The sequence below is a fragment of the Gluconobacter cerevisiae genome, from assembly GCF_015244675.1.
Classification (GTDB): domain Bacteria; phylum Pseudomonadota; class Alphaproteobacteria; order Acetobacterales; family Acetobacteraceae; genus Gluconobacter; species Gluconobacter cerevisiae.
This window is the reverse complement of sequence record NZ_JABCQO010000008.1, coordinates 57672-109078: the sequence shown is the minus strand read 5'-3', so window position 1 is coordinate 109078 and position 51407 is coordinate 57672. Positions and strand designations below refer to the sequence as shown.

Annotated in this window: 71 protein-coding genes and 3 pseudogenes (1 of these 74 only partly in view); 31 read left to right on the top strand and 43 right to left on the bottom strand. The window is 55.5% G+C overall.

The genetic code is table 11. The features are described 5' to 3' along the window. On the top strand, window positions 1–60 hold the final stretch of the coding sequence (locus HKD21_RS10425) for a BrnT family toxin (RefSeq protein ID WP_194255633.1). Its footprint begins 195 nt before the window's first position; 60 of the gene's 255 nt are visible here — the last part of the coding sequence; the start codon falls outside the window, past its left edge; the stop codon is at window positions 58–60. Beyond that, window positions 53–346 carry a BrnA antitoxin family protein gene (locus tag HKD21_RS10420; RefSeq protein ID WP_228121335.1) on the top strand — a complete coding sequence of 98 codons (294 nt, stop codon included), beginning with the start codon at window positions 53–55 and terminating at the stop codon, window positions 344–346. The genes HKD21_RS10425 and HKD21_RS10420 overlap by 8 nt, the downstream gene beginning before the upstream one ends. Window positions 347–381: 35 nt before the next feature. On the opposite strand, the gene HKD21_RS10415 is transcribed toward HKD21_RS10420, so the two are convergent. The 24 genes from HKD21_RS10415 to HKD21_RS14645 all read right to left on the bottom strand — a co-directional run bounded on the left by HKD21_RS10415 (window position 382) and on the right by HKD21_RS14645 (window position 18379). Further along, window positions 382–684: a phage baseplate plug family protein gene (locus tag HKD21_RS10415; RefSeq protein ID WP_194255632.1), complete on the bottom strand. Its 303-nt coding sequence runs from the start codon at window positions 682–684 to the stop codon at window positions 382–384. After that, window positions 681–1403: a hypothetical protein gene (locus HKD21_RS10410; protein WP_194255631.1), complete on the bottom strand. Its 723-nt coding sequence runs from the start codon at window positions 1401–1403 to the stop codon at window positions 681–683. Before HKD21_RS10410 ends, HKD21_RS10415 begins: the two co-directional genes overlap by 4 nt. Beyond that, on the bottom strand, window positions 1403–3235 hold the full coding sequence (locus HKD21_RS10405; RefSeq protein ID WP_194255630.1) for a phage tail tape measure protein: 1833 nt from the start codon (window positions 3233–3235) through the stop codon (window positions 1403–1405). The genes HKD21_RS10410 and HKD21_RS10405 overlap by 1 nt, the downstream gene beginning before the upstream one ends. A 141-nt stretch (window positions 3236–3376) precedes the next feature. Further along, window positions 3377–3853 carry a phage tail assembly chaperone gene (locus tag HKD21_RS10400; protein ID WP_194255629.1) on the bottom strand — a complete coding sequence of 159 codons (477 nt, stop codon included), beginning with the start codon at window positions 3851–3853 and terminating at the stop codon, window positions 3377–3379. A 1-nt stretch (window position 3854) separates the two neighbouring features. Further along, window positions 3855–4292, bottom strand: coding sequence for a phage tail fiber protein (locus HKD21_RS10395; RefSeq protein ID WP_194255628.1), 438 nt, complete (start codon window positions 4290–4292; stop codon window positions 3855–3857). Continuing rightward, window positions 4292–5434, bottom strand: a complete 1143-nt coding sequence (locus HKD21_RS10390) for a DUF3383 family protein (protein WP_194255627.1) — start codon at window positions 5432–5434, stop codon at window positions 4292–4294. Before HKD21_RS10390 ends, HKD21_RS10395 begins: the two co-directional genes overlap by 1 nt. A gap of 6 nt (window positions 5435–5440) precedes the next feature. Beyond that, window positions 5441–6004, bottom strand: a complete 564-nt coding sequence (locus HKD21_RS10385; protein WP_194255626.1) for a phage neck terminator protein — start codon at window positions 6002–6004, stop codon at window positions 5441–5443. Beyond that, window positions 5956–6342 carry a hypothetical protein gene (locus tag HKD21_RS10380; protein ID WP_194255625.1) on the bottom strand — a complete coding sequence of 129 codons (387 nt, stop codon included), beginning with the start codon at window positions 6340–6342 and terminating at the stop codon, window positions 5956–5958. Before HKD21_RS10380 ends, HKD21_RS10385 begins: the two co-directional genes overlap by 49 nt. Beyond that, window positions 6335–7012 (bottom strand): hypothetical protein, encoded by a 678-nt coding sequence (locus tag HKD21_RS10375; RefSeq protein ID WP_215748067.1) that lies wholly within the window; start codon window positions 7010–7012, stop codon window positions 6335–6337. Before HKD21_RS10375 ends, HKD21_RS10380 begins: the two co-directional genes overlap by 8 nt. Continuing rightward, window positions 7012–7482: a DUF4054 domain-containing protein gene (locus HKD21_RS10370; RefSeq protein ID WP_228121333.1), complete on the bottom strand. Its 471-nt coding sequence runs from the start codon at window positions 7480–7482 to the stop codon at window positions 7012–7014. Before HKD21_RS10370 ends, HKD21_RS10375 begins: the two co-directional genes overlap by 1 nt. Then, window positions 7433–7771, bottom strand: a complete 339-nt coding sequence (locus HKD21_RS10365) for a hypothetical protein (protein ID WP_194255624.1) — start codon at window positions 7769–7771, stop codon at window positions 7433–7435. The genes HKD21_RS10370 and HKD21_RS10365 overlap by 50 nt, the downstream gene beginning before the upstream one ends. Before the next feature lie 3 nt (window positions 7772–7774). Continuing rightward, a complete protein-coding gene (locus HKD21_RS10360) occupies window positions 7775–8815 on the bottom strand; it encodes a DUF2184 domain-containing protein (protein ID WP_407646566.1) in 1041 nt (346 codons plus the stop codon). Next, window positions 8812–9300 carry a structural cement protein Gp24 gene (locus HKD21_RS10355; protein WP_194255622.1) on the bottom strand — a complete coding sequence of 163 codons (489 nt, stop codon included), beginning with the start codon at window positions 9298–9300 and terminating at the stop codon, window positions 8812–8814. The genes HKD21_RS10360 and HKD21_RS10355 overlap by 4 nt, the downstream gene beginning before the upstream one ends. A 2-nt stretch (window positions 9301–9302) precedes the next feature. Next, a complete protein-coding gene (locus tag HKD21_RS10350; protein ID WP_194255621.1) occupies window positions 9303–10640 on the bottom strand; it encodes a DUF2213 domain-containing protein in 1338 nt (445 codons plus the stop codon). After that, window positions 10633–11454 (bottom strand): phage head morphogenesis protein, encoded by an 822-nt coding sequence (locus HKD21_RS10345; RefSeq protein WP_215748068.1) that lies wholly within the window; start codon window positions 11452–11454, stop codon window positions 10633–10635. The genes HKD21_RS10350 and HKD21_RS10345 overlap by 8 nt, the downstream gene beginning before the upstream one ends. 77 nt (window positions 11455–11531) lie before the next feature. Next, entirely contained in the window at window positions 11532–13055 is a 1524-nt protein-coding gene (locus HKD21_RS10340; RefSeq protein ID WP_194255620.1) for a DUF1073 domain-containing protein, read from the bottom strand. Between the two features lie 9 nt (window positions 13056–13064). Next, complete coding sequence (locus HKD21_RS10335) at window positions 13065–14375, bottom strand: phage terminase large subunit (protein ID WP_194255619.1); 1311 nt, start codon at window positions 14373–14375, stop codon at window positions 13065–13067. A gap of 3 nt (window positions 14376–14378) precedes the next feature. Further along, entirely contained in the window at window positions 14379–14840 is a 462-nt protein-coding gene (locus HKD21_RS10330; RefSeq protein WP_228121331.1) for a hypothetical protein, read from the bottom strand. Between the two features lie 170 nt (window positions 14841–15010). Then, the gene (locus HKD21_RS10325; protein WP_194255618.1) at window positions 15011–15361 is read right to left on the bottom strand and encodes a hypothetical protein; all 351 of its coding nucleotides are present in this window, start codon (window positions 15359–15361) and stop codon (window positions 15011–15013) included. A gap of 60 nt (window positions 15362–15421) precedes the next feature. Further along, complete coding sequence (locus tag HKD21_RS10320; RefSeq protein WP_194255617.1) at window positions 15422–16054, bottom strand: hypothetical protein; 633 nt, start codon at window positions 16052–16054, stop codon at window positions 15422–15424. Between the two features lie 259 nt (window positions 16055–16313). After that, the gene (locus tag HKD21_RS10315) at window positions 16314–16997 is read right to left on the bottom strand and encodes a hypothetical protein (RefSeq protein WP_194255616.1); all 684 of its coding nucleotides are present in this window, start codon (window positions 16995–16997) and stop codon (window positions 16314–16316) included. Between the two features lie 26 nt (window positions 16998–17023). Beyond that, the gene (locus HKD21_RS10310; protein ID WP_194255615.1) at window positions 17024–17185 is read right to left on the bottom strand and encodes a DUF2256 domain-containing protein; all 162 of its coding nucleotides are present in this window, start codon (window positions 17183–17185) and stop codon (window positions 17024–17026) included. A 371-nt stretch (window positions 17186–17556) separates the two neighbouring features. Further along, entirely contained in the window at window positions 17557–18042 is a 486-nt protein-coding gene (locus HKD21_RS10305; protein ID WP_194255614.1) for an Ltp family lipoprotein, read from the bottom strand. 70 nt (window positions 18043–18112) lie between these two features. Then, window positions 18113–18379: an Arc family DNA-binding protein gene (locus HKD21_RS14645; protein ID WP_194255613.1), complete on the bottom strand. Its 267-nt coding sequence runs from the start codon at window positions 18377–18379 to the stop codon at window positions 18113–18115. On the opposite strand from HKD21_RS14645, the gene HKD21_RS10295 reads away from it, so the two are divergent. Genes HKD21_RS10295 through HKD21_RS10285 form a run of 3 tightly spaced genes read left to right on the top strand, consistent with a single transcriptional unit; the run spans window position 18353 to window position 19826 of the window. Continuing rightward, complete coding sequence (locus HKD21_RS10295) at window positions 18353–18652, top strand: hypothetical protein (RefSeq protein ID WP_194255687.1); 300 nt, start codon at window positions 18353–18355, stop codon at window positions 18650–18652. The genes HKD21_RS14645 and HKD21_RS10295 overlap by 27 nt on opposite strands. 17 nt (window positions 18653–18669) lie before the next feature. Beyond that, on the top strand, window positions 18670–19479 hold the full coding sequence (locus HKD21_RS10290) for a phage antirepressor KilAC domain-containing protein (protein ID WP_194255612.1): 810 nt from the start codon (window positions 18670–18672) through the stop codon (window positions 19477–19479). Next, window positions 19476–19826 carry a hypothetical protein gene (locus HKD21_RS10285; RefSeq protein WP_194255611.1) on the top strand — a complete coding sequence of 117 codons (351 nt, stop codon included), beginning with the start codon at window positions 19476–19478 and terminating at the stop codon, window positions 19824–19826. The genes HKD21_RS10290 and HKD21_RS10285 overlap by 4 nt, the downstream gene beginning before the upstream one ends. Before the next feature lie 27 nt (window positions 19827–19853). On the opposite strand, the gene HKD21_RS10280 is transcribed toward HKD21_RS10285, so the two are convergent. The 5 genes from HKD21_RS10280 to HKD21_RS10255 form a co-directional block, all read right to left on the bottom strand. Next, on the bottom strand, window positions 19854–20330 hold the full coding sequence (locus HKD21_RS10280; protein WP_194255610.1) for a hypothetical protein: 477 nt from the start codon (window positions 20328–20330) through the stop codon (window positions 19854–19856). Window positions 20331–20571: 241 nt separating this feature from the next. Then, complete coding sequence (locus HKD21_RS10275) at window positions 20572–21183, bottom strand: hypothetical protein (RefSeq protein WP_194255609.1); 612 nt, start codon at window positions 21181–21183, stop codon at window positions 20572–20574. 3 nt (window positions 21184–21186) lie between these two features. Further along, window positions 21187–22002, bottom strand: coding sequence for a hypothetical protein (locus HKD21_RS10270; protein WP_194255608.1), 816 nt, complete (start codon window positions 22000–22002; stop codon window positions 21187–21189). Beyond that, window positions 21999–22436 (bottom strand): RusA family crossover junction endodeoxyribonuclease, encoded by a 438-nt coding sequence (locus tag HKD21_RS10265; protein ID WP_194255607.1) that lies wholly within the window; start codon window positions 22434–22436, stop codon window positions 21999–22001. Before HKD21_RS10265 ends, HKD21_RS10270 begins: the two co-directional genes overlap by 4 nt. A gap of 335 nt (window positions 22437–22771) precedes the next feature. Then, window positions 22772–23083: a helix-turn-helix domain-containing protein gene (locus HKD21_RS10255; protein WP_194255605.1), complete on the bottom strand. Its 312-nt coding sequence runs from the start codon at window positions 23081–23083 to the stop codon at window positions 22772–22774. Window positions 23084–23182: 99 nt separating this feature from the next. On the opposite strand from HKD21_RS10255, the gene HKD21_RS10250 reads away from it, so the two are divergent. Next, a complete protein-coding gene (locus HKD21_RS10250; RefSeq protein WP_194255604.1) occupies window positions 23183–23365 on the top strand; it encodes a hypothetical protein in 183 nt (60 codons plus the stop codon). Window positions 23366–23368: 3 nt separating this feature from the next. On the opposite strand, the gene HKD21_RS10245 is transcribed toward HKD21_RS10250, so the two are convergent. Then, on the bottom strand, window positions 23369–23887 hold the full coding sequence (locus HKD21_RS10245) for a helix-turn-helix domain-containing protein (protein ID WP_194255603.1): 519 nt from the start codon (window positions 23885–23887) through the stop codon (window positions 23369–23371). A gap of 188 nt (window positions 23888–24075) precedes the next feature. Between HKD21_RS10245 and HKD21_RS10240 the strand changes: the two genes are divergently transcribed. Beyond that, a complete protein-coding gene (locus HKD21_RS10240) occupies window positions 24076–24333 on the top strand; it encodes a hypothetical protein (RefSeq protein ID WP_194255602.1) in 258 nt (85 codons plus the stop codon). 32 nt (window positions 24334–24365) lie between these two features. Here HKD21_RS10240 and HKD21_RS10235 read toward each other — a convergent pair whose 3' ends face one another. Continuing rightward, complete coding sequence (locus tag HKD21_RS10235) at window positions 24366–24632, bottom strand: hypothetical protein (protein ID WP_194255601.1); 267 nt, start codon at window positions 24630–24632, stop codon at window positions 24366–24368. Window positions 24633–24728: 96 nt separating this feature from the next. Here HKD21_RS10235 and HKD21_RS10230 point away from each other — a divergent pair, with 96 nt between their 5' ends. The 16 genes from HKD21_RS10230 (at window position 24729) to HKD21_RS10160 (ending at window position 32983) form a co-directional block, all read left to right on the top strand. Beyond that, window positions 24729–25454 (top strand): LexA family protein, encoded by a 726-nt coding sequence (locus tag HKD21_RS10230; protein ID WP_194255600.1) that lies wholly within the window; start codon window positions 24729–24731, stop codon window positions 25452–25454. A 560-nt stretch (window positions 25455–26014) separates the two neighbouring features. Then, a complete protein-coding gene (locus HKD21_RS10225) occupies window positions 26015–26776 on the top strand; it encodes a hypothetical protein (protein ID WP_194255599.1) in 762 nt (253 codons plus the stop codon). Between the two features lie 354 nt (window positions 26777–27130). After that, window positions 27131–27367, top strand: a complete 237-nt coding sequence (locus HKD21_RS10220; RefSeq protein WP_194255598.1) for a hypothetical protein — start codon at window positions 27131–27133, stop codon at window positions 27365–27367. Continuing rightward, window positions 27367–27546 carry a hypothetical protein gene (locus HKD21_RS10215; RefSeq protein ID WP_194255597.1) on the top strand — a complete coding sequence of 60 codons (180 nt, stop codon included), beginning with the start codon at window positions 27367–27369 and terminating at the stop codon, window positions 27544–27546. Before HKD21_RS10220 ends, HKD21_RS10215 begins: the two co-directional genes overlap by 1 nt. A gap of 29 nt (window positions 27547–27575) precedes the next feature. Then, on the top strand, window positions 27576–27866 hold the full coding sequence (locus HKD21_RS10210; RefSeq protein ID WP_194255596.1) for a hypothetical protein: 291 nt from the start codon (window positions 27576–27578) through the stop codon (window positions 27864–27866). Then, window positions 27863–28555, top strand: coding sequence for a lambda exonuclease family protein (locus HKD21_RS10205; RefSeq protein ID WP_194255595.1), 693 nt, complete (start codon window positions 27863–27865; stop codon window positions 28553–28555). The genes HKD21_RS10210 and HKD21_RS10205 overlap by 4 nt, the downstream gene beginning before the upstream one ends. Continuing rightward, on the top strand, window positions 28555–29196 hold the full coding sequence (locus HKD21_RS10200) for a hypothetical protein (RefSeq protein WP_194255594.1): 642 nt from the start codon (window positions 28555–28557) through the stop codon (window positions 29194–29196). The genes HKD21_RS10205 and HKD21_RS10200 overlap by 1 nt, the downstream gene beginning before the upstream one ends. Next, a complete protein-coding gene (locus HKD21_RS10195; protein WP_155720898.1) occupies window positions 29193–29366 on the top strand; it encodes a hypothetical protein in 174 nt (57 codons plus the stop codon). Before HKD21_RS10200 ends, HKD21_RS10195 begins: the two co-directional genes overlap by 4 nt. 90 nt (window positions 29367–29456) lie before the next feature. After that, entirely contained in the window at window positions 29457–29963 is a 507-nt protein-coding gene (locus tag HKD21_RS10190; protein ID WP_194255593.1) for a Rossmann-fold NAD(P)-binding domain-containing protein, read from the top strand. A 94-nt stretch (window positions 29964–30057) separates the two neighbouring features. Next, window positions 30058–30180, top strand: a complete 123-nt coding sequence (locus tag HKD21_RS14505) for a hypothetical protein (protein WP_265588985.1) — start codon at window positions 30058–30060, stop codon at window positions 30178–30180. Then, window positions 30177–30644 carry a hypothetical protein gene (locus HKD21_RS10185; protein WP_194255592.1) on the top strand — a complete coding sequence of 156 codons (468 nt, stop codon included), beginning with the start codon at window positions 30177–30179 and terminating at the stop codon, window positions 30642–30644. Before HKD21_RS14505 ends, HKD21_RS10185 begins: the two co-directional genes overlap by 4 nt. After that, the gene (locus tag HKD21_RS10180; RefSeq protein WP_194255591.1) at window positions 30641–31147 is read left to right on the top strand and encodes a DNA N-6-adenine-methyltransferase; all 507 of its coding nucleotides are present in this window, start codon (window positions 30641–30643) and stop codon (window positions 31145–31147) included. The genes HKD21_RS10185 and HKD21_RS10180 overlap by 4 nt, the downstream gene beginning before the upstream one ends. Beyond that, window positions 31144–31332 carry a hypothetical protein gene (locus tag HKD21_RS10175; RefSeq protein ID WP_194255590.1) on the top strand — a complete coding sequence of 63 codons (189 nt, stop codon included), beginning with the start codon at window positions 31144–31146 and terminating at the stop codon, window positions 31330–31332. The genes HKD21_RS10180 and HKD21_RS10175 overlap by 4 nt, the downstream gene beginning before the upstream one ends. Beyond that, a complete protein-coding gene (locus HKD21_RS10170; RefSeq protein ID WP_194255589.1) occupies window positions 31329–31517 on the top strand; it encodes a hypothetical protein in 189 nt (62 codons plus the stop codon). Before HKD21_RS10175 ends, HKD21_RS10170 begins: the two co-directional genes overlap by 4 nt. Then, entirely contained in the window at window positions 31514–31693 is a 180-nt protein-coding gene (locus HKD21_RS10165) for a hypothetical protein (RefSeq protein ID WP_194255588.1), read from the top strand. Before HKD21_RS10170 ends, HKD21_RS10165 begins: the two co-directional genes overlap by 4 nt. A gap of 186 nt (window positions 31694–31879) precedes the next feature. Further along, window positions 31880–32983: a tyrosine-type recombinase/integrase gene (locus HKD21_RS10160; RefSeq protein ID WP_194255587.1), complete on the top strand. Its 1104-nt coding sequence runs from the start codon at window positions 31880–31882 to the stop codon at window positions 32981–32983. Window positions 32984–33371: 388 nt separating this feature from the next. Here HKD21_RS10160 and HKD21_RS10155 read toward each other — a convergent pair whose 3' ends face one another. Continuing rightward, window positions 33372–34157, bottom strand: a complete 786-nt coding sequence (locus tag HKD21_RS10155) for a meso-2,3-butanediol dehydrogenase (protein WP_194255586.1) — start codon at window positions 34155–34157, stop codon at window positions 33372–33374. A gap of 177 nt (window positions 34158–34334) precedes the next feature. On the opposite strand from HKD21_RS10155, the gene HKD21_RS10150 reads away from it, so the two are divergent. After that, complete coding sequence (locus HKD21_RS10150) at window positions 34335–34829, top strand: phosphate-starvation-inducible PsiE family protein (RefSeq protein WP_194255585.1); 495 nt, start codon at window positions 34335–34337, stop codon at window positions 34827–34829. A 34-nt stretch (window positions 34830–34863) separates the two neighbouring features. Here HKD21_RS10150 and HKD21_RS10145 read toward each other — a convergent pair whose 3' ends face one another. Together HKD21_RS10145 and HKD21_RS10140 are read right to left on the bottom strand one after the other, a co-directional pair. Further along, window positions 34864–35040 (bottom strand): DUF2256 domain-containing protein, encoded by a 177-nt coding sequence (locus HKD21_RS10145; protein ID WP_322782927.1) that lies wholly within the window; start codon window positions 35038–35040, stop codon window positions 34864–34866. Between the two features lie 129 nt (window positions 35041–35169). Further along, window positions 35170–35622, bottom strand: a complete 453-nt coding sequence (locus tag HKD21_RS10140) for a MarR family winged helix-turn-helix transcriptional regulator (protein ID WP_322782926.1) — start codon at window positions 35620–35622, stop codon at window positions 35170–35172. A 67-nt stretch (window positions 35623–35689) separates the two neighbouring features. Here HKD21_RS10140 and HKD21_RS10135 point away from each other — a divergent pair, with 67 nt between their 5' ends. Next, window positions 35690–37201 carry an FAD-dependent oxidoreductase gene (locus tag HKD21_RS10135; RefSeq protein WP_215748050.1) on the top strand — a complete coding sequence of 504 codons (1512 nt, stop codon included), beginning with the start codon at window positions 35690–35692 and terminating at the stop codon, window positions 37199–37201. Window positions 37202–37268: 67 nt separating this feature from the next. Here HKD21_RS10135 and HKD21_RS10130 read toward each other — a convergent pair whose 3' ends face one another. Next, on the bottom strand, window positions 37269–37517 hold the full coding sequence (locus HKD21_RS10130; protein WP_194255583.1) for a hypothetical protein: 249 nt from the start codon (window positions 37515–37517) through the stop codon (window positions 37269–37271). Between HKD21_RS10130 and HKD21_RS10125 the strand changes: the two genes are divergently transcribed. Together HKD21_RS10125 and HKD21_RS10120 are read left to right on the top strand one after the other, a co-directional pair. Beyond that, window positions 37516–37668: a hypothetical protein gene (locus HKD21_RS10125; protein WP_194255582.1), complete on the top strand. Its 153-nt coding sequence runs from the start codon at window positions 37516–37518 to the stop codon at window positions 37666–37668. The genes HKD21_RS10130 and HKD21_RS10125 overlap by 2 nt on opposite strands. Before the next feature lie 27 nt (window positions 37669–37695). Beyond that, entirely contained in the window at window positions 37696–38055 is a 360-nt protein-coding gene (locus HKD21_RS10120) for a hypothetical protein (protein WP_194255581.1), read from the top strand. 151 nt (window positions 38056–38206) lie between these two features. Here HKD21_RS10120 and HKD21_RS10115 read toward each other — a convergent pair whose 3' ends face one another. Beyond that, complete coding sequence (locus HKD21_RS10115) at window positions 38207–38863, bottom strand: TetR/AcrR family transcriptional regulator (protein WP_194255580.1); 657 nt, start codon at window positions 38861–38863, stop codon at window positions 38207–38209. Window positions 38864–38970: 107 nt separating this feature from the next. On the opposite strand from HKD21_RS10115, the gene HKD21_RS10110 reads away from it, so the two are divergent. From HKD21_RS10110 to HKD21_RS14640, 3 genes and pseudogenes are all read left to right on the top strand, one after another. Beyond that, complete coding sequence (locus HKD21_RS10110) at window positions 38971–39537, top strand: hydrolase (RefSeq protein WP_194255579.1); 567 nt, start codon at window positions 38971–38973, stop codon at window positions 39535–39537. Further along, window positions 39533–40035, top strand: a pseudogene (locus tag HKD21_RS10105) (DHA2 family efflux MFS transporter permease subunit); the annotation flags it as partial. The gene HKD21_RS10110 and the pseudogene HKD21_RS10105, both read left to right, overlap by 5 nt. An 84-nt stretch (window positions 40036–40119) precedes the next feature. Next, window positions 40120–40299: pseudogene (locus HKD21_RS14640) on the top strand (IS5/IS1182 family transposase); the annotation flags it as partial. Window positions 40300–40492: 193 nt separating this feature from the next. Here the strand turns inward: HKD21_RS14640 and HKD21_RS10100 are convergent. The 4 genes and pseudogenes from HKD21_RS10100 to HKD21_RS10085 all read right to left on the bottom strand — a co-directional run bounded on the left by HKD21_RS10100 (window position 40493) and on the right by HKD21_RS10085 (window position 47067). Beyond that, window positions 40493–42508, bottom strand: a complete 2016-nt coding sequence (locus HKD21_RS10100; RefSeq protein WP_194255578.1) for a phosphocholine-specific phospholipase C — start codon at window positions 42506–42508, stop codon at window positions 40493–40495. A 29-nt stretch (window positions 42509–42537) separates the two neighbouring features. Next, window positions 42538–44928, bottom strand: coding sequence for a TonB-dependent receptor (locus tag HKD21_RS10095; RefSeq protein WP_194255577.1), 2391 nt, complete (start codon window positions 44926–44928; stop codon window positions 42538–42540). Between the two features lie 578 nt (window positions 44929–45506). Beyond that, window positions 45507–46436: pseudogene (locus HKD21_RS10090) on the bottom strand (IS5 family transposase). 175 nt (window positions 46437–46611) lie between these two features. Further along, window positions 46612–47067, bottom strand: coding sequence for a MarR family winged helix-turn-helix transcriptional regulator (locus HKD21_RS10085; protein WP_194255576.1), 456 nt, complete (start codon window positions 47065–47067; stop codon window positions 46612–46614). Between the two features lie 442 nt (window positions 47068–47509). Between HKD21_RS10085 and HKD21_RS10080 the strand changes: the two genes are divergently transcribed. After that, a complete protein-coding gene (locus HKD21_RS10080; RefSeq protein WP_194255675.1) occupies window positions 47510–48370 on the top strand; it encodes a TonB family protein in 861 nt (286 codons plus the stop codon). Between the two features lie 131 nt (window positions 48371–48501). Here HKD21_RS10080 and HKD21_RS10075 read toward each other — a convergent pair whose 3' ends face one another. The 3 genes from HKD21_RS10075 to HKD21_RS10065 all read right to left on the bottom strand — a co-directional run bounded on the left by HKD21_RS10075 (window position 48502) and on the right by HKD21_RS10065 (window position 50906). Further along, on the bottom strand, window positions 48502–49383 hold the full coding sequence (locus HKD21_RS10075; RefSeq protein ID WP_194255575.1) for an SDR family oxidoreductase: 882 nt from the start codon (window positions 49381–49383) through the stop codon (window positions 48502–48504). A 71-nt stretch (window positions 49384–49454) separates the two neighbouring features. Further along, window positions 49455–50039: an MBL fold metallo-hydrolase gene (locus tag HKD21_RS10070; RefSeq protein WP_194255574.1), complete on the bottom strand. Its 585-nt coding sequence runs from the start codon at window positions 50037–50039 to the stop codon at window positions 49455–49457. Window positions 50040–50174: 135 nt separating this feature from the next. Then, a complete protein-coding gene (locus tag HKD21_RS10065; protein ID WP_194255573.1) occupies window positions 50175–50906 on the bottom strand; it encodes an SDR family oxidoreductase in 732 nt (243 codons plus the stop codon). Window positions 50907–51407: the final 501 nt, after the last annotated feature.

Below are 51407 nucleotides of genomic sequence, written 5' to 3'. Positions count from 1 at the left end.
ATCGTTCGGATCATCAGCTTACGGAAAGCGAATAAACGGGAGGTATTGCTCTATGTCTAGCAAGACTAACATCATCATGCCGACTGACGAGGAAGATGCCCGGATCAATCAGGGCATTGCACTCGATAGCGATAACCCTGAACTGACTGAGGCTGACTTTCAGGCCATGAGACCGGCAGTTGAAGTCGCTCCGGCGCTGGCAAAGGCGAGGCGCGTTCGCGGTCCTCAGAAGGCTGCCACGAAGCGCTCTGTCTCGCTCCGACTGGATCAGGACGTTCTAGAGAAGTTCAAGAGCACCGGGCCGGGTTGGCAGACCCGCATCAACGAGGCGTTGCGGAGAGCCTGAGCCTGTTTGACCGGACTCCGGGGCGGGTGTTGTGCTCAGGTCCCGGTCGCCATAAAAGTCAGCACATACCGGCCGCCCAGTCCGTCATAGGCCGGATCATCGCTGCCCTGCGTATCTACGAACACGAAATCACCGCCGATCCCCAGATACTCCGCATGGACCACGGGGTTCAGGTTCTGGCAGATGGCCCCGGCCACGACCTGCACGTCATTCAACCAGACGTTCAGGTAAAGGCCGGTGGAACGCTGATAGACGTCCAAGCGGACAAGCTGCTGGTTCAGGACGACGTTGAGGGTCTGGCTCGCTGTGGCTGCGAGGGGGATCTGAACGACGTTCACAGCGTAACCCCCAGAACAGAGGTTTGAACGGGCAGGGTAGGCGTGGTGGTCTGGACTGTACCGTTCTGGACGGCCTGCTCGCCCTGGGGCTGGGCTGTGTTCGTATAGGCTGCCGTGCCAGTGTTCCGGATCTGCCGGATCATGATTTCCGCCATGAGCATGGTCACACCGCTCCGACTCTCGCGCCGCCAGCGATAGCCAAGGATATTGGCGTTCACCGCCGTGAACTCTGGCGTCACCACGGAATAGAGGTTCGTGTCCGCGCAAAGGCTTTCAAGCGTGGACAGGAACGACGCCCTGACGTGTTGGCCTGTCGCGCCCGACAGATTGGGGATCAGCTTTGTAATGGCGGACAGAAGCCCATCTGAGCCGGTTTCAGATCCGTCACACACCATGATGACCCGAGCATTATACGGCACCTTCACCTTGTTGTAGGACGCGAAAGCGCCGCCTTCCAGTGGGGCATCCGAGACCATGTAACTGTTCTCGTACTCGATCCCCATCACGCGCCCGGACGTCAGAAGCTGCGTGTTCGTGGAATCAAATATTCCCCACTGCTTCGCGGCCTGCGAGGTGATGTAATTCTCCACCACGCCCGCGAGGGCGGTAGAGGCCGAAGCATCCACGCCCGCGCTGATGGATTGGCCCAGAAGGGCAGGGACGCCAGCCGCGACCGGGATATCCCAGACGGACGGCATCGTGACGTTTGGGAATGCCATCAGGCCTGTCCTTGCGCATTGATGAGCGGGAGGGTGCGGCGAAGTTCCTGGTGGAAGTCGCGCGCGAGTTGCTGCGGGTTGTCCGTGTTCGCGTGGATATGGACGTCACCCACATGGACTTCCGTCGTGTGCGTGACGTTCCCGGTCGCGCTTTGCGCCGCGACGGCCGCCGTTGCAGCATCGGAGTAACGGGTCCCGGCCGTGCCGAATGCATCGTGCCCGACCTGGCCGGTCTTCATCCAGTTCAGCGCCCCGCCCGCGCCCTGGTTGTGAGCATAGGCAAGAATGGCATACTGGCGTGTCAGTGAGGCGTTGCGGAAATCTGCGCTCTTGGAGTTGAGTACGGCCGCGTTCTGCTCCGTGTACGCCTTGAAGAACCGCTCCTGCATGGCAAGATCATGGAGGAACTGGTCCTGCGTCGGGACAGCCTCATGCAGGCGTCGGGCCGCATCCTGAATGGCCTCGGCACCCATCTGGTACTTCCCGGCGTACTTGCCACCCGCGCCGCCCATCTGGTCATAGCGTGCGCCCTCGATCCCGGCCACGCTCTTGGCGTAAGCGCCGAAAGGATCAGGACCGAAAGCCCCCCGCGCCCGAAGGCGATCCACGGCTGTGCTCTCGCCCTTGTTCAGGCCGTCTGCGTGGAGAGCGGCATATCCTACCGCACCCCAGCCAGTCAGGCGCGTTGCGAAAAGCGCGGCCCGGCCCAACGTGAGCCCGGTTCCAGCCGCGTCTGTGCCTTCTGCCAGATACGGAGAGAGCTTTCCGCCGCCCATGCGCTCGGCTTCGGTTGCCTGCCCGGCACGTCTGGGAGCTTCCTCCGCTGCCTCCTTGGCGGCCCCTTCTGCCCCGCCCTTGCACTCGCATCCGCAAGCCGCGCTCCGTAGGGCTTCGATATTGGCGCCGCCCATAAGCAGGGCCTTGATGCCCCGGATTGCCATAATGCCGGTGACGGCAGTACCTACCGCCCCGAGCGCCGTCCCAAGAGCAACAACGCCAAGTGTGATCTCACCGATATGTTTGGCAAGGTCCGGGTTCTCTTTCTCCCACGCGGTGATTTTCGTTACCACACCGTCGATGGCCGGGGTCAGGTCTCCGAGAATCGCGCGTCCCAGACCTTCCGTTGTAGTGGTCAGGTCCACCCAGTCCTTCAGAAGCTGCTGACTATCCCGGATCTGGTCAGGTGTAGGGCCTGCGTTTTTGAACTGGCCCTGCAACTTGTCAAAGGCCGCAGTAGTCTGGTCGATCAGATTAATCTCGCCCTGGCCGATGCCCAGTTGAGACAGAAGGCTGTTCTTGACGCCCTGATCCATGCCCTGCGTGGAACGGTTCAGGCGTTTGAGAATATCTTCCCGGATATGACCGTGTGCGTCAGCATAATCCGTCACCCCAAGCTGGCTCATGATCCTTTGCATGTTCCCCGCCTGAGCCGGGTCCACCATCATTTGCTGCATTGCTTGAAAGGACGCTCCGACCTCTTGCGCTGACCCACCCACGGCCATGACTGCACGCTGCATCTGGTACAGCTTGCGCGGGTCCATATCGAGCCGCTGCGCCATGTAGCCGAGTTCGGCATTGGAGCGGGTGATTTCTGACGTGAAGGCCTTGAGCGTCCGGCCGCCGGTGAAGACAGCCAGCAGGGCGAGGGCTTCCGTGCGGGCGCGGGAGAACCCGTCCGCCGCAGCTTTTCCGCTTTCTGCCAGGGCCCCTTGCGTCTTGCTGGCGCTGCGCTCGACCTGATCGAGGCTCTTGGATGCCTGCTGCGCGCCCTTGGCGACACCTCGACCATCAAGGCCAAGCTGAATGACCAGGCTGTCTATGACGTTCGCCATGCTGGCCCTAACCCTTGTTGTAAGCTGTGACCATGGCCGCTTCCCACATCAGGAGCATGTCCTCGCTGTCGTAGACGGTCATCAGCTCATGGAGTGTCGCTATCCGCTCCCCGATAACCGTTGCCATGATCCGCGAGAGGTTTACGGGGCTGGTGGACTTACTGGGCTGACTGCCCGGATTAAGGATGCCGCGAGCGGGGAACTCTGGAAGATCGCGGCTTTGAAAAAACCCACGTGGAGATTGAATGCCTCCGAGCGCAGGTCGGTCAGGGTCTGGGGGTCTGAAATGTCCGCGTCTGTCAGATTGACGGGCATCATCCCTTCCATTCGCACGATCTGCACGCAGGAGAGGAGTGCATCGAACGCCTTGTCACACGCCTCATCGTCAATGTTGGCGAAGATGGTCATGGACATGGAGGCGATGCCGAGGATGCCTTCTTCCATTGCCCGCCGGACAGCCTGGTCCAGCATGGCTTCAGACATTTTGTTCGTGCTCTGGATCACCGCTTTTGAAAGGTGGCGCGCCCACTTGTCAGCTGCGAAAGCAGACATACGGGTGATAATGAACCGCTTGCCCACGTCCGTACCAGATGCGGGGCTCCATTCAATCGACTTCATGTCAGATCCCCGCCGGGAAGACTTTTTCCCACTGGAAGGTGAATGCCCGCGCCTCAAGGACCGTGCCACCATTCGGAGCAACGCTACCCGTCATCATGGCGCCATTCGTAAACGTGTATTTCCGTTTGGTGGACGGAATGGTCAGTTCAGCACCAAGGGAAATGGCTGTCATGGTTGACTGCTGCGCCGTCCAGATTGCCTCAAGATAGACGATAGATGGAGAGGCGGCTGAGAAGGTAAGCGTCTGATTGACCGGGCGCGGAATGTAGCCGCGGTTCAGAACGCCATCAATCGACATCTGAGATTCCAGCATCTCAACGGCTTCCTGCTCCCACGCTCGATCTGATCCCCAATTCTGGAGCGTGATCGGCGCATCAAAAAGAGAGGCGATCGTCAGCGTCATGATACCATTGGCTGACGTAATGAAGTTTCCGGCCATTACTGAACCTCAACGGAAGCAAGGTTGACGGACTGCACGGACTGGCCATCGGTGTACCAGAACTTGCAGGGGGGCGAGGTTCGGGCCACGCGGTCCGAGGCAGGTGCCGTCGAAGCGTTGGGCTGGAAGTACCAGCCGCGTGTCTGGAGCGTGTCGGAGATCGTCAGGCCGGCCGAATTGTTGACCTCCTGCGCTTCAGCAGTCGTGAGTGTGACGCCTGCGCGGATGGCTCCAAAGGCGAGAGCTTGATTGATGGTATCCTGAGCTGCTGCCGAGATCAGCGCATCGCCCTGCGTATTGTAGGGAATACTCCCCGCAGAGAGCAGCAGTGTAAGCATGGCCGACTGGAACGACGCATTCAGCCAGATCTGGTTGATGTAGCTGTCAGCCCACTTGAACTGACCCGAAACCATTCCGCCGCGCAGGAAGGTGAAGCGGCCCAGACCGTTCGCGTGCATGCCGTAGAAGGAATAACCGTTAGCCGCGAGAACGCTAGCGGTCGCACCATCCGTGACGGTGGCCGAGACGCCGGAGAACTGGCAGCCGAACAGGTTCTTGCGTCCGTCTGTGGCGTCGAAGTCCAGCGATGCCATCCAGCCAAGCGCGCCAGCCGCGACAAGCGGATCTTTGTAGAACACGCTCGTGCCGTCGAGGCTCTGCGCTGTCAACCAGACGCCAAAAGCCGTTTCGCTGTTCTGCGTGGTCGCCTGCGCATCCGTGTCCCAGGCCGCATACCAGAACCGGTCAGCCTGTTCGCTCACCCATGTTGCGATGGCCTGCTTATCAGTCAGCGTAGGTTCGAAAGCTGTCGTGAAACCTGCAAAGTCCTGCGTCGTGCCGATCAGCGTGGTAAGATAACCGGGGAAGGCTGTACCGGACGCGAAGCCTGCAAAATACAGCTTGCTCGGCGTTTCGTTCGCACCGGTGTAGCCGCTGAAATACACGGCTGCCATCTGCGCCTCCGTGGAGGTCGCGCCGAACGCGGTCGAAACGGCTGCTGCTGTCGTGTATGCGACCACAGTTCCGGCCGGAACGACTGCGTTTTCGGTGATGATCAGGCCATTGATTAACGCCACACCGCCCGCCGCAGTCAGCGCGCTCGGGGTGACAGAGACCACCTGTGAAATGGGGATGCCAGCCACTGGCTGTTACTCCTGCGTTGTGAGTGTGTCGGCCTCGATCGTGGTCACAGTGACCTCCGAGGCAAATTGCTGCGGGATGGTGCGCTGGTAGTTGACCTGCATTTTCAGATCGACGGACCAGGCGTCTTCGTATTGGTTCTCCGAGTTGGAGAAGCCAAGCTGACGGGGTTCTGCAGCTGTCAAAGGAGACAGGATCGGCGCATTCGCCCGAAACCAGTCGGTGGCATAGAAATCACGCCACAGCCCGCAGGCCTGCTTGAGCGCGTCGCCAGCCCCCGCGCCGAATGCGCTAACCTGAACTGTGACCTCCCGCATCTCCGTGACGGTGCGAGACGTGTCCGTGTAGGACCAGCCGTTCGTCGCCAGAAGCCGCGTTGTGATGAGCTGCATCACGCAATACGGCCCGACCGGGGAGGGCGTTCTGTTCTGCTGGCCCTGCCGGATGCGGAAAGGCGAGGGGAGAACCGTCTTGAGGTACTCGCCCAGTGCCAGATAAAGCGCGCTGTCCGTGAGGGTAAACGTTATTCCTGAACTGGCGACGTCTGGCGCGTCACCGCAAGCTTGGACCATCTTCCATATCCCCATTCTTCGAGAACTTGCGTGACCAGCCAGTCGGAGCCGTAGAAATGCAGCACGTCACCGCCCGTCTGGAGCGCCCGGTTCAATCCCTTGATGCCGCCAGCGATATAGACGGCCCTCATGTCGGACTGCTGGGTGATGTTCTGGATGCGCTGAAGGTCCGACGTGCTCAGAGCCTGCACCTTGATCGTGCAGAGCAGGTCCGTGGTATTCGGTGTGACGCTGAAATCCAGATTGACTGTCTCACCATCCGAGACCCGAAGGATGGCCTGAATGGGCGGGTTGATCGCGTTCGTCGCAGCATTGGCGATGGCGAAGACGTTAATCACTGACCACCTCGTAGCCGACGCTGTTCAGCATGTGCCCGGTGTCGATCAGGGGCTTGTCGAAGCCCTTTGAACGGATGGTCGAGGGAGCATTGGGAGGATCACCGAGATTCCGAATTTCCTCCTGAACCTGACCGACAATCGCCTCGGCTGCTATGTCTAGGGCCTTATCCAGATCGCCTTTTGCCTGCTTGAGAGCCGCAGCCAGCAACGCGGGCCACTGATCCTGATTATTGGCAATAGCGTTGCGCATGAAGGGTCGTGCAGGGATGGTGACGGTATGCGCTGGAACGGTGTGTGTTGTTTCGAAATTGGACGATTTGGCTTTGACGAATTTTCCATTTTTGCGGAAAGAGCCGTCAGCAGCGACTGAGCGATAGATCTTCTGCTCGTATCCTGGAATTTCGATTTCACCGCCGAATTCGTTCTGATAAGCAATGGCGGCTACCGGCAGGCCATCAGCATATGCCGCTCCAGGGGCAAGCCCGCTTTTATCTCCCGAAGATTTCGGATACGTCGCCCCCTCCAAGAAGCCGATATTCATCTGCATCTGCGCGGACCTGCGAAGAACCCGATCCAGCAGCCGGGCCATCCAGTTTTTCTGCGCGCCCTGAACCTTGCCGCTCAGCGTCGCCTGCAGCCGGGCCATGCCTTTGATTGCGGTCTTTGCCATCAGGGCCATGTCTCCTGCTGAACGTAGGACGTGGTGACGTACTGCGCCGTCCGAAGCCAGATTGTCGCCTGCCAAAATGAAGCCCCGGCCTGCGTCTGCAGGAACCATGCCTGCGAGCCTGTAACAGGCCCCATATCGGCACTGACCGATGTACTGCCTTCGCTGGCGGCCGAGACACGCCCAACAATGCCTGATCCCCCTTGATCGGCCGGAAGATTGATCTGGGCCAAGTGCGCAGCCAGCATCCCGAACAGGAGGCAGCGTTGAGCTACATCCTGCACCGGACTACATTCCGTATTGTCGAGATAAAGTCCCGCCTCGGCCCAATAGGCATTGGCAAGATCTTCATCCACATTTGCGCCAAGCGCCGGATAGCGCTTCGACCACAGCGCGTAGTTGAGTTGCGCCACCGGCATCAGATTACTTCTTCTCGACAGGCGTGATGCCAGCAGCAGGCTTGTCCGGGTCAAGGCCTTCAAGGCCTGTTTTTACTTCTGACTGCTCACTGGCCTGCGCCTCAGCCTTGGCGGCAGTGGTCTGCATGAACACAATATTCTTCTTAATGAAGGGCGTGTCTGCATGCGCCTTCTGCCATTCAGCCCAGAGATCTGCAGGAACAGCCGTCAGGCCGTATCCGCCGATCACACGAGAGGAGTTGGAGCCGGCAAGGATAGCCTTGCTTTCTCCGGCCTTAAGGACCAATCCGTTCGGCAGTTTGCAGCCTACCGTAACAGTGTTCCCGATACGCGTTTCACTCATGGATCAGATCCCCGCCATAGTTGCGATGCCGAGCGGCATGTAGATGATTGCGCCGTAGGTGCCCTGGCTCATTTTCTGAGACCAGCCCGAATTTTCTGTAACAACGGCATGAGCGCGCAGCTTCTCGGTGAAAGCAGCTTCGGCAGTCTTCTGGCCATCAATGTCTTCAGCCATGGCAAGCATGGTCTGAACCGCCATGCCTACAACGTCGCCGAACTCCACCGCCTGAATGAAACGTAGGTTCGGGTAAGACGCCTTGAGCATGTCGAGGGCGGACTTGCCGTACTCGTTGGCGATCGTCAGCTTGCCAGAACTGGTCGGTGAAAGACCGATCGTAATGTTGCTGTCGGTATCCACGATACCGCCCGATTGTTCACGCAACTGGTTGATCAGCGCGATAACGTCGTGTTGCATCTCGACGGACGTCGCATTCGTCCAGCTCGTACCACCCGCTGCCTTGGTCTCGGGTACGATGGAGGCGGGCAGGGAAGGGTCATTCAAGTAGCCGTAGTTCCGCAGTCCCGCGACGCCATAGAAATACGTCTGGTTCTGAAACTTATTCAGCTTCAGGGCTGCGGCCTGACGCAGGCCAGCAGCCCACTGAATGCGTGCCTTGCCGGCCATATCCAATTGACGCTCACCCCATTTGGCGAACACCTGATAATGGTAGGACTGCCGGTCGGGAAACGTCGGGTTCAGATTGACCTGACCGTTGTTGTTCCAGTCACCGTAACTGGACACCTCGCCCGTGACCTCAATCATAGGGAAAATGGCGTTGGTCGTGGTCCAGTCACCCTTTTTGACCTCGCCGCCAAGATCTGCGCCGCGCATGGGCGTGAAGACGACATTGATCAGCTTTGGATCGACATAGGACGTCATGAAGGCCGGAATACCAGCAGAAGCCGTAGTAGAAAGCTCCGGCACGGCATCCATGGCAATCGCATCGCTGGCAAGGAGGGCGTCATTTTCGAGAACACCCGTGCCATCAGGGAAGACCAACCCCTTACCAGCGAGAAGGTCGAGTTCGGTAGAGTAAGGCATCAGTGATGATCCCACGTCGTGATTTTGATGGTGTCGCCAGCCGCGCCCGCGGAACCGACATAAAAGGGCGTTTCGATAGCCCCGGTTACGGTTGCTCCCGCTGCACCGGTGCTGATGCTGCCGTCCGTCGTGGAGGCGAATACCTTCTGACCGCGCGTGGCTGCCGTCTTGCTGGCTGCGAAGAAATCGCCTGCCGCATAGAGCGAGACCATGTATCCAGCGGGGACCAGCATCGTGGCTTCATCGTAGATGTTGGCGATGAGGCCCTGAAGTTCGCGATGGACGAAACCGTCCGGAGCAGTCGTGCCCGCGTTGGTAACAGTCTTACCGTCCGTTCCAATCCAAGCGAAGGCCGCAACGGTCACGCCACCAGAACCGGCGACAAGAGCACCCTCACCAGCGAGGACCGTGGCGGTCGGGTTGTTCGACGCAAAGTCGCCAGGCACACCAATGGCGGGCTGCTGGTTAACGGAAGTCTGGAAACCCATGATCAGGCCCCCTTGATACGGGTGAGGGAAGGAAACTTTTCCAGGAAAGACACGGATGCGGCGCTGTCAGTTGCGAGGCCAGGAGCCTTCGTAGCAATCGCCTTGCTCTTCGCATGCTGCGTGAACATGGCCCGATATGCGCTGCCCGGGATGCCGGATAGGTCGTAGCCTTCTTTCTTCAAGGCAAAACCATAGACGTTTTCGGCGCTATCCATGGCGACCGTCCCTACGAAGGGTTTTACCGCATCGCGGGCAGCATGAAGCTCATTCATGCGACGGATCGTGTTCCGCTCGGCATCAGCCACGGCTGTCTTGAGCTTCGCGTCCATTGCGCTCTGGATCTCATCCGCCTTTTCACGTGCTGTCCGCTCGGCGTCGGCCTGACGCGCCCCTTCGGCTTCACGCTGGCGATCCGCCTCTGTCGTCTCCTCATCCGAGGCTGTCGCAGTCAGGGCCCCGAGGCACTTGTCCACCTCATCATCCGTCAGGCCAGCAGCTTTCAGCTTCTCGCGGCGCGTCTCGATGTCATCATCCGTGGCTACACCGAGGTCTCCGCCAGTGGCTTCGTTCTGAAACAGGGCCAGAACCTGATCCATCACATCATCCGGAACGCGACCGGACAGCAGGTTCCGCAGCGTATCAGCAGCATCGTCTGTGGCCGTCTTGTCGTTCAGATCGTCGTCCATCGCCTTCTTGCAGGCTTCGAGATCCGCGTCCTTGGCAAGGAAAGGGGTGACGGATGCCAGGAGCTTGTCCCGCAACGTCATGTTCTTTGGCATGTTTATATTTTCCGGTTTTGAGTCCGCAACAAGGACGTCTGGGCCAGCGCGACCCGCAGGAACAACGGCGACATGGGAACCAATAATGTCCCGCATTACACCGTCATAAGGCTCTCCATTGAACACGCCGGCAGTCATGTCCGGGCGGTAGCGATAAGCGCTGGAAAGTTCGCGCTGCTCGCCGCTCTTGATCCGCTCGATTGACGGCCCATCCCAGATGACGAGGCTGTCATACAGAAAAGGCGCCTCGAAAGACGCCTCGTTGCCGGTGGTTCCGATGACCAGATCACGCCGGGGATCATCGGCAGTGACGTGGTAGTGTTCTTCGAGGACAGGTAGACCATTGAAGGTGTGCGCTGCCTTCTCCAACTCCTGAGGATCGCGCAAGAGGCGGTAGATCCGTTCAGGGTGAAGGCCCAGCTTGTCCCATCCGGGGATTTCATTTCCCCGATACGGGCAGATATTGGCCTTGCTGATTGGCGTCCTGGCAACGCGAAGCCGCCCATCAGCATCAACCGTCCGAACGCTCCCCATGCGGTCATAGGCGAGAATGTCAGTCATCAAATCCACTCACGATCACCCTTGACGTGCACCGGCAGTTCGGCTCCTCGCCCGGGAAAATCAGCTTGCCATCTCCGTCCACGTCCGCACCTTTGCGAATGTCGTAGCGAAGCCGCTCACGGCCGGCCTTCACGTGGTTTGGCCGGGGATGCTTGCCCGCACTCGAATGACACCAGATTGCCTCGGTCAGCCCCAGATCGATCTGCCGCCTTCGAGTAATGAAGGACGTGGCCTTGTTGTTCTGATCCCGGGCGATAAAGGCGGCACGGCGTTTCGTTATGCCGTAGCGGTCCTGCAATTCGGTCGTCAGCGTAGACAAATCGCGCCCAGCCAGGACGGAACGCTGAACCATCGCCGAGACGTCGCTTAAATGCTGCTCGGCGATGCTTTTGATCAGCCCGACGTTCTCATTGATTACGCCATCTAACACATCCGTCACAGCCTTAGATGGCCTGAACTTCACTGCAAATCCGGCCTGCTTCAGCTTGCTCATCAGCGATGTGTCAGCGCCCTTCTGCCACTTCCCCGCCTGCGTCTCCGCCATCTTCCGCGCCCGGTCATCGAACAGACTGCGCCAGCGGGCCGTCAGACGGTTCATGACCTTCTGAAGTTCGTCCGCCACGCTGTCCTGCGCTATGGCTGCTTCGTGCTTCCGGTAGTTTATCTTGAGCCAATATGTGAGGCTGGCGTCCATTTCGTCGATCAGAGCCATGAGAGCCTTATAGTAGGCAATCTCAACTCCGGCATTGGGTCGGACAGGCTTGAGTGTCGTAGGATGCTTACGCGGCTGCGCAGACTCGCAACGTAAAGCCATGGCGATCTCCGATCAAAAGTACGCCGAAGGGCGGCTCTATGGTTATGTAGGTTCGCCTTGATTGATCGAGATGCCCCCTAAACCCCACTTGCCCCTACATTCCCCGCCGCCGGATCTGACAACAGAGAGATATGATCGTCTCCATCTTCTGGGGGCGGCGGAACATCATCAACATCAATGCCGTCAAACGGGCTATCCGGGTCGTCAGCCACGACCTTGCGCCCTTCCTCTGGCGATACGACCCCGGCTTCGATCAGTTCAACCACGGTATCAGCCTTGGTCTTGAGGATCGCAGCTTTGGCGGCGTCATCCATCTGCCAGAGCGGGATGAATGCGAAATCGATGCTTTCATCAATCTTCCCCCATAAAGACAGCATGATGATGCGCATCACTCGCGTGAGGTGAGGGCGGAAGAACTGTTCCTGATAGGCGGCGACCCGGTCATACCAGACCCTGATTTCACCATCCGACGAAGCATTGAGCCCGGATGGAGATATACCCGTAAACTTGACCAGTGGCATCTGGGCGACAACACAGATTTGTTCCAGTGCCTGAGCCTGAAGCTTGTCCAGCCCCGCCAGATTGGCCGAAAGGATCTGAAGCTCTTCTTTTTCCTTGTCCGTAAGCATAACGCCACGGTTGGAGCGAAACTTGATAAATGACTGCACGCGGTCAATTAGGCCGCCAACGCCTACTTTTTGCATGGTGGCCATGAGATCGGTTTTCAGATTAACGATGGAGCAGCCGTTAATCAGATCTGCCACGGACTGTCGCGTTCTGAGCCAGTTATCGACATAAGGCTTGGCCATCTGGGTCAGAGACATCCCGCCAAAATTGTATGATGGCTTCAGAATGTCTGGCACGTCGCGAGATACGAAACGCAAAAGACGACTTTCGTGCAGGTTCGCGCCCTGCACCCACCATGTGGATGGGCGATAGAAAGCGGATTTTAGGGGGTCTGCAGCGTTGTAGTCGTTCGGACTAATCCAGATCGGGTCAATTACCCGCAGCGACTTGAGAGCGCCAATGCCGATGGTTTCAGGTTCGACGAGAAGAGGTGTGGCAAGATCCGGAGAACGTGTCGGCAAGCCTGTATCCAGATAAAGCATCCCGAGACCATAAAAGCCGTCATATTCCGAGAGCTGACGAAACCGCTCCCGTACCTTCAGGCGCGTAAATTCTGATCGGAGATCCTTCAGGCGTTCTGATTTATCTTCCCCGTCCGCTGCACGAAACTCGATCCATTCGCGGGTCGATTCCTCGGCCAGTGTTCCGACGATATGACGGTATTCGGCCCGCTGAGCCATGGCGGCCAGGCGCGGATAGCCCATGAAGGCCACCCCATCTGCCACAGCGTTATTCATGAAGTTCTGAACGGCAGGCGGTATGGCGCTGTCCTGCGCAATGGGAGACGCCTTCGGCCGCACGCCGTCAAGTGGACGGTAAAGGGCGTATGAAGGCCGGTCCGCCCCACGAGAGAGGCCACGCTCCACCTCGCGCCATACGTCCCCATTGAATGGAGAGGGGGTTGCCTCGGCAATGCGCGGTTCCACCCGGACCCGCGTTGTGTCCACTGCTCGCTTGCGGGTGAAAGGCCACATAGATAAATCCTAGATCATTGCCATTTCAGCGGGGGTTAGACGCCGGAAGCCGTTAGACGGCTGGTCCTCAAGCATGACTTCCGTCAGACCCCAAACCATCGCGTCTGCACGGTCGGGTGAGCGGGCGCCTTGGAAGCCAGAGGCCGAGAACTGGCACATCTGGTCCTCAAGATCCGGGAACCGGCCGTGATGCATAACCTTGCCCTGTTCGTAGAGGGCGGCAATTGGCTCGGCTCGAGCATATTTCCCACGGGAAGCTGTGACCAGTTTAACCGGAGCAGTTGCTCGGACAGATCGGATCGTCTGCTCAACCATCGCGCCGCCAAAGTTCCGTTCAGCGACAATCCGATCCGCTTTCCACAGATCCAGTGCATCCAGAGCGACTTTTGCCCATCCTGCTGGTCCCTGACGACAGGTGAGATCAGCAAGAACGTGACCAGTGCCATCACGGTCCACTCCCGTCACCGCAATGCCAATTTCGTCAGAACGGTAGTCTTCGGGACCGGAGCATCCGGAGGGGTCGACTGAGACAACAATTCGACGCATCTGCAACAGCACCCCATCGCGGTTTGCATCCGCTATCGGTGCCGAGCGTTTGATAAGGTCCAGAGTCCAGAGCGCGCCATCAATGGCTGTCTGGTAATTGCCAAATAGAAAGCGCTGACGCTCCTTCTCGGGCAGGGATTCAAGCTGTTTCAGATATTCGGGCGACAGGTTTGCTCGGTTCGCGTCCGGGTTGATCTGCATCGTCGCGTAATCGGCAGGGTCGGGCAGGGGGTCTCCGCCCTTGGGCTCAACCTTCCGCTCAAACAGACTATAGAGCCAGTGCGAAGTCGTTGGCGGGTTGGCGTCGATGTATTCCTTGACTGAGAGACAGGTTTTCTGCGCCAAGCGGGTCAGCAGCATATTCCGTGCCGCGTAGCTGATCTGGCTTGCTTCGTTCATGTAAACAGTCGCGAACTCAAGCCCAAGGATCTTCTCGGTCCGCTCCGAACTGTCCAAGCCGTGAAACAGGATCTCCGAGCCATTCGGAAGGGTGACGTACCAATCAGTCCGGTTGAGCGTGTATGGCAGATCCGGGAAGCAAAGTCGCATGACCTTCGGGAACGTGTCGCCGATAATCGTGTGCTTCAGGGCATTGAAGCGGTGACGGAAGATACCGTGCCGCGAGCCCGGAGCCTTCACCGCCCGTATGATAATGGCGCGGATCAACAGGAAAGTCTTACCCGACCGAGAGCCACCGCGAAGGAGGATATGCGTTGCTGGAGAGCCTAGAAGACGATTTGCGTCGGCCTGAGCGGGGTTCAGTGTGGCAACCATGGATTACAGCGCATTGTCATCCGAGGTGATGGTGACGGCGATGGCACCGCTCTGTTGAACGTCATGCCGTTCCCGGTACTTCTCAGGTCGATGCGCCTTTAGAAGCAAGGTAGTCAGACTGTCGCTGAACTTCCGCTGCACAAGGGGTTTGCCCGTCTCGGGATCGCGGACAATCTGCCCCATGGAGATGACGTACTCCTCATGACCATCCAATGCCCTACGACGTGCCTCAGCTTCCAAAGCATCGGTTGCCTCGTCAATCGCATCTTCCCATGCCCGGGCAAATTCGGGATCGGCCTCACGCCATTTGTAGGCGGTTGCCCGGTCAATCAACGCTATTCTTGCAGACTCCGAAATGTTCGACGTTTTGCGAAGATGCTGCAGGAATATCTCACGCGGATTACGCGTTGAGCGTGTTGTTTTCGTTGTCGTCCGACCTTTAGCCAGACCTTTTCGCCCAGCCATAGGCTTGATCCTTTTTGAATGGGAAAACGCTGCCTGTCTCACCGTCCGTCATTTAAGGGTGCGAGGCCTATTTATGCGTTGCGTCGATTATGTTTACCTGTGGAACGGCCTCACGGGAGATCAGGTCTCTCAGTTTTGAAATGAGAACCGTAACGAGAGCACCTACAGAGCTACATGGCTTGCAACAGCGAGAAACCGTGAGCTTCCTCAAGCTGTCGCGCCGAAACTTCTCGACCGATAGCCAACCTGACACGCGCCACCAATTCCCCGGTCGCCTGATATCCCGCAGGTTCCACAAAGCGAACAGGGACACCAAAGGGCACACACCTGATTGCAGCTTCGCAATCAACGCGAAGATTGATCGCGTCGAACCAGGAGGGCTTCACATCTGCCCGATGACTTGGAACCGGGCATAGAACAATCGGGCAAATCGCCACGCTGTAATGTGTCAGGGAGACAACTAGATAGCGGCCACTCTTCCACCACACCACATCACCGACTGTGAGGGCGGGTGAGGGCATAGCGAATTGTCCGGGATATTTTGCGCTACAGGCGCAATTCTTCAGTGTTGCCCAACCGTATCAGGGCGCGCTGGCAGGTACAAGCCCTTTCTCGGCGGCGTTGCGTTCGATCCGCTGCCTGATTTCTCGGCGAGTGTCTGTATAGACCGCGGGGAGCTGCTCAAGAATGAGCGCGCATTGAGCGGAGACCTTTCCGCGTTGAAGAGCTTTTCCGAGAGCCGGGTAAAGCGCCGCTCCCATGGCTGAGAACGACAGTTCCCGAGCCAGCATCATCTCCAGCCGTACATGAGCGCAGAACCCGAGCCGATCGCGGATCATGCCGATACGTTCGGCCGCATTCCCACGGGAAATTGCGAATGTGTGGACGTCGCCCTTCTCGTATCCAGACGGCAGGACGTCACTCAAAATGTCCAAATATCCATGGTTCGCAAACACATAATCGCAGATCCACCATTTCGCGGCGGTGACTGCATCGCCGTTGATGTCGCCAGCCATGTGCAGAGCGTTGACGGTATTCAGCTTGATCCGCTTCTTGCCCTGCCACTCATAGTCCCCCTTTGAAAGCCGTTCCGGCGTCGGGGAATTATCCTCCGCTTTGACTGGGATGAATGCCGTTTTTCGGATCGTCTTCGGCGTCGAAAACTGGCGGATCGTATCGCCGAGTCCGGCGCGGGATTTCTGGGCTGCTGGCATGGGAGCAGGTTAGTACAGGGGAGGGTGTCTGTACAAGGAGGAAGCGTTAAAATGAATGGTAGGATGCTTAACCCTCTTAGTAGAAGGATCTTTCATAAACAGAATCTATCGTTGTGCTTTGTTGGGCGCAAGGAAGGCTGTGACGAAATATCACAGGCTTACCATTATTCTGTGATTGCGCGATCAACAATATTAAGTTAATCGCGCGAATAATGTAAATATATGGAGATTATAATATTGAATAATTTTAAAAAAATTTCTAGTTTATTTGTAATCTTTTTTCTATTTGAATCCAATATTCTCTATTTTCTATATTAACTAGTTTGCAGAAGTTATTTTGTGAGTCTTTATATTGACGGTATATCGTGATAAATATTTTCTTTTCATCTTCAGTTAATAATGAAAACTCTATACCTCTGCTCTTCAGTTCATAGTTTATGAAATTCCACAATAGTTTCCCAGTCTCTAATTCGTTCCATGCCATGGGCGAAATAAGCGATTTAAAGACTATTTTCGAGGTATCTGCTGTCGTATCACTTGATACGCTTTTTATAATTTCCCCCATTTGTATATAATCGCCTATGTAATTTGAGGGAAATTCCATGTCAGCCAAGTGTTGAGATGAAGCGCTAGTCATCGAAGTGAAATTTGAATTTATTGAATCTGAAAAATACCGAGAAACATCTATTAAAACACCAATTTGACCCGAATCGTTCTGTTTCTGGGCAATTTTATAAGCAAACACCCCAACACCAATCGTAGCTAAGGCACTAATCACAGAAGCTCCTGAAGATACCCAAGAAGATACTGAGTCTTCGGAGTCATTCCAGATTATGAAAACCATTACAAAGGCAGAAACAATGGAAATTGGAATCGAAAAAACGAGTGAAAAGAATTTTATATAGCTCCAAAGTTTTTTGTCTTTTAATTCTTCAATATTCACTTTTTGTCCAATCTACTGCTAAATTCCTACCGACCGCCCTTACAAGCCTCGGAGCAATACCGAACCTGATCCCAAACCTTTGCCCATTTCTTGCGCCAAGTGAACGGACGGTCGCAGACAGGACAGACCTTGGAAGGGAGGTTTTGTTTGGCGGGTTTGGGTGCGATCTTACCTCTTCCTCTGGTCATGCTCAGAACTCCCACATCTGGCTCATGATCGTGGCTTCCGCGTCACCTTCACACGTCCCGGCTTCGGATCGCACGGCTCCAGCTCAGCAACCCGCGTCTTGAGCCGCTCAATCTCCCGCTTCTGGCTGTCAGTGTGCCGCATGAATCCTGCATGCCGTTCTGAATAATGATCGCTCTCGCTGCGCAACTGGGCGCGCAACCTCCGCACTTCCGCCCAAGGGTTCAGATACTAGGGGAGGGCCATGACCTCATTTCCCACGAGCATGTTTCTATGTAGTGGGACATGCTGGCCTTTTGGGTTAACCGGTACGCAAAGATGCATTTTCGTCGCGGAGTTTTCCAAACCACAATATGCGGGGGGAGGGAACCTTTCACGTTGGCCCGCACGCTCCGGCTTTATGGGCGCCGTAAGTTGCCTGGCCTAGTGTATATTTATCCCCAGCTGTTGAAGACAATTGGTGAATCAGGCCCTTACAGGAGAATCCTGACACTTCAAGGTACTGTTTGGCAGACCGGACTGCATTTTCATTCCAGTCTACAGCCAAGCTGTCCAGTGCGACAGTAGCATCGGCTACTGGGTAACCATCTCCAGCATCAGAAGATAGTTGATGGATAAGACCAGCTCGTGAAAAACCAGACATGTTTAAGTAATTTATCGCTGACCTGACTGCGTTATTTTGAACGGAAGTCAGATTATTTTGCCCGAAGAGAGAGGAGTTATTTTCTTCAACATCAGGACGCGGCTGTGCTGCGCTATTATTATTAAAATTTTTTGTTGGAGAAATTAATTGCCCGATTATACCGAGGCAAAATATAGAGAAAAAAATACATGAAATGTATTTGAATATTCTTTTCAACAGAAGAAATCCTTAATTATATAATATATTATTAATATGACGGTTTCGGAATAGAAATTCCCCAAAAGGATTATTTTTCTCTATTTAAAAATCGTTTTGATAATAGCCGCATCACAGATGCATCATCCGCAACCATTACATACATCTCAGCCGCCTCAAGATATTGAGCATCAAATTCAGCCATGTTTGTAGGGATAGCATCTAACGAGACTGATGCTTCCAGTCTTTTGACTACCTCTGCATTCAACGAGCGGCCAGAATTTTTGGCAGATTCCTCCAGGTGAGACTTTAGGTCGTCTGGTACTCGAACATGGATCTGAGACTCGTTTTTTGTCATTTTTTGACGGTGTACCAATTTGGTATTGACGGCAATGATACCAAATTGGTATTAGTGATTTATACCAAAATGGTAGCAGGAGCCATGACCATACGAGACCCCCAAATCCACATCCGACTTGAGCAAAGCGTGAAGGATTTCCTTCAACGTCGCGCGAAACAGCAGGAGCGCACTATGGGTGCGCACATCACGTTCTTGCTTCGGCAGGAAATGGAAAAAGAAAAGGCATCGGACCCCGCCGTAGGAAGCAAGTCCGATGCCTCTAACCAGTGAATAAGGATTACACTGCAATGTCAGACGTTATCACGAAAGCCGTTGAAGGCTCAAACGTAATCGCTCCCGCCATGCACGATGGCGAACTGCGTATCCTCGACACCGATCTTGCAACGTGCCTGGGTTTCGATCGTCCGCGCGATATTCGCAAGCTGATCAAGCGGTATGAGGCAGAACTTTGCCGGATGGGTCGATGCGCCACGGTGGCGCGTCGCCCGGAAACCGGTGGACACACCGTGATCGAACACTATCTCAATGAAGAACAGGCCCTCTTCATCACTGCCAAGTCTGAGACGACAGCGGCGACGAAGATCACCATTGAGATTGTCACGCAGTTTGCAGCGTTCAAACGTGGTGAGATCGCTCCCCCGGAGACGCCTGAACAGCTTGCCCTTCGTGCGCTGACTGGTCTTCAATCGGTTGTGGAAAAGCAGCGGGAGCAGTTGGCTCTTGCCGCCCCCAAAGCCGCCGCCCTCGACCGCATCAGCACGGCCGATGGATCATACGGCCTGACGGAAGCGGCAAAGATCCTGCAAGTGAAGCCCAAGGCGCTGATTGCGTTCATGGCCACGTCGCAGTGGATCTATCGCCGGAACAACGGCAAGAACTGGCTGGCCTATCAAGCCAAAATCGACGCCGGGTATCTCTGGCACAAGATCGCCACCTACACGGGCCCGAACGGCGAGGAAAAGACCCGCGATACGGTGAAAGTTCTGCCTAAGGGTCTCGCAAAACTGGCTCAGATCGTGCCGGGTGCGAAGATTGATCCGGACCTGATGCAGATGGAGGCGCGCCCTTTCGCCAAGAAGCCGGAGCCAGCGTCATGAACGCGCTGGCCACCCGGCAGGACGCACGGGTTACAGGCGCGGTCATGGTCGAGGGTGAGATGCTGTGCTTTGACGCAACGGACTACGATCTCGAACCGGGAACGGAAGCCGTGGTCATTGGGACGAAAGGCGAGATCTATGTCGCGCCCATCGCGAAAAACCATCCAGAGGACCGGGCACGGCTGGCCCGCATACGCAGTGCACTCATTCCGTATGTGTCTGGTTTCTACTCCGCCAGAGTGCCGGAATTTCTACAGGTGAAGGTGCTTGGGCGGTATGTGCCAGTGCCCTGCGCCACCTCGGTAAAAACAGGGAAGGGCGCTGCCCGGTCGCTGGAAGCAGCCTGACTATGGAGCCGCCTTTCGGGGCGGTTTTTAGGTAGATATATTTTTTTGGTCGGCGGGTTGCTCTTTCTTTTTTGTGAAGCGAGCTAATTTTGCGACAATATTATGTGATTTTACGAACTTATAAATATAACACGCGCCTGTGATCACGGCCAAAATTGTGACTCCTATAGCTAACCAATGGTTCACGTTGGGATCATTTTTCTGGATGACCGAGAAATTATAGGTCCAGTAGGGAATAAGAAATCCAGCAGCAGAAAATAGCGCCGCAAATTCAGCTAGCGATCTGTTTAATCTTGCATTTTCCATTTCCCAGCATATTTTCTTAAAGTCATACCATTTCTTTTTGAGTTCAATTTTTTTGTCTATAGTGTCGGCATCACAGGTATCACCCAATTCAGTCTCTTTTTTCAAAAAGAGACCATCTAATTCACCTTCAAATCTCAAGATGTCTTCGAGTCTTTTTGCTTGTTCTTTTCCGTTAACAAAGCCATCTAGTAAAGACACAAAAATAATCCTCAATTCATAAATAAGTTTATGAATAATACTGCATTTGGTTCGATTAAGGAATAACGAAAAACACCGCCCTCGCTGTTTATTGTTCCATAATTCCCGAACAAAGCCGTAGAGGCATCGCCATCGCCTGCAGGCGTTTCCACCCCATCGTGTATCGTCTGATATTCCACACCGCACTCAGGGCCCAAAGGCGGTACCTCTCCGTGCATGTTCTCCGGGATGTCTCGCCGCATCATGACCGGCTCTCCATTTCGCCGCCTGCCGCACGCAGCTCGCGGATAACCGCATCAGCCAAAGCACCAGCCCGAGCCAGTTCTGCCCGATCCGGCCGCTTGCGCTCCGGCTCACGCGGCGCTTCCGCCATTGCGAGGATCTCCCGTAGCCCAGCCACTTCAGCCCGGATTGCCTCAGCAAACGGGAGTAGGTGGGTGTAGAGTTCGCCCGGTGCTGGCCAGCGAGAGCCGACGGGATAACCATTGCGCGGCGGCTGACGGGTCCATGCGACGCGGGTTGCTGGGGTCCAGGCTCCAGCGGGAATGTCGGAACAGACCTCAAAAATCGCTCGGGTTCGTGTTGCGGCTTCATCGGGATCGGCAGGGCCGTTGCTCACCAGTTGCGCCAGCCCCTTGAGCCAAGATGCGACCACGACGGGGTTGGGTTGAAGGCAGGCGCGCTCGGCATCGGAGAGCTGTTTGCGGACGGCACGGATGCGATCCGGCGTAAGATCGGACCGCCAGAGATACCCCTCACGCTTGGCCTCGATCAGGGCTTTGAGATCCCCGAAAGCTGGCGAGAAAGTGGGGGCGATGACGACGGCTGTGGGGCGATGGGTTGCGATGCTCATGGCTCAAACTCCCTCGATATCGGGCACTCCGGCCCATGCAGCGTTGACGGCAATTCGGCGCTCGGAAGGCGCAGTCCGCTGCGGGTTTGGCTGCATGCTGTCCTCACGCCGAACCCAGTTCCGCCACGTCGCGTTCCAGTCGACTTTGCGGCCCTTGGGGTCGGGAACACCAACCCAATAATCCCGGAAAACTGCCGCTGTTCGCTCAGGATCGACGCCGTTTGATCGGGCAAATTCAGCCATCTCCGGCGATGGCTTCCAGTCGACAGGGAGGCGGCAAGCCCGTTTTGGTTTTTCCGATTTCGGATTTTGCGCGCGTTCACTCGAACGAAGTGAGAGTGTTCTTTCTGTATCTGCTTCTGCTTCTGTTTCTTGGTGTTTAAGGGGAGGGGTTGCGTTTGCCTTAAGGGAGGGGGTTAACCCCTCTGCGTCTTCACCCTTAACCTTGCGCTTTCCCTTTCCGGTAATGTTGGGATTACCCCCTTTCTTACCGTTGGCAGCGGCTTCATCGCTGATAGCCTTATCCCTGACCATACGGCGGCTGAAGATGGTGTCATCTTCGGAACGGCTAAAAACTCCGTTTTCTTCGAGTTCCGCCACCAGCTTGGTTGCCTCGCGTTCAGAGCATCCGAGCACAGCGGAGAGCTGTCGCATGTTCGGCGATCGTCCGTTGACCAGCAGGTGTCCGACCGGATCAGCGTCGGCCATCAAGCACAGCATTTCGATCCAAGCGCCGCGCGCTGCGAGGGAGCACATTCGCAGCGCCGGATCGCGTTGCCAGTCTTGCCACCAAAATTTTGCCCATCTGCGTGCGCTCATGCCGCCACCTCTGCGCCCACAATTTCGGTGATCGTAACGACCGTCCTCTGTTCGCACAGGCGACACTTCACGGCCTTCACATCAAGTACGAGATGCTTCGGCCCATCGTCCACGATAAAGCCCAGCCCGCGCTTGTTCTTGATGCGCTGACGAGCGCCTGGCGTCCGCACAACAAGCGGGCAAGGTGTCGTCAGGCAGTCGATTAGACGCTTGGCAGAGCCCACCAGATTGTCCGTATCAGGCGTTCCGACAGAGTGGCGCTCGATCAGGACATGCGCCCGCTCAAACGGCACAGACGGGCGCAGATGATAAGCCACAGCGACTACTTCACGTTGCATCTGGTTCTTCTGACGAGCTGCTGTGAAATGACTGTAGCCGCTCGTACGGTTCACAAGCGGGAACGGCGCAGGGAGGGTGAAGGTGATCTTACGCATCGATCACATCCCCCCGCGTAAAGTACGTGATTTGACGTACTCCGCACGCTTTCAAAAACGCCGCAGGAATGTCGCGCCGTCCATTCATGACGTCAGAAACGTATTGAGGCGTACACCCCATCCGTTCTGCAAAAGTACGCTGATTTCCGTACTTACCCTTGATTGTCTCGCGAAGAATGCGGAACACATCCATTCGGTCTAGGCGCTCGCTCACTTCCGCAACTCCTCACAAAGCGCAGTGTGAGCAGCCTTCAGCGCGCGCTCATACTTCTCAAACTTCGCCGCGACATAGGCCTCGTAGGCATCCCAATCTTTGAACACGAGATGAACCCACGTCAGGCGATATGACGGAGGAGGTCCGGGGTTTCTCCCGAAACCGAACCGTCCACGTGTAATTTTGAACCAGGGCATTTCCCCTCCCTGACGAGCCGGAAGATTTCGTCTGCCAGCTCGTCGCATTCCTGCATGAGGCGGATGAGTTCAGCGCCGCGCGGGGCGTTGGTTCCATCCAGCCAGTTTTGGACGGTGCGCGGGGTCGAGCCGACCGCCTGCGCGAGTAATTTCGCGGAATGACGCAGCGGGCCGTATTTGCGCCGCAGCACTTCCGTAACGGTTTCGGAATAGGCAGCAGCAGTCACAGTGCTCATGCGGTCCTCCCGAAAATTTCGGGGACAAATCCACCTACTTTTACGCATCTTGTTCCTCCATTCTCTGCCGTGTCACCGAGCAGAGAAGGAGCAACCACGATGGAAGGAGACCCGCCCCAGACACCACAATTCGAGATCGATGCGGATACGCCGCATCTTGCCGTCGCACTGTGCAGGGATGCCCAGCTCTGGGGCGCTCTGCACAGTCGGCAGCCGCAGGAGGTCAAAGACCACTTGGCGCTCAAACTGGCGATGTTGGTTGGAGCGGACATCTGGGGGTGAGGCTCAGTGCAGCCCGCGGTCCCGACCGAACGCACAGTCCGGAACAGGAGGCGCATAACCACCGAACAACGCACGCCACGAAACATCCGAAAACGGCTCAAGCGGCCCCCGCAGGACCGGCTCGGCACGTTCCTTCTTCGGGTGCGTCGCTTCCTGACGGGCTTTCTTCCATTTGGTGCGGATAGCCTTAGGAACCTGCCGCTCCATCGCGGCCGACAGGGAGGCAGGCGAAACACCCAAGGCCTTCGCAATGGTGCCAGCGCTTTCATTGCGCTCCATCATCTCAAAGAGCGTCGGCATCAGCGGGGCCCAATCGATGCGGTTGTGCGTGTTCTGCGGAGACGAGCCACCCGTTGCGCTGCCGTTCGGCGACAGGCCCGCAAGGCCATGACGACCAATCATCGAGGAGAGGGAGGTTTCCTTCACCCCGAGTTGGGTAGCGATCTCGCGGCGGGTCTTCCCGGCTCGCAACATCGCCTCGACCTCGGGAAGGTGAGGTGTCCAGTCGTAGCGCGCCGTCATTGTGCGACCCTCCCGGCAAAATGCGCGCGGATGAACGTGGCGAAGGACAAGGCGGCGAATGCGCATGACGCGAAATCAAGCATCGTCCCGGACTCCCTTCACGGAAGTATCGGGCGTAGCGTCATTGCGGGGATCGGCGGCAACGGAGTCCCCGCTTTCACCATCTGCCACTACAGAGGATGAACTGGATGCCTGAGGAAAAATCCCTCGAATATTACATGATCTCGTATGCCTGCACTCAACTTGGCAACATGATCGCCGCAATGGCAGTCGGGGACGACCGACAGGTAGAGATTTTAGAGATGATGCTGACAAAGATGCAGTCCTTCCGAGAAGGAACGCCCAACGACCGAATTTACGAAGCGCAAGCGAGAGTGTCCGAAGCGATCCGCTTTGGTGCCGATAAGATGCTTGCCCAGCATTACAAACTGAAGGACGAGCGATAAATTCCCGAGAGTCTTCAGGGCTGACGAGACCTTTAAGCATTGGCCGCCTCCTTCCGCTTGGCGCGGGTGGGGAGGGGCTGGCGATCAACACCAGCAGGCCATTCGGCGTTGTCCGGCCAGTTCTCGCGGAACCAGTTGATGGCCCGTTCGAAGCTCTTGAGGGTCAGGCTTCCACCCGCCTTCACGCGAACAATGGTCCGACTGTCACGAAAGATGATGCCTGACGCTGTGCGTTCGGAAATGCCACGCAAGTCGCAGTAGCTTTTCGAAAGCGCCAGAAGCTGATCGGTAGGGGTCATAAAACATTATTGCGGGGATATGCCCGCATACGTCAAGCAAAAAGTGCGGGGATATAACCGGATGACTGATCGCGCGGGAAACGGGATAATTCCCGTATGAGTGTTGAAAGCCTTCTCGCAAAGATTGACGTACTCCTTGCTGCCAAGGGCCTTTCAGATCGGAAGGCCTGCCTTAAGGCGCGCGAGATCAATCCTGCCGTTGGTGTGGACTTCATTCGGGATATGAGAAGGCGCGGACATCCGCCGAGGTCTGATAAGTTGGCAGCACTCGCGCAGGTTCTTGAAGTCTCGCCCGCTTCGCTTGTGGAGGTTCTTGAGGGGCAGAAAACGCCGCTTGAGCCTATCCACACCACACAAATCGAAGTCCGAGGCGACGTACAGGCAGGCGTCTGGCGCGAAGCCATCGAGTGGCCTGCTGTGGATTGGTACGCGATCACCGTTCCGATCGACACGGCCTATCAGGGCTTTCACCGCTACGGCCTGAAAGTCTGTGGCCAGTCCATGAACAAGGTCTTCCCGGAAGGCTCCGTGGTCGTGGTCATCAATTTCGGTGATCTGGGCCGTTTGCCCAAGACAGGTGACTTCGTGGTTGCTGTGCAGCGATGCAGCAAGACGGATCAGTATGAAGCTACGGTAAAGGCCGTCCAGATCAGGGATGACGGAACGGTGATCCTATGGCCCCAGAGTTGGGATCCGGCATTTCAGACGCCCGTCATCTTGCCGCCGCAAGATGGTCAGGACAGCGCAGGGGTGCCGGACGTGGCGATCCAGGCGCTTGTAGTTGGTAGCTATCAGCCAAACCCGAAGGCTTCCTTCTCGTGAGCCGCGTCGTTGGGAAGTGGACTTGGAAGTGAGGGTGGGATGATGAAAAGCTATGACTGAGGCGTCCCTGTGTGCACTTGATACAATTCTACTTACCCCAAAGCAGATCTCGGGACGGGTAAATTGGAGCAACGAGGATAGGCCATCCAGCGCATTTTCATTTTCTGCGACCCTTCGTCTTAATGACGAGCCATTGAATGGTCTCAAGCTGCATGGTCATGCCGCGAGCGATGGTCTAGTCGGTTGGTTAAACCTTACTCTTGCGGTCGAAAAAATTCCTCTTGAGAGGCTTAGTTACCTTCCCCGTAACTCGCATACCAACAAGGCGCCGGAGTGGGCGCCGCAAAGTCTTCACCGGCAATATTTTGCTGCCCGTATCAGTCGGAGATATGCGTGGGGAAATAACCGCGTACTCCCTCATGATAAGTGGAGAGAGATAGCCTCACCTGTCGATGAGAATTTAGTGGATGCAGCCCAGGCTATACGTTACGCCTTAAAGGCTATGAACATACAGGGAGTTGTGCCGGAACCGGAATTCCAGCCGACGCTTGGGTTATAATATGAGCACCTTTGTAGACGTTGCCGAACTTTTGAGGCCGGTTTTTTCGGGCATTGAATTGCGGGGGGATGCTGTTCGCATCCAGACGCATTGTCTTTACGCGGATGGGCAAGGTGTAGGTGTCACGTTATTCCGTACCGGAGAACACTCATGGACGGTTACGGATGCAGGGGATGGATGGAGTGTTCTTCGGGACCATTTAATGACTCCTTCGCCACGCTCGGCGGCAAGGCGGGCGGATGCAATAAAGCGCAATTTTGGCGTTTCGTATCTTGCGGGCGAGTGGCGAGTGGAATGCTCTTCTCACGATCAGATCATTGGCTCAGTGTTATTGGTGGCAAATGCATCTCAGGCATGGGTAGAGAAGATGTTCGCAGCCGATGCGGTTCACGGACGAGCAGAGGCTGTCGAAGAAAAGCTGCACAGCATGCTTAAGGATGCTTTTGGAGAGAAGCGCATTGAACGTGGCTCGAGAGTTCGCGGCCTGAACAAAACGTACGAAGTCTCAACTATAGTGGCGTTACCCCAGAAACAGTACGCTGCATTTGAAGTCGTTACGCCGTTTATGGCTTCCATCTATCCTGCATATACGAAGTTCTCGGATATTTCTCATGCCAACAAGAAGCCAGCCTTTATGGCGATGGCGTTGGAGGGAATAGATACTATCTGGAAGTCGGATGATCTGGCGCTTCTTCAGAGCTCCGGGGCCATCCTTATCGATGTTGATAAGGGACTACCCAGAAATATTGCTCAGTTAGCCTAACCCCACCCGGCTCCGGCCGGGTTTCTTTTTACCCAAACTAAACCCGCGCGCCGAACAGGCTTTGAATAATCGTCACCCGCCATTGGAGATGACTATGCCCGACATTCGAACAGCCTGCGGTCAGCCACCAGCACCGCCGCCACACCCGCCCGGACCGCCATACCCTAATCCGTATCCGCCACCGGGCGAGGCCCCTCCACCCATGCAGGAGCCACCTCAGCCCGTGAGCTGACAGAGAGCCGGGTCTCTTTTTATTAGGATATGCGGGGATATCCCCAAAATAGTTATTGACGTGCGGTATAATCCCCGCATAAGGTTCTCTCACACCGCACGAAGCGGCGAGGGAGAACCACAATGGCGAACCTGCCTGACAATTTCTCACAGAGTGCGTTTGATGCCCATTGGCGTCCGGGCTCTGGCGATAGCGCGACACTGACCGCGCTGAAGAACAAACTGTCCCGTATCGACACCGAGATTGCGGCTGATCCGACGGCTGTGGCGCGGCTGGAATGGCATCGTGACACCACGATTGCCCAGATCCGCCAGCTTGAGCGCGCCCCGATGCGCCGAATAGTTCAGGAGGCAGCGTAATGCCCCAGAACCCGACCGCAGCAGCACTGAGCAAGGCATGCGCCATCCTCGAAGACAATGCCGAAGCTCTTGATGATGGCAGCATGACCGACAGCCAGTGGTTCGACATGTTGGCAGAACTTCGCTTCGCAAGTCGCCGCTTCGAAACGACTGAAAACACATCCGCAATCGCCGCCTGACAAGCAAGTAAACCACAGGAATTTCTGAAATGCGTGAAACAGCAAACGCCCGAAGTGCGTCTGGTGAACTGGAGTTCTTTCCGCCTGCGGTACGGCGGGAGATCCTGAACCTTGAGAGCCTGATCACTTACCACAGCAATCAGGCGATTATCGCGCCGCTGGAAAATGACCGTCGTGTGGCTCGGGACGTGAAGACGTCGGCGCTGACGCGGCTGAACGAGATCTACGAACGCCCCGACGTGAAACAGGTCATGCGGACGCTCGGCGCAGTGCATGCCGGTCTGGCCTTCATCATGATGGAAACGCGGGGGGTGGCATGACACTCCGCGTCTACACCGACCTCGAGCAGGGCACAGACGAATGGCTGCAGGCACGTTGCGGCGTTCTGACGGCAAGCGTGATCGGCAAGCTGCTGACCCCGACCGGGAAGGCCGCCAAGAACGAGGCCGCGCGCCGACTGGTTCTGGATCTTCTGGCGCAGCGCATCAGTGGCGTGGTTGAGGAAGTGCCCCAGACCTTCGCGATGCAGCGCGGTCATGAAGACGAGATCGAGGCCAAGCTACTCTACGCCCAGAACATCGCCCCGGTGTCTGAGGTTGGTTTCATGGCTGAGGACCGGTTTGGTTTCACGATCGGATACTCACCAGACGGCTTGGTTGGTGACGACGGCCTACTGGAATGCAAGTCACGCGCTCACGGCCTGCAGCTCGGCGTGATCTGCGGTGGGGAAGTCCCGACCGAATACATGGCTCAGATCCAGACCGGCCTGTTGGTATCAGGCCGGAAGTGGCTCGACTTCATCAGTTTCCCGGCCATGGGCGGCGGCAAGATGATGATCCGCCGTGTCTATCCGGATCCAGTGATGCAGGACGCGCTGATTGATGCCGCGATAGCCTTTGAAGGCGAGATCGCGGCCAAGCGCGCTGAATACGAAACAGCCCTGAAAAGCCCTGATCTGCGGTTCCTGGAAACGGAACGGCGCAGCATGGAAGAGGAGATTGTTCTCTGATGGTCGATCTGTCGAAAACCATCATCGCCAAGTCAGATCAGTTGAATGCTGACGATCTGATGGGCGGCCCGCTGACGGTGCGCATTCAGGATGTGCGCGAAGGCAACGCAGACCAGCCGATTGCCATCTTTTATGAGGGATGCAACGGTAAGCCTTACTATCCGTGCAAGTCGATGCGCCGCGTTCTGGTGAACGTCTGGGGTAAGGACGGGAAGGCATATGCGGGAAAGGGTATGACCCTGTTCCGTGAGCCGTCGGTCAAGTTCGGCGGGATCGCTGTTGGCGGCATCCGCATCAGCCACATGACCGATATCACGCAGGATACGCCGCTTGCCCTGCAGGTCACGCGGGGGAGCAAGAAGCTCTACACGGTCAAGCCGCTGCGAATTCAGCCGGAACAGCGGGAAGCGCCTGCCGACCGGTGGGCAGCGTGGATTGATGGTCGGCTGGCAGCAGTCGAGAAGGCCGCAACCCTTCAGGATTTGCAGAACGTCACGGGAACCGACAACTACAAGAAGGCGATCGCATCCCTGACCGAAAACGGTCACCCGCGCCTCGCTGGACTGCAGGCCGCGGTGACTTCGAAGGCTGAAGCTCTCAACGAAAGCGATATGCCTGCAGACGACATGGTGCCGGCATGACCCACCCCCGCGAGATCAACGAGGACCTGAGCGACGTGATTGCACGGTCCTTCCTCATGGAGCGGATCGAGCGTGCGGCGGCCCTGCCGTGCCTCTCAGACCTCCGACATGACGACAACGAAATCCGCCGCGAGTGCGGCCTGCTGAATGCTGAGAAGTGGAGCGCGTGATGACTTCTTTAATACCTACCCTCTGCGAGGCACTGGCCCTCGTGATCCTGCTCCATCTTGCGGCCGGCTCTCGGCCGGGGAGGGTTTGAGGTGAGTGAAGCTGTGAAGTGGGATGGATTTCCCGTGTTTGGGCGTGATCGTGATGCTTGGCATTTACTGAATTGCGATGGTTCAGAGCATCCCATTCCGATGTGGTGGGACTGGCGCATAGAGGCTTGGAAAGCTGATCCAGACTGCGGCTTTAATCTCGGCGCACCAAATGCCGATGGTGCTGGATATTCCTATCTCGCGAGTACTGTAACGCCATCCGATCTTAAGGAAGCCATTGCCGATGCTGTGGCGGCGGAGAGGGAGGAGAATGACGCCCTGATCCGCTCTCTCGCAGTTGGGTATGAACGCATGAGGGGCGTGCTTTGCAGTATGGCGGCAACGTCCGGACCGGATACTAATTGGTATCGGTACCATGCCGAACGGGGACTTAATAGCGTTCCCGGCATCTGGGACATCGCGCAAAATCCGGTGGAGGCAAAGCCGGGTGAGTGCTCGTGGATCAACCGTGAAGGTTCACTCGAAGCCATCCGGAGCGCCGCGAAATGAAGAGCCTCCTCAAGAAAATCCGCCAGTTCTTCACCGAGCCAGACTCGGGCCATGACGAAAATTTCGACGATTGGGCACAGAGGATCACATGGTGATGACCACTCTCTTCCGCCCGATCCAGTTCGCGGCTGGCTGCATCCGTGAACTATGGCGCTGGCTCACGAACGATCATGACGACTTCAATCCCGACCGCGATGACATGGGGCACTACCGATGAGCCAGACCGAACAGAAACGTGAATATGGCGAAGCAATGGCTCTAGAAATCATGCGCGCTCTTGGTTTGTCCCCGCACGACCTGCCGAAATTGGCGCGTTACGCCCGGAAATGCTTTGAAGATGGCGCGGCGGAACAGCGCCGGAAGGATGCGGAGGGGCAGGAGCCTGTCTATCAGGTCTACCGTGGTGATTACTACGGTTGGTTTGATTGCAAGAAATCGGAATGGGAAGAAGACGAGCGCGATCCAGAACATAAACGCGTCCTCTACGCCCATCCCGCCAACGTCGCCGCGCTGGAAGCACGGATTGCGGAGTTGGAGGCGGAACGGGACAGCCTGAGGGGTGCTTTGATCGAGTGCGGGCTGAATGCAAGTGCCCTCTTAGGGCCTAAACTCGTCGAGAACATACCTACGGAAGTCCGGCTCAAGATCGCCGCCCTCACGCGCGATGGAGATCAGTCATGAGCCAGTCATTCCCTCTGCGTGCCGGGAAGACAGACGAGCATTACACACCGCCCGAGGTCTTTTCCGCTCTTGGATGCCGTTTCGATTTAGACCCATGCTCACCGACTGACAGGACGCATATTTGCGTTCCAGCGAACCAGTTCTTCACGCCCGATGAGGATGGCCTGACCCAGCCATGGGACGGCTTTGTCTGGCTCAATCCGCCCTTTGGCGGACGGAATGGCATTGTGCCGTGGCTAAAGCGTTTCGTGGCGCACGGGAACGGTATTGTGCTGGTCAATGCCCTGACTAGCGCCGGATGGTTCCATGATTACGCTCCTTGGATGGATGCCATTCTGTTCCCTTGCGGGAAAACCAAGTTTGTCCAGACGGATGGAACGGTTGCAAAGAGCCCGCAGGGTGGAATTGCCTTAATGGCGATGGGGCAGCAAGGGAAAGAAGGGCTTCGACGTGCAGCGCGGTCTGGCTACGGCTTGATGCTCACACGCGAGGGAGGGGTATGATGGACAAGAATGTCATGGAAGCGGCTACCCGCGCCATACGCATCCAGATCGCTGAAGAACAGCGAAACATGCTGATGGCACAAGAGCGAATCAATGCTCTCACGAGTGCAGAATGTCGAGTTGAACAAGCCATAGCCGCGTTTGAAAAAGCGCAGACATGTAAGCCTGCAGGAGACCCGGCATGAGCGGGCGGACGGATACGGATCGGATTAACTGGCTTGGAGAACAAGACATTGTCGTCGGAGAGCATGCTTCTTACGGGCGCTGGAAAGATGTCGCTTTAGCGCGATATCAGAAATCACTTCCCGCTGACCTCACAGATATTCGCCACAGCATCGACACGGCCATGGATGCGGAGGAACGGGGATGAGTGACGTAATAAGAAACACAGAAATAAAGTGCGATGTGCTCGAGGCCCTTCAGCAGCAGGGTATGGCTCGCAAAGAGAAGCATGGTGTTTCTCCCGGCGAGCGCGTTGACCGCGTTCTGTACGAACTGAACCGTATGGGCTGGACCATAGTACGTAAGGGAGCGCGCGATGAGTGAGTTCCCCGATGAAACGATGACCTTTCAGGACGTACTCAAACGCCTGAAAGGCCGGATCGGAAAGACAAAGCTCAGACAACATCTCAGCCGCGTTCATGAATTCCATGGAGGCCCTACCCACCGTCGATGGGGTAGTCGCTTTATCTTCTATCCGGCAGATTATAAACGCCTTCTGTTGAGTCTGGAATGCCACTCAAAGTCTACAAACGCACCGATTCAGAAAAGCTCTATGTCCGTGGAACTGTCAAAGGACAGAGCATTTATGAAAGCACAGGAACTGCTGACCCGAGGCAGGCAGAAGAATACCGTGCAAAGCGCGAAGCTGAACTCTGGCAGGAAGGCATCTACGGCAAACGCGCGGTTGTAACATTTGCTCATGCCATCACTGCTTATCTTGAGGCCGAGCCAAGGTCGGATGCGACCAAGGCTTACCTCCTCAGGCTTCTGGCGTACTTCGGGACCATCCGCCTTTCGGATATCGACCAAACATCATTGGACCAAGCTTATCGACATATCCTCCGCGACGGTGCCGAGGCCAATCCCGCCACCAAGGTCCGATCCGTCCTTACTCCACTGCGGTCAGTTCTGGAGTTTGCTGCGATCCGTAAGTGGTGTGATCGTCCTGCGTTCGATAAGCCTCGCATTCCAACTGGGAGAACGATCTATCTGCGCCCAGAGCAGGTGACGCTATTGATCGACAATGCAGCTGTCCATCTGAAGCCGCTTCTGGTGTTCCTGTTCGGCACAGGGGCTCGTATGTCAGAGGCTCTTGAACTGGACTGGGCCTGTGTGGACCTAAGGGGAAGGCGAGCCGTTGTCTGGCAGAAGCAAGGGAACGAGCGGCATATCGATCTGCCGCCCCGCGTCTGTGCGTCGTTGGCTTCTCTACCGAACCGGGATGGCCGCGTATTCCGTCCCGTTCGCGCGAGAAAATCGAGAAACGGGCAGGGCAGGGAGATCGGAGAGGCTTATTCTGAAAACGGCCGAACGAGTGGCGGCCAGATCAAGTCTGGATGGGCGGTGGCTTGTCGCAAGGCTGGTCTTCCGGGGCGTGTGCGCGTGTGGACACCGAAGGGACAGGAGAAGTCGAAGAGCGTGTTCGTCCCTAACGTCACCCCGCATGATGCACGTCACACATGGGCAAGCTGGCAATACTGCCTGCACAAGGATCTGATGCGCCTTAAGGCTGACGGCGGATGGGGCAACATCACGACGGTCACTCGGTACGCCAAAGTGATGCCCGATGCCTACCGGAATGAGATCATCGAGTGGCTGGGGATAAATGCTTAAATGTGCAGAACTGGTGCAGTCAATGATTGTGCTGCGCTAGAACCGTTGAAAAACTGCCATTTTTTGGAACTATTCAACTACCTTGACATGGTAGGGGTCACAGGTTCAATCCCTGTTGCGCCCACCACTCGGTCCGGTAAAAATCCTTATAAAATCTCATTTTTCAAGAGAAAGTCTGGAATTTATCCGACATCTCTTGCTTCCGCATGCTGTCGATATCTATATCTATCGACCCAAATCGGACGGCCTAGTCCGCTGTTCAGTGCTGCACTCCTGAGACGCTCACGATACCGGCCTTCGTCATATCTACCTAAACGCCCGCGATATCCTGACTGATCGTGACGGGAGACACGGACGCGGCAGATCAGCCAGAGAGGGTACTTTGATTTTATGACATCGGGAATGGTGGCTGGCCGTTGGAAGCAGTCACGCCACCATCCACAGGCATAATAAGGCCTGTGATGTAGGACGCATCCGCGCTTGCCAAAAATGTAATGGCAGCGGCCATGTCTTCTGGTTCTCCAAGGCGCTGTAATGGCACACGATCTTCCACGCTTTTGACAAATGCCTTGTCTTTGACCGCCTCTGCCGTCATGGCCGTACGCGTGACCGAGGGGCAGATTGCATTGACGCGCACGCCACTCTTGCCGTGGTCCATTGCCATCACACGGGTCAGGTTCACTACGCCGCCTTTCGCGACATCGTAATACGCCGTATTCCAATCTCCTCGCATGCCGGAAACCGAAGCGGTGTTGACGATGTTGCCTTTCGCTTTGATCAGCATGGGAAGAAATGTGCGGCTGACGTTCAGAGTGCCGGTGAGGGTGGTCGCGCAGACGGTGCTCCAGGTTGCCAGATCGCAATCCAGAACGGTGCCCATAGCCGTCACACCAGCGTTATTCACCAGAACATCAAGCGTCCCAAAATATTCCTCGACAAATTTACAGAGAGCCTCAACCTGTTCCGGGACGGAAATATCCGTCAAGGATGGCACGGCATATTTCGGGGCCAGCGCCTTCGTAGCGTCATCAAGCTTCGCCTTGTCTCGATCCACGAGGATGACATGAGCGCCCTCGTCAAGAAACCGAAGCGCTGTGGCGTGGCCAATGCCTGAGGCGGCACCCGTAACGAGAACCTTTTTACTCTGAAAACGCGACAATCCCTGGATAGACATGAATGCTTCCCCTGCGCAGTTCAGGAGATAAAGCCTCGTCGTGCCGGATGGTTGCAACAATAAGACACTCAGTCTGCCTGACTACAAACCGTCATCCTCGCAAACACCCAGCACTCTTCTCGAAATCGCCACATAACAGTACGATCCTCCATCAATCACGGAGATGTGTTGTTGGCCATGATCAAGAATATTCCAGGTTTTCTCAAACTGGCACGCGCTTTCGACCTGTTCGAAGAAGCGGCCATGGTCATTCTGACTTTATGTATTACCGTCGTTGCATGCGTGGGTCTGCTGCATGTTGTTGTGGCAGTCATCCGCATGGTTTTGGATACAGGACTTGATCCGACCAGTCCGGTTTTGCTTCAGGCCATTTTCGGCATGTTTTTCACTGTGCTGATTGCGCTGGAGTTCAAACACTCCATTCTGGTGATGCCGGGTGGCCAAGCACACAGTATGGCCCGCATGCGATCTGTCCTGCTGATCGGCATGATGGCGACGGTTCGGAAATTCATCGTCCTTGATCTGAATGGCGTGAACGTACAGGAAATGGCGGCACTATCGGGCGCTGTACTGGCTTTGGGCACTGTCTATTGGCTTGTGCGGGGGAAAGTGACACCGCCATTGGTAGATGGCACAGGTGGCCTACTTTCAGTCTCCGATTCCGAGCATTAGAACTGCCCAAAAAGCCGTCCTTCGAGGCGGCTTTTCACAACCGTCGTACTTTCGGCATGCCCTTACAGGCTTCAGAACAATACCGAACCTGATCCCAGTCCTTCGCCCATTTCTTGCGCCAAGTGAACGGTCGATCGCAGACCGGGCAGATCTTCGACGGAAGATGCTGCTTGGCAGGCTTAGGAGGAATCTTACCCTTTCCTCGAGCCACGCTGTATCTCCAACTCTATTCTTCAGGCACTCAATTTCCCGCTTCTGCCTGTCGATAAATCGCTCCGTCAACGTGAGCCAGGCCGGAGCAAACGGTCTGATTCTAGTGGCAGATATTTTACTGGATTTATCACCGCATTAGGTCGTCAGCGAAGCGTCGCAGAAGCGTTTGTAACTGATTGAGGTCAGTATCGTTCCAGTCGACAAGAATGCGGTTGGCCAGCCTCTCGCGCGCTGCGTTGAGCAGGTCGACCATTTCCTGCCCCTTTCCTGTTACTGTCGCTTCGCGAACACGCCTGTCCGTTATGGATGGCTTGCGCTCGATGAGGTCCAGTTCCTCCAGCTTGGTCATTTGCCGGCTGATGGTCGTATGATCTCGGCCCGTCCGGTCCGCGAGGTCGACCACGCCGATGGGACCGTAGCGCCATACGCGTGCCAGAAGCGGAAACAGGGCCCGATCCAACGGAATGCCTGCTTCTTCGATCAGGCGATCATCCCGACGCGGTCGGTTGATTTCATCGACCAGATCAATGATCGCGGCATGGAGTCCGCGCAGGATATCAGGATCATGTGCATTATTCACGTTTTTCGTTGCTTTCGATGTCACCTTCAGATACGTGAATATTACACATTTATTCGCGGAGTTGCCAGTGTCTGTCGATATAGACGTCTTGATCGTGGGTGCGGGGGCCGCAGGCCTGACACTTGCCATCGACCTCGCCCGACGCGGGGTTTCGTTCCAACTGATCGAGCAGAACACGCAGCCGTTCAGCGGGTCGCGCGGAAAGGGCATCCAGCCCCGGACGATGGAAATCTTCGAGGATCTCGGTTTCGTCGATCGTGTAGCGGCGGCAGGCGGACCCTATCCGCCGCTCTGTCAGTATCGTCCTGATGGAACCCATAAAATGTCGCTGCTGACGGAAGCGGACGTCTTTCCAACCGCAGCCGAGCCCTATGCCGCGCCACTGATGCTGCCACAGTTCTCAACCGAAGCTGTCATGCGAGAGCGGCTTGCTGAGCTGGGCCATCATCCGCATTTTGGGACACAGTTGGTCGGTTTCCAGCAGGACAACGATGGCGTTACGGCGAGGATCGAACAGCAAGGCGGCGAGCAGGTTGTCCGCGCCCGGTTCCTCGTCGGAACCGATGGTGGCCGCAGTTTTGTGCGTCATGCATTGGCGATCGATTTTCCGGGAGAAGCACTGGGCGTGCGTGCGATTGTTGCCGATGTGCGGCTGGAGGGGTTGGATCGGTCCGCCTGGCATCGGTTCCAGTTTGGTGCACCCGAAACACAGGTGATGATCTGCCCACTGGCGGGGACGGACCTGTTCCAGATTCAGGCCCCTGTGGCTCTGGACGGAGAGGTTGACCTGTCTCCGGCCGGGCTGACCACGCTCGTCGAAGACCGGACCGGCAGAGGGGACATTACGGTCCGTTCGGTGTCGTGGTCGTCGATTTATACGATGAGTGCGCGTCTGGCTGATCGCTACCGGATCGGGCGCGTCTTCATTGCGGGAGATGCGGCGCATGTTCACCCGCCAACCGGCGGTCAGGGCCTCAATACCAGCGTTCAGGACGCCTATAATCTTGGTTGGAAGCTGGCGTCCGTGCTCGCGGGAGCGCCGGAAGCGCTGCTCGACAGCTACGAGGCAGAGCGTCGACCAATCGCAGCGAACATGCTGCGTCTTTCAACGCGGCTGCTCGGGGAAGCCAAACAGGGCACCATGCGGCGCGATCGCGAAGCGCGTCAGCTCGACCTCGGCTATCGCGGTTCATCGTTGAGCGTGCCCGGTTCGGTAAGCGGCAAAGTGCAGGCGGGCGATCGCGCTCCTGATGCGCCCTGTCGCGGACAGGCCGGGCAGCGGACACGGCTGTTTACGGTTTTTCAAGGGACTCACTGGACCCTGCTTGGCTATGAGGTGCGTGACCGGTCGTCGGCCATCGCGGGTGTTCGTATCGTCGCCGTCGGCGCGGGGCATGAACTCGTCGATGATGATGGCCATATCGCCGAAGCGTACGGGATCGAACCCGATCACTGGGTGCTCGTGCGTCCGGACGGTTACATTGCCGGAATTTTCTCCTCTGACGAGCTAGAGACGGGGCTTTCGCGCTATTTTGCGCACGTTTTGCCACCCTGCCAGACATACGCTGCATCGTCTTGAGGTCGGGCCTTTTTCTTGCGCCTGAACCAATCGGCGTCACGAAGATATTGGAAGGCGCAGTTGCAAATCACGAGATCGCTACGAGAGGTCGTGCGCTTTGGAGTGGCGACACATCACTGACAATGACAGATCTCGTCGCGCGAGCAGCGGCCATATCAGCATTTGCCTTGTCAATTGTGGGGAATTTTTCCAGGCAGATGGCGGATATTCTTTTTCCCGCAGGATTTTTGCTCCGTATCGAATCTCGGCGGTTAACCGCGTATTGCGGATTCTGTTGACTTCCGGAAGGCCGATCCAGCTTGATATGAGCGGTCATGCTCCTTCCCAACATTTCAAGATATCTGATCGTGGAATGGTGGGTAAATGCGGAGAAAGACAGCCGCAAGGAATCCAATCACCATACTTCTCGCGACATGGGCATGATTGTAACGCAATCTCATCCCGATCAACGTGTGGGTGCAAAGTGAATATAACCTTTCGAAGAAATGAATATAATGGGAGAAATTGATTTAATTCCGGAGAATTTACCAATTCTCGATCAAGTCCGTTTACAATATCCAGCTATTGGTCAGTTGACATATACACTAGATGATAGTTGGGATATGCAAGGTAAAAACCTTACCGAATGCTTGGGATCTTTCTGTCAACGTATTCCGTCCTATCGGAAAAGGCTCGTTGATGAGGCTACCGTTTGGCTTTCATGGACAGATAGTAAATTAGAAACATATACAAAATCGACCATTATTTTTAATTTCTGGGCGAATGAACTCACGCGTGAGTTCCAAACAGCCAGATCTTTTTGGCAGGCGGTTATTGAAATAATTCAATATAATCTTCGACGATGTCCTGCATGAACAAAATTCATTTTATTTGCGCACGCTATCAGAAGCGTTTTTGATCGCAAGGTAGGTCTGACAAGAGTTGCAAGCTCCCACGACATCTCGCTCTCGGGGACAGTGCCAAGGCTCTTAGGTCGTAGGGCGAATACTGCACCAATCCACGAAATTATGGCTCTGCGTCCGTTATGCTGTCTGGAGCATGCCGAAACGGCTCCAGCCGGTCCGCCAGATAAAGACGGTGCATCCGCCGCAATTCGTCAGGCGCGCCTGGCGTAGTGGGCGCGTCTTGCGCGAGCATGCCACGCAAGACTTTCATGGTATTCAAAACGACTGCTGCGATGTCTTTCGCGAGTGTCTCATTTAATCCTGGTGCACAGACACGCAACGCTGCCGCAATTCCGGCTACGGCATGTCCTCGCGCAAGATCACGGATCTCCATCTTGTCAGTCTGCGCCTCCATCAGTGCGGAGAGGGATTTCACACGGGGATGAAGCGTGACAAGCAGCTCGATCAGAACGTCCGCCAGAGCGTTCGGGGACAGCGTAGCGGCACGTTTGGCAAGTGCCGCGTATTCGTCTTCCAGGACGACGATATGCCGCTGCACCAAAGCGTCCGCCACCGCCTCTTTGTTTGGAAAGAACCGATAGAGCGAGCCAATCTTCGCCCCGGCGAGCGCGGCAATCTCTGCCATGGTCGTCGCCTCGTACCCTCGTTCCGCCATGAGGTCCGACGCGGCCTCCAGTAATTCCTCGACGCGCTGACGCCCAGCCGCGCGCATCGGCTGGAGAGACGTCCGTTTACCTCTTGACGAATTTGAGCCCATACTCAAATAATGCTCCTGCTTGAGTGTATACTCAACTTATTCACGTTCCGCGTTTTCCCGATAACGGTTCGGGATGGCGGTTCTAACGCCGATAGGAAGGCTTTGCCATGATTTCGCTTCCAGCCAGCAGAACGGCCCTCGTTCTGATCGATCTCCAGAAGGGCATTACAGGGCTTCCTTTGGCTCCGACACCGGGTGCTGAGATTGTCGAGAAATCGATAGAACTTGCAACGCGTTTCCGGGCTGCTGGGGCTCCAGTCATTCTGGTGAATGTAGCGTTCGCGCCAGATTTCGCCGATGCCGTGCATGCGATCGTCGATCGTTCCTTTTCACCGCCTGGCGGCTTCGCACCAGACTGGGCAGAACTGGTCGAGGGGCTTGCCGAACCGACCGATCTGCGTGTCACGAAACGGCAATGGGGTGTCTTCTACGGCACGGATCTCGATCTTCAGCTTCGACGTCGCGGGATCAGCACGGTCGTACTCGGCGGAATCGCCACCAATCTGGGCGTGGAATCGACTGCCAGAGCGGCGCACGAGCATGGATACAACGTCGTGCTTGCCACGGATGTCATGTCTACATTCACGAACGAGATGCAACGCTTTGCCTGCGAGGAGATTTTCCCCCTTCTTGGGCGCGTGACGACGAGTGAGGCGATTGCGCTGGAGGCCTAAACGGGCCGGGTTTCTCATGGTGCCTTTGGGTTTGGGGATGATGTGCGTCTATCCGCTCATTGGACGTCTGATTGACCGGTTTGACGCGCGCGGTCTGACCGGTTGCGGGGCTCTTTTGTTGTTGGTCGGCACAGTGATTTTGGTGGTGCTCGCCTATGGCGACCTGAACGTCGCCTTGCTGACCATAGCATTGTTGTTGCGTGGCGGCGGGCCGTCGGCATTCCGGCGATGAGCGTGGGATACGCTTCGATCGCGCGCGCGGATATCCCGATGGCAACGACTGCGCTGAATATTGTGCAAAGAATAGATGGGCCGACATTGATTACAGCATGCGCCACGTTCCTTGGATGGCGGTTTGCGACGGTCGGCTCGTCCCATGCCGGATCGGAAGCTTATGCCGAAACATTTGGATTGCTCGCGTTATTTCATGGCGCCCTGTTGCTCGCCACGCGTTTCGTCAAGCCTTCAGAGAGGAGACGCCAATTCGGATCGAACTGAACCTATCGGGGCATGGATGCTCGCCTGAGAGAATAAAAGCCACTCAGGCAAGCTCTTGGCCTACGCCGCGCGCTTTGAAATCATTCTGCACAATGGATACTGGGAGACCGGCGTTATGGCGGCGACTGGTTCATGGACGCTCTGGAAGAGAAAAGCGTAAAACTTTCCATTCTATAAATGAGGTCCTCCGGAAAACCCGTCAAATACGACAGGCGGAAACACAAACGTCGCAATAGTATCAAGATCAGGTTTGGAAGGCTTAAGTAGTGGAGGCGGCTCGCAACTTGCTACGACAGATGCCTGACTGTCTTCTTCCTATGAGACCTGAGTTTAAAAGTGGCAATATTTCCCTATTCGTCCGGTCTTAACGTACGAGAAAGGCAATTTCTTATAGTGGAACCTGTAGGCATGAGCGCAAATTTTGCAACAGAGCCGGAGGATCTTGATGAACTGGGGGTTATGATTCCGATTGAGGTTCTGTCAGGCTTGGTCGTCCGGTTTCGATGCGCCCTGCCAGTTGCAGTACTGTGTGAGGCCGTTCGGCCGAGCGGATGTTCAGATCGTACCAGTATGAAGCCGGGGCAATGGCCCATGAGGTTGTCATGGTTTCGCCGTGTGGCAGGGAAATCGTACGCTCGTTGTGGCTGTGCTTTTCCGTGATGTGGAAGGTCTGGAGATTGGGCGTTGTGTTGCGAAGCGACAGGAGCAGGACATCATGTTGCGGATCATGCTGGAGTGTGGCTTCGGGTAGCGTCTCTCCGCTCAGGGAGCGATAGAAGCCATTGGGACCATGGACCGTGATGGCGTTCTGATCGGAGGAACTTACCGGAAGGGAGAGGCTTGAGCGGGCGTCGAGGGTGTAATGCCGTGTGGTGCCGTGGGTGCGAACGCGGAAGACGGCGCCCTGTGTACCCGTATTGGTTAGCCTGAGTGTTTCGGGTGCGAGGAAATCTGCCTGTAAATGATAGGGCAGGGCGCGTGCAGGGCGTTGACCTGCTTCCTGCCGAGGCAGTTTCTGAACCGTTGGGACGGCAGGGTGCGGAAGCTGGCAGGAGCGACGCGTTTCGGGGAGGTAGTCGTCTGTGTTCGGGAGGCTCGCGGTCCATGTTCGGTCTGTCTGTGCGAAGTCGAACACGGATGTCAGATCGCCGCATACGCTGCGGCGCCATGGCGTGATGTTCGGGCATTTGACGCCGAAACGTGCTTCGAGAAATCGCAGAACGGAGGTGTGGTCGAACACCTGTGAATTGACCCAGCCCCCTTTTGTCCAAGGCGAGACGATGATGGCGGGCACGCGCGGGCCCAATCCGACCGGAACATCGTGATAGGACTCTCCCTGTGTTGAGACCGTCCCGCCGCCCTGCTCTGGTGTCAGCGCGGGAACCGGGGCGGGGACGTGGTCGAAAAACCCGTCATTTTCATCGTAATTGAGAATGAAGACGGTGCGTGACCAGACGTCTGGATGGCGGACGAAGACGTCCATGAACTGGGAAATAAGATGTTCGCCGTAGCCGGGCGGGGCATTGGGGTGTTCGCTCAGGGCTGTGGGCGGAACGATCCAGGAGACCTGAGGCAGGCGTCCTTCCGAGACGTCGCGTTCGAATTCGGCGACAAGGTAGCGGCCTTCGGTGGTGTGCATGTCGGCTTCAGTAGAGCCGGGAACGATCTGTCGTGCGCGACGGTATTGCCAGGATGTCGGGTCGAGGTTGCGGAACTGTGCAAAGGAGGCGAGGGGGTTATCGCCGAAATTGTCGTATTCCTGATAAACGCGCCAAGAGACGCCAGCGTCCTGAAGTCTTTCTGGATAAGTCTCCCATCGGAACGGTGTGAAATCGGGATGGTCATGGGTCATGTCGGCCGACCAGTTCCCGTCATCCACGTTCTCGACGGCTTGTTTGCCGGAATGGCCAACGGCCAGACCACTTGTTCCGGAAAACAGGAAAAGGCGGTTGGGATTGGTCGGGCCGAAAATGGAGGCGTGATAGGCGTCGCAGATCGTAAAGGCGTCGGCGAGGGCGTAATAATAAGGAATTTCAGCGCGTGTGAAATGACCCATGGTCATGGGCCCCTTGTGGGAGATCCATGTGTTCCAGTCGTTCCATGCGGCCTGGGTGTCTTTCCAGCTATGGTCGAGACTGGCGAGGCAGGCGCTGGAGGTGTGGGCCGTGTTGAACAGGAACGGGAGAACTGTGCCTCCCTTTCCGTCCGGCTGGGCAAAGACGCTGCTGCCATCCGGCAGGCGTTCGGCGCGGGGGTCTGCGTAGCCGCGAACCCCCTGAAGGGAGCCGAAATAGTGGTCGAAAGACCGGTTTTCCTGCATCAGGATGACGACATGTTCCACGTCCTGAATCGTGCCTGTGACGGTATGTGGCGCGATGGCGAGGGCACGCTTCAGGTTCTCTGGCAGGAGGGCCGTCGCCGCAGTGGCGGAGCCGAGCCGGAGAAACTGTCGTCGGCTGGGAGAACGTGGCATCAGGGCGTCATCCGTGAAAAGGTCAACGATCAGAAGAAGTGCTTGCGCAGGGTGAAGAACACCATGCGGGGGGCACCGGCCTGAAGGGTCTGGAGGCTGCCGGACGGATCGCTGACGGCAAAGCCCGTGCTGCCGACGGTGGCGACATAGCGTTTGTCGAACAGGTTGGTGACGTTGATCTGGGCGTCCAGACCGTGCAGCACCCAGTTATGGCTGTGGAAGCGATAGCCGACATTCAGGTTGAAGATGTCGTTCGGCTTGATCCACTGGTCGTTCATGTAGGTGTAGGTTCTGCGCCCCTGATACTGCATGCCGACATTGCCCCAGATCGAGCCGTCGTCGTAGCTGAGTTGTACGTTGGCCAGATTGCGCGGCATTGCAACCACGCTCTTGCCCTTGGTGGTGTATGTCACGCCGCCTGTCGTCAGGTTGTCGTCATAGGTGGACTGGTTATAGGCGTAGGAGGCGTAAATCGACCAGTTATCAGTGAAATGGTAATTGAATGCGGCGTCGATGCCGCGTGCCGTGACGCCGCCGACATTGCTCAGGATGCTGGCATAGCCCTGAACGTTCGTCCCGCTGGATACGGGCGAGATGGAGGCGAGGCGGTTTTCGAACTCAATGTAATAGCCGGTCAGGGAGGCCTGAATGCGATGATCGTGATAGCGGTAGCCGATTTCTTCGCTGTAGGACATTTCAGGATGCAGAGAATTCTTGGTCGCTGCATACGCTGCGGTTGTCATGGCGAACGGGCTGGTGGCGCCGGTTGTGGAATTGTCGAAGGCTGCCATGTTACGGGCGAAATCGGCGAAGATTTCGTTGTGACGATTGATGCGGTAATTGCCGCCAAGCTGCGGCAGGAAGCCGTTGGCTGATGTAATGGAGCCTCCGGCATAGGTGTTGGTCGTCGGGGTGCCCATGTAGTTACCTTCGAGCTGGCGGGCGTGGTTGTCGACGACCAGCGACTTGAAGCCGTAATTCAGCTTGAAGGCCGGAGTGATCTGCCAAGTGTCCTGAAGATGGAACTGATACGTCTTGGTATTGAATGCGCTCTGCCACTGCGTGGCGAACGGATTGTTGCGGAACCAGTGGACTGAACTGCCTGTATAGCCGCTTTCGCTAAGCGGATAAAAACGACGTGCCTGTTCGAAGTCGTTGTTTTCAAACCAGAATCCACCGTCGATCGTATGATGGGCTATCTTGTAAGTCAGGCCGCCGATAAAACCTTCGCGGTGGATGTCATATTCGGTGGTTCGCACCGAAAGGGGTGAGCCGCCGAGTGAGTCAGGCGTGGGTTCGTAGGGTGTGGCGTAAATACCTTCGCCGGTATTGGTATGGCCGTAGACCGTGGCGTAGCCCTTGAGGCGGCCGGTGATGTCGAAGTCCAGACGTCCATAGCCCAGTGCGTCCTTTCGCAGGCCAGCGGAGTTGTAATAGGACTGATCCTGATTGGTGATGCCCTGCGGAAAGGGCGTGCCGTTCTGGTAGGCTCGGGCGATCTGCTTGGCCAGTCCGTAGTCGTTGGTGACGTTATCGACGTTGTAGCCGCGGGTGTGAATCAGTTGCAGGGACAGATCCTGATAATCATTTTCCGCGCGCTGGCTGTAATCGCCAAACAGGGTCAGTTTGACCTTCTCACCAAGCGGCTGGATGAACTTGGCATTTGCCTGCTGCTGCTGCTGAATGCCGTCGCCTTTCCACTTGTTGGCGTCCTGATAATCGTATGAGACGTACAGTCGTCCGCCGCCCGGCAGCGTGCCGGAATTGACGCGGGCGAATGTGCGCCATGTGCCGTAAGACCCGACCGTTCCGGCAACATCCACACCATATTTCGTGGTGGGATCGATGGACGTGAATTCGAGTGCACCACCGAGATCGTTCGAAGCCGCAACGCCGACTGATCCTGCACCCTGGGCGAGGGTTGCGGGACCGTTATTTTCGGTTTGCAGGGCGCGGCCGATCGACAGGCCATTATCGTTGCCATAGGCGAGGTTGCCGAGTGGGATGCCATCCATTGTGAAGCCCAGACGGCTCTGGTCGAAACCGCGGATGATGATCTGCTGCGACCATTCGTAAGATCCCAGCGGATCTGAAGACGTGAACATGACGCCGGGGAGTTTTGAGAGCGTCTTTAGAGGGCTGGTGCCGGGAGCGACTTCCTGTAGCGCCAGATGGGAGAGCGTTTGGGTTTCGCGCGAGGCGCCGGAGCCGAGAACGACGATGGATTCTGATTTGTTGGAAACGGTCGCGTCAGGGATTACGTTCTTTTTTGCAACAGGTTTCTTCGGGGCCGTCTGCGGTGTCCTGTGCTGGGAAGTGTCTCCAGAAGTGGATGTTTTTGTAGGGACTGAAGCTGCATGGGCACTGTAGAAGACCAACGAACTCAGACAGGTGGTGAGCAGGACACCATTCTTTTTCATTTCGCGTTTTCCCGGCATCAAGAAGATAAAATCTGGGCGGTGATAACGCGGCGAACATTATGTTTGCGTATCTGTAATGTCGTGTAATAATTTCATGACAAATATGTTTCATAAATATGATGGATAAATAAATAATTTTTCAGAATAGGTTTTCGTTTTTCAATTTTGAGTATAGTTCCGCCTCAAACGCGGGTGAAAAAGAGCGGATATCACTGCGAGCGTTTCCGATTATCAGACGTTATTCTGGTGGCTGGTTCTGCATGATAGAGCGCGGTTCGCCGCCTGCGAGACGGTCCTGTTGATGTAGGTAACCTGACTAAGGTGACACTTTCGGTTGCAGCGCCTCGCCAGAGTATCGTTTTCTTCAATGAAGGATTTCAACAAATTTCGTGGCCAGATGGAAAAGACACACTATGTCCGTTAATAATAGCCTTATGGATACAGGTGGAGGGATCGAAGAACCATTGGTTGATGTACTTTGGTTCTGATTTTGGGCTTTGGGCGTTCTGATTGACGGTTCTTTGGATCTCTGTTGATCTGTGTTTTGAGCAGATTGGAGGCTGTTACCCGCTTGATAGCTACGCTGTGGTGCTGATCCGCTCCAAGAAGAGGAAGCGACGCATATTATAGACGATATTGGCAAGCCCGATCCTTATAGTGACCCGGGTGATGCCGGGGCATAGGTTTGAGATGCGGCTTTTTTCTGTGAACCTTTGAGACAAAGCCGTGCTTTTCCATGAAGTCTTCATTGGTTTTTGAGCGATACGCCGTGTCAGCCCAAACCGTTGAGGCCGTATTGGTTTTATCCAGCAGGCCCTCGCGCGGCCTGGCGCCATCACTGGCGGCGGCATGCGTCATTTTCCATTTGCGGATGAACCGGAACTTCCGGTCGATGGAGATGTGCGACTTGTAGCCAAAGAACGGGATGGCGAGGTTCGTTGCGGGGATCGTTCCATCATCCTGTCGCTCCGCCTTCGTGAACTTCAGCATCCAGCGCGCATGACGATCCTTGTGCGACAGCTTTGCCGGTTTGTCCTGCCATTCCTGTGGGATCCGTCCCTTCCGAAGATCGACTTTCTCAGCGTTCGTATTGCGCTGCTTTGGCGCAGCCACCAGTGTGGTGTCCAGGATCTGGCCGGACATAGGCAAATACCCGGCGTTGCGCAGGATTGCGTCAAAGCGGTTGAACAGCCCATCGATCGCACCCGCCTGTGTCAGACGCTCGCGGAACAGCCAGAGTGTTTGGCATCCGGCACCCGATCTGAAAGCCCCCAACCAAGGAAGTGCATGAACGACAGGCAGTCGTTGATCAGATACTCTGCCCGTTCATCAGACAGGTTGTTCAACGTCTGGATCACCAGGATCTTGAACATCAGCACCGCATCAAAAGGCGGTCGTCCGCCATTGCTTCCATCGAAATACGCCAGGGCCTTTTCCAGATCAGGACGGAACGCTGCAAAATCCACAGTCCGGGAAAACGCTTCGAGTTGATCACCGAACCCGCTCAATCGAGCAAGCCGCTCTTCAACATCAAAGAAACAAGCCTACTTCATCTTCCATCATCCCCAATCAACTAAGAGGAAATGGAATCACAGAGGAACCCTCAAAACCAAAGGATTTTTCGAACACTCCATCTGTCTTGCAGCAAACGTTATCTTCTGGTCATGAGTGCGGAACCTAGCCTCACGCGCTGGCTGAATTATCAGTTCGTCGTCGCGCTAGAAGCTTAGTTTCAATATCTTTAAGCGTTGTATTTACGAGATCGATTTGATCGGAGTCCTCGATCAGTCCTTCTAGATCCTTGCTCCATGCTTCTCGCATCAGACTGAAATTAGTCTTTGCAACATCGGTCAGATAGAGTTTTTTCCCTCGTGCATCGCGAGTATCTTTTTCCTGCCGAAGTAGGCCTTTCTCCGTCAATCCTCGCAATATCCGACTGAAATTGCTTGACGGTAAAAGCGTTGCCTCAGCCGCATCCCGCGCGGATGCACCTGCGTTCTGTCTAATATAACGCATAACCAGAATTTCGACTGAAGTGCAGGGAGCGGGTTTGAGGTTTGTTGGGGTCGTAAGTTGCCGACTGATCGCATGAATTAAATCAGCGAGTAAATAAAGTTTCTGCTTATCATCATCAGTCATGGTATGCAATTTAACCTATTGTGTGATAGCTTTATGGTCTGGATAGTTTATTATGAATATGAATCATGTGCAGCCTTTCGGGCATAATTAATTTATAGCATGTAAAGCAGGATGTGGGCATTAGAGATTTTTGAATTATCGCAACAATAATCGTAATATAAAACAAAAAGATAGAGATGAGATGTATATTTTCGATATATCATGGTATATTTTGTATCCGCAAGAAGTTCCGCGACCAGTATTTGTCGTTGGTAGTGAAATAGAACTCGACAGTTTTGAGCAGTAACGACATTCGCATCTCAAATCACAGTTGATTCTAACGCTGTGGGGACTTGTGATTTGTGAGGTTGCAAAGGGGATGTGGATGGTACCCCGCGCAGTGCGCACTAGGATCTCGGGTGGAATGGAGCATCGCGTGTGCGGCGTTTGGCACCAGCAGACCATGAACTGTATCGCTAAGATCAATCATGCTGCTATGGCCCGCACGTTCGTCGGCTGGCAGAAAAGACAGGTGTGTTTTGCGCAACGAGAGGAAGTGCTGCGATGGAGCATTTCTTTTCTGGTCGTACTCACCTCCACAGGCAGTGTTTTATGCTGGATAATGCATTTGTCGACCGCTTCAGAAGCCGTAAGTGCGCCCCCTCTTGCTGCAATCGCTATAGACATGGCCCCGGAGCCGGTTTCCACACTTATGCCACCGGTCGACGTGCCTCCGGGAAAACAGCAAACGCAATCCATTTCTGATCCTGCGGCTGTTAACCCACCAAAGATGACTGCGCCTCCATCTTCATCACCCAATCCTCCGGCGCCGGTTGCCAAAATGGAAAAGCCCCACAAGATATTAAAGAAAAATAAATCTTCGCCACCGGTAAGACAAAAGGTTCCGGACAAGGTTTTGTCTGCGGAAACCACTACAGCGCCGCCATCATCAGATGCACCACGTGCCCAAACTCAGGCTACCCCCGCATCGGGGGTGTCATCGTCATCCCCCTCTCGTGACAGGACAACTTGGCAGGGCGCACTTCTGGGGCGTTTGGAGAAGTTTAAACGATACCCGGCCGATAGCATGGAAGATCATCAGGAAGGCGTGCCGATAGTAACTTTCTCTATGGACCGTAGGAGGCATGTGCTGTCAGTCACGCTTGCCAGAAGTTCTGGTCGTACGCTGTTAGATCAGGAAGCAATGGCATTGCCGACGCGTGCCCAGCCTCTCTCTATCCCGCCCGACACGATGGTAGGCGATCCGATCACACTCACACTCACCGTGCCGATCGAGTTTTACATCCATCAATCGCAGGACTAAACTCGTCGTTTATTCCGTCAGTTTGTAATAGAACTACTGTCGTGCTTAGAAAATCGTCATGTCTGAGGAGCACCCTTTATCCTCGTTAAGATAAAAAAAAGTGATATTCCGGACCCTATCTTCGTACTACGTCAAGATCGGCTAATCTTCTCGATATCAACCAAAAGGGCCGGGCCCGTGGGATGCCAACCTGTTCGCTTTATCGTCTCATTGTACGATGCGGGCATATCCATAGCCACGAAGGGTGCCAAGGACCCAAAATGGTCTTGCGCCTCCTCGGCACTAAGCGATTTTACTGGAATCCCAAGACGGCGACTGATTGTCGTGGCAATGGCCCGCATCTCAATGCCTTCTTCGGCAACCGCATGATATTTTACTCCGGCTTTGGGGCTTTCCAGTGTCATCCGGAAGAGGCGGGCCACATCTGAAACATGCGCAGCGGGCCACCGGTTGCTTCCATCATTTATATAGGCGGATATTCCCGTCGCTCGTGCGATATCAATCAGAGTACTTACAAGTCCCTGTCTGTTCACATTGTGCACCTGCGATAGGCGGATGACCGAGGCGATTACGCCTTGTGAAGCCAGGCGTAATGCTGTTTGCTCGGACACGCGTGGAAGCCTGTAGGTTGTCGGGACGTTATCGTCTTCTGTTACGATCCGTCCCGGTGCCAATCCGCCTATTCCATTAGGCACGAGTAACGGTTTTTGGGTACCAAAAAGGGAAGCGCCGATTATTTCGATAGCGTTCCTGTCAAGCTCACATGATTCCTGAAAGGCCGTAAAATCAGGATTGAAAGCAAGATGAATAATAGCATCGGCTTTTCCTGAACCGATACGCAGGCTTTCATGATTGTCGAGCGAGCCGCGCTGAACTTCGGCACCAGCAGCTTGAATGGCACGGGCCGCTTCCTCGGATCTGGCTAACCCTAGCACTTCGTGGCCTGTGGAAAGAAGTTCGGAAACGACAGCGGAGCCAATGAAGCCATTTGCGCCAGTAATGAATACTTTCATAAGTGTTTCCCATACTCAGGTCGTATCAATTTGGAGAGTGATTTTTCATGGGGTTATCAATAAGCACAAATTCAAGTCACTTCACCGCCTTTAAGGCGCTCTATGATTCTCAATATTTTATTACGTGCTGAAGGCCTGTCGCTCAGGATCGGATACTGTTCGCCACGCATAGAAATCCACGGTACCAAGACATCGAAGTCCAGTCTCGCAATGGTCTCCAGACTTGAGATATATTTCTGACGGTTGCTTTCATCCAGAACAACCGCTTCCCATCGATTATGGTGGGACCAGATCATGTCACCGCTGAACAGCACCCGATGATTACCGCACGTCCAGAGGAACATGGAAAATCCCGCTGTGTGTCCTGGTGTAGAAATAATCTCGATCGTATTATCGCTTCTCAGATAAGTTGCTAAATCTACAGCTCCTGACATGGAAGCTTTGGTTTGAGAGAGGTCAGCAGCTGCAACATATGCAGCTATGTCCAGCTCAGGTGCTTTATACATGGCCTCATGCCAATGGCTCATAAGGAGAGCAGAGGGCCTGCCCAGCTCAACGATCGCATTTTTGTCTTTGGAAAGACCTGGCGAATTATAGATTGCAATAAATCCTTTATCTGTTTTGATCAGATAGGATCGCACCTCGACGTCTTGCATGAAGGGTAGGTCTCCGGCCTCCGTGGCAAAGAGACCCGGCAGCGAAATATCCTTGTTCGAGACTTCACAAATCATTTTTTAATCCAAACGAGAAATAGGCACGCCGAAGGATATCCTCCTACGACGCATCATCATTCAGCCTTCGTAAGTTCCGCCGTATTGCACCGGTACCAAATCTGCCTGCTTTTCGCCTGATCGGACGAGTTCGAGGATTTTTTCTGCAACCTGTTCAGGATGCTGACGTTCCGCAGAAATGGGAGCCTCCAGCTTCTTGGCTGATTCTGATCCAGCTTTGATTGATGCGACCAGTTCTGTCTCGGTAATGAAGGGGTAAATTACGGATACCGCAATGTTGTTTTTTTCGAGTTCAACCCGCGCCACCCCCGATATGGTGCTCAACGCCGCTTTGGTTGCACTGTAGGCAGCGCTTTCCGCAAGTGGATGGAACCAGATACCGGAACTCACATTAACGATACTTCCTGCGCCCTGCTTGTGCATGGCGGGAAGGACATGTTGCATTATAACGAGAGGAGCCAAAACATTTAGCTCGAAAATATCGCGGAAGTCATCGATATTGATCTGCTCAATAGGGGCTTGAAGCGCCTGTCCCGCATTGTTGATCAAAATGTCGATGCGCCCGTGGATTTTGATAGTTTCCTTAATTGCTTGGGCGACTTGGTCAAGAGCCGTTACATCGCAGCGGATCGCGACAGCATCGTTCAGTTCCCCAGCCAGCTTTTTGATCCGTTCCTCGCGGCGAGCAAGCAAGATTACTTTTGCCCCGGCAGCGGACAACAGCCGTGCCGTTGCTGCTCCAATACCCGAAGATGCACCGGTAACGATAGCAATTGAGCCTGATATCCGCATGTTCCAACTTCCTTGGTTTTTGACTTGCGATAACCTCAAACGATATGAGGGGATTATAGCTATCATAAGATAGGTATCGTCAAGAAGGAAGTGACATAGATTAGAGTTTGAATGTGGTTGTTGTGATACATGCATGCCAGGGGCGGGAGATGTAGTCCCGATTTTCAGCAAAAGCATGAAGTACGATCTTATTTGAGACCGGAATGATCTTATGGATCAGGTTTTCCCTAACTAGCGCTACTTTGACGGACCAGAGTGAGGATATCTGCTGATGAACGTACTTACATCGGAATGAGAGCAATATTTCGGCAGTGAACAAGATATGCGATAAAAGATGGTCTGGTCACGCTGGCAGGCAAGGTTGCAATGGCGGCGAGAGGACTTTTTTTGTCTTGACGGAGCGGACCTGTGGAGTTGCAAGAAGGCGCCGACCATCATCAACATAGAAATGAGTGATCATGCGCCCATTCGTTCTCTTGCGCCATGACCTACCGTCTCCTC

Bases quoted from the DNA above. Each gene is read 5' to 3' on its own strand.
- HKD21_RS10420 (WP_228121335.1), top strand. From the start codon at position 53: ATGTCTAGCAAGACTAACATCATCATGCCGACTGACGAGGAAGATGCC.
- HKD21_RS10410 (WP_194255631.1), bottom strand. From the start codon at position 1,403: ATGGCATTCCCAAACGTCACGATGCCGTCCGTCTGGGATATCCCGGTC.
- HKD21_RS10405 (WP_194255630.1), bottom strand. From the start codon at position 3,235: ATGGCGAACGTCATAGACAGCCTGGTCATTCAGCTTGGCCTTGATGGT.
- HKD21_RS10400 (WP_194255629.1), bottom strand. From the start codon at position 3,853: ATGAAGTCGATTGAATGGAGCCCCGCATCTGGTACGGACGTGGGCAAG.
- HKD21_RS10395 (WP_194255628.1), bottom strand. From the start codon at position 4,292: ATGGCCGGAAACTTCATTACGTCAGCCAATGGTATCATGACGCTGACG.
- HKD21_RS10385 (WP_194255626.1), bottom strand. From the start codon at position 6,004: ATGGTCCAAGCTTGCGGTGACGCGCCAGACGTCGCCAGTTCAGGAATA.
- HKD21_RS10375 (WP_215748067.1), bottom strand. From the start codon at position 7,012: ATGGCAAAGACCGCAATCAAAGGCATGGCCCGGCTGCAGGCGACGCTG.
- HKD21_RS10365 (WP_194255624.1), bottom strand. From the start codon at position 7,771: ATGAGTGAAACGCGTATCGGGAACACTGTTACGGTAGGCTGCAAACTG.
- HKD21_RS10355 (WP_194255622.1), bottom strand. From the start codon at position 9,300: ATGGGTTTCCAGACTTCCGTTAACCAGCAGCCCGCCATTGGTGTGCCT.
- HKD21_RS10350 (WP_194255621.1), bottom strand. From the start codon at position 10,640: ATGACTGACATTCTCGCCTATGACCGCATGGGGAGCGTTCGGACGGTT.
- HKD21_RS10345 (WP_215748068.1), bottom strand. From the start codon at position 11,454: ATGGCTTTACGTTGCGAGTCTGCGCAGCCGCGTAAGCATCCTACGACA.
- HKD21_RS10340 (WP_194255620.1), bottom strand. From the start codon at position 13,055: ATGTGGCCTTTCACCCGCAAGCGAGCAGTGGACACAACGCGGGTCCGG.
- HKD21_RS10335 (WP_194255619.1), bottom strand. From the start codon at position 14,375: ATGGTTGCCACACTGAACCCCGCTCAGGCCGACGCAAATCGTCTTCTA.
- HKD21_RS10330 (WP_228121331.1), bottom strand. From the start codon at position 14,840: ATGGCTGGGCGAAAAGGTCTGGCTAAAGGTCGGACGACAACGAAAACA.
- HKD21_RS10325 (WP_194255618.1), bottom strand. From the start codon at position 15,361: ATGCCCTCACCCGCCCTCACAGTCGGTGATGTGGTGTGGTGGAAGAGT.
- HKD21_RS10320 (WP_194255617.1), bottom strand. From the start codon at position 16,054: ATGCCAGCAGCCCAGAAATCCCGCGCCGGACTCGGCGATACGATCCGC.
- HKD21_RS10310 (WP_194255615.1), bottom strand. From the start codon at position 17,185: ATGACCAGAGGAAGAGGTAAGATCGCACCCAAACCCGCCAAACAAAAC.
- HKD21_RS10295 (WP_194255687.1), top strand. From the start codon at position 18,353: ATGGATCTGAGACTCGTTTTTTGTCATTTTTTGACGGTGTACCAATTT.
- HKD21_RS14645 (WP_194255613.1), bottom strand. From the start codon at position 18,379: ATGACAAAAAACGAGTCTCAGATCCATGTTCGAGTACCAGACGACCTA.
- HKD21_RS10290 (WP_194255612.1), top strand. From the start codon at position 18,670: ATGTCAGACGTTATCACGAAAGCCGTTGAAGGCTCAAACGTAATCGCT.
- HKD21_RS10285 (WP_194255611.1), top strand. From the start codon at position 19,476: ATGAACGCGCTGGCCACCCGGCAGGACGCACGGGTTACAGGCGCGGTC.
- HKD21_RS10275 (WP_194255609.1), bottom strand. From the start codon at position 21,183: ATGAGCATCGCAACCCATCGCCCCACAGCCGTCGTCATCGCCCCCACT.
- HKD21_RS10270 (WP_194255608.1), bottom strand. From the start codon at position 22,002: ATGAGCGCACGCAGATGGGCAAAATTTTGGTGGCAAGACTGGCAACGC.
- HKD21_RS10265 (WP_194255607.1), bottom strand. From the start codon at position 22,436: ATGCGTAAGATCACCTTCACCCTCCCTGCGCCGTTCCCGCTTGTGAAC.
- HKD21_RS10255 (WP_194255605.1), bottom strand. From the start codon at position 23,083: ATGAGCACTGTGACTGCTGCTGCCTATTCCGAAACCGTTACGGAAGTG.
- HKD21_RS10250 (WP_194255604.1), top strand. From the start codon at position 23,183: ATGGAAGGAGACCCGCCCCAGACACCACAATTCGAGATCGATGCGGAT.
- HKD21_RS10245 (WP_194255603.1), bottom strand. From the start codon at position 23,887: ATGACGGCGCGCTACGACTGGACACCTCACCTTCCCGAGGTCGAGGCG.
- HKD21_RS10240 (WP_194255602.1), top strand. From the start codon at position 24,076: ATGCCTGAGGAAAAATCCCTCGAATATTACATGATCTCGTATGCCTGC.
- HKD21_RS10235 (WP_194255601.1), bottom strand. From the start codon at position 24,632: ATGACCCCTACCGATCAGCTTCTGGCGCTTTCGAAAAGCTACTGCGAC.
- HKD21_RS10230 (WP_194255600.1), top strand. From the start codon at position 24,729: ATGAGTGTTGAAAGCCTTCTCGCAAAGATTGACGTACTCCTTGCTGCC.
- HKD21_RS10225 (WP_194255599.1), top strand. From the start codon at position 26,015: ATGAGCACCTTTGTAGACGTTGCCGAACTTTTGAGGCCGGTTTTTTCG.
- HKD21_RS10220 (WP_194255598.1), top strand. From the start codon at position 27,131: ATGGCGAACCTGCCTGACAATTTCTCACAGAGTGCGTTTGATGCCCAT.
- HKD21_RS10215 (WP_194255597.1), top strand. From the start codon at position 27,367: ATGCCCCAGAACCCGACCGCAGCAGCACTGAGCAAGGCATGCGCCATC.
- HKD21_RS10210 (WP_194255596.1), top strand. From the start codon at position 27,576: ATGCGTGAAACAGCAAACGCCCGAAGTGCGTCTGGTGAACTGGAGTTC.
- HKD21_RS10205 (WP_194255595.1), top strand. From the start codon at position 27,863: ATGACACTCCGCGTCTACACCGACCTCGAGCAGGGCACAGACGAATGG.
- HKD21_RS10200 (WP_194255594.1), top strand. From the start codon at position 28,555: ATGGTCGATCTGTCGAAAACCATCATCGCCAAGTCAGATCAGTTGAAT.
- HKD21_RS10195 (WP_155720898.1), top strand. From the start codon at position 29,193: ATGACCCACCCCCGCGAGATCAACGAGGACCTGAGCGACGTGATTGCA.
- HKD21_RS14505 (WP_265588985.1), top strand. From the start codon at position 30,058: ATGACCACTCTCTTCCGCCCGATCCAGTTCGCGGCTGGCTGCATCCGT.
- HKD21_RS10185 (WP_194255592.1), top strand. From the start codon at position 30,177: ATGAGCCAGACCGAACAGAAACGTGAATATGGCGAAGCAATGGCTCTA.
- HKD21_RS10180 (WP_194255591.1), top strand. From the start codon at position 30,641: ATGAGCCAGTCATTCCCTCTGCGTGCCGGGAAGACAGACGAGCATTAC.
- HKD21_RS10175 (WP_194255590.1), top strand. From the start codon at position 31,144: ATGATGGACAAGAATGTCATGGAAGCGGCTACCCGCGCCATACGCATC.
- HKD21_RS10170 (WP_194255589.1), top strand. From the start codon at position 31,329: ATGAGCGGGCGGACGGATACGGATCGGATTAACTGGCTTGGAGAACAA.
- HKD21_RS10165 (WP_194255588.1), top strand. From the start codon at position 31,514: ATGAGTGACGTAATAAGAAACACAGAAATAAAGTGCGATGTGCTCGAG.
- HKD21_RS10160 (WP_194255587.1), top strand. From the start codon at position 31,880: ATGCCACTCAAAGTCTACAAACGCACCGATTCAGAAAAGCTCTATGTC.
- HKD21_RS10155 (WP_194255586.1), bottom strand. From the start codon at position 34,157: ATGTCTATCCAGGGATTGTCGCGTTTTCAGAGTAAAAAGGTTCTCGTT.
- HKD21_RS10150 (WP_194255585.1), top strand. From the start codon at position 34,335: ATGATCAAGAATATTCCAGGTTTTCTCAAACTGGCACGCGCTTTCGAC.
- HKD21_RS10125 (WP_194255582.1), top strand. From the start codon at position 37,516: ATGCTCCTTCCCAACATTTCAAGATATCTGATCGTGGAATGGTGGGTA.
- HKD21_RS10130 (WP_194255583.1), bottom strand. From the start codon at position 37,517: ATGACCGCTCATATCAAGCTGGATCGGCCTTCCGGAAGTCAACAGAAT.
- HKD21_RS10120 (WP_194255581.1), top strand. From the start codon at position 37,696: ATGGGAGAAATTGATTTAATTCCGGAGAATTTACCAATTCTCGATCAA.
- HKD21_RS10115 (WP_194255580.1), bottom strand. From the start codon at position 38,863: ATGGGCTCAAATTCGTCAAGAGGTAAACGGACGTCTCTCCAGCCGATG.
- HKD21_RS10110 (WP_194255579.1), top strand. From the start codon at position 38,971: ATGATTTCGCTTCCAGCCAGCAGAACGGCCCTCGTTCTGATCGATCTC.
- HKD21_RS10100 (WP_194255578.1), bottom strand. From the start codon at position 42,508: ATGCCACGTTCTCCCAGCCGACGACAGTTTCTCCGGCTCGGCTCCGCC.
- HKD21_RS10095 (WP_194255577.1), bottom strand. From the start codon at position 44,928: ATGAAAAAGAATGGTGTCCTGCTCACCACCTGTCTGAGTTCGTTGGTC.
- HKD21_RS10085 (WP_194255576.1), bottom strand. From the start codon at position 47,067: ATGACTGATGATGATAAGCAGAAACTTTATTTACTCGCTGATTTAATT.
- HKD21_RS10080 (WP_194255675.1), top strand. From the start codon at position 47,510: ATGAACTGTATCGCTAAGATCAATCATGCTGCTATGGCCCGCACGTTC.
- HKD21_RS10075 (WP_194255575.1), bottom strand. From the start codon at position 49,383: ATGAAAGTATTCATTACTGGCGCAAATGGCTTCATTGGCTCCGCTGTC.
- HKD21_RS10070 (WP_194255574.1), bottom strand. From the start codon at position 50,039: ATGCAAGACGTCGAGGTGCGATCCTATCTGATCAAAACAGATAAAGGA.
- HKD21_RS10065 (WP_194255573.1), bottom strand. From the start codon at position 50,906: ATGCGGATATCAGGCTCAATTGCTATCGTTACCGGTGCATCTTCGGGT.